53 protein-coding genes and 1 pseudogene (1 of these 54 running past the window's edge) are annotated in these 55595 nt (G+C 66.3%); 22 read left to right on the top strand and 32 right to left on the bottom strand.

Going from position 1 to position 55595, the window contains the following annotated elements; translation table 11 throughout:
• The 4 genes in view from CXQ91_RS05415 to CXQ91_RS05400 are tightly spaced (at most 2 nt apart) and all read right to left on the bottom strand, a layout consistent with a single transcriptional unit that may run on beyond the window.
• Positions 1-1003: the 5' portion of a mannitol dehydrogenase family protein gene (locus CXQ91_RS05415; protein ID WP_104172915.1), read on the bottom strand. Its footprint begins 521 nt before the window's first position; the window shows 1003 of its 1524 coding nt (coding positions 1-1003); it begins with the start codon at positions 1001-1003; its stop codon lies off the left edge, out of view.
• Positions 1004-1005: 2 nt separating this feature from the next.
• On the bottom strand, positions 1006-2223 hold the full coding sequence (gene manD / locus CXQ91_RS05410; protein WP_104172914.1) for a D-mannonate dehydratase ManD: 1218 nt from the start codon (positions 2221-2223) through the stop codon (positions 1006-1008).
• Positions 2220-3200, bottom strand: a complete 981-nt coding sequence (locus CXQ91_RS05405; RefSeq protein ID WP_104172913.1) for a 2-hydroxyacid dehydrogenase — start codon at positions 3198-3200, stop codon at positions 2220-2222. The genes manD and CXQ91_RS05405 overlap by 4 nt, the downstream gene beginning before the upstream one ends.
• A gap of 2 nt (positions 3201-3202) precedes the next feature.
• Positions 3203-4192 (bottom strand): LacI family DNA-binding transcriptional regulator, encoded by a 990-nt coding sequence (locus CXQ91_RS05400; RefSeq protein WP_104172912.1) that lies wholly within the window; start codon positions 4190-4192, stop codon positions 3203-3205.
• 285 nt (positions 4193-4477) lie between these two features.
• Here CXQ91_RS05400 and CXQ91_RS05395 point away from each other — a divergent pair, with 285 nt between their 5' ends.
• Positions 4478-4942 (top strand): GatB/YqeY domain-containing protein, encoded by a 465-nt coding sequence (locus CXQ91_RS05395; RefSeq protein WP_104172911.1) that lies wholly within the window; start codon positions 4478-4480, stop codon positions 4940-4942.
• Between the two features lie 117 nt (positions 4943-5059).
• Positions 5060-6334: an MFS transporter gene (locus CXQ91_RS05390; RefSeq protein ID WP_181038808.1), complete on the top strand. Its 1275-nt coding sequence runs from the start codon at positions 5060-5062 to the stop codon at positions 6332-6334.
• Positions 6335-6354: 20 nt separating this feature from the next.
• Here CXQ91_RS05390 and CXQ91_RS05385 read toward each other — a convergent pair whose 3' ends face one another.
• On the bottom strand, positions 6355-6693 hold the full coding sequence (locus CXQ91_RS05385) for a hypothetical protein (RefSeq protein ID WP_104172909.1): 339 nt from the start codon (positions 6691-6693) through the stop codon (positions 6355-6357).
• Positions 6694-6765: 72 nt separating this feature from the next.
• Between CXQ91_RS05385 and CXQ91_RS05380 the strand changes: the two genes are divergently transcribed.
• From CXQ91_RS05380 to CXQ91_RS05355, 6 genes are all read left to right on the top strand, one after another.
• A complete protein-coding gene (locus tag CXQ91_RS05380; protein ID WP_258073842.1) occupies positions 6766-7893 on the top strand; it encodes an MsnO8 family LLM class oxidoreductase in 1128 nt (375 codons plus the stop codon).
• Positions 7894-7987: 94 nt separating this feature from the next.
• Positions 7988-9829, top strand: coding sequence for a gamma-glutamyltransferase (ggt, locus tag CXQ91_RS05375; protein ID WP_104172908.1), 1842 nt, complete (start codon positions 7988-7990; stop codon positions 9827-9829).
• Positions 9830-9842: 13 nt separating this feature from the next.
• Positions 9843-10430 (top strand): SRPBCC family protein, encoded by a 588-nt coding sequence (locus tag CXQ91_RS05370; RefSeq protein WP_104172907.1) that lies wholly within the window; start codon positions 9843-9845, stop codon positions 10428-10430.
• A gap of 41 nt (positions 10431-10471) precedes the next feature.
• Entirely contained in the window at positions 10472-10684 is a 213-nt protein-coding gene (locus CXQ91_RS05365; RefSeq protein WP_104172906.1) for a hypothetical protein, read from the top strand.
• A 158-nt stretch (positions 10685-10842) separates the two neighbouring features.
• The gene (locus tag CXQ91_RS05360) at positions 10843-12282 is read left to right on the top strand and encodes an APC family permease (RefSeq protein WP_104172905.1); all 1440 of its coding nucleotides are present in this window, start codon (positions 10843-10845) and stop codon (positions 12280-12282) included.
• A 266-nt stretch (positions 12283-12548) separates the two neighbouring features.
• Positions 12549-12929, top strand: a complete 381-nt coding sequence (locus tag CXQ91_RS05355) for a VOC family protein (protein ID WP_104172904.1) — start codon at positions 12549-12551, stop codon at positions 12927-12929.
• Positions 12930-12991: 62 nt separating this feature from the next.
• Here the strand turns inward: CXQ91_RS05355 and CXQ91_RS05350 are convergent, their stop codons facing one another.
• On the bottom strand, positions 12992-13993 hold the full coding sequence (locus CXQ91_RS05350) for an Lrp/AsnC family transcriptional regulator (RefSeq protein WP_104172903.1): 1002 nt from the start codon (positions 13991-13993) through the stop codon (positions 12992-12994).
• A 127-nt stretch (positions 13994-14120) separates the two neighbouring features.
• Here CXQ91_RS05350 and CXQ91_RS05345 point away from each other — a divergent pair, with 127 nt between their 5' ends.
• The 5 genes from CXQ91_RS05345 to CXQ91_RS05325 all read left to right on the top strand — a co-directional run bounded on the left by CXQ91_RS05345 (position 14121) and on the right by CXQ91_RS05325 (position 19310).
• The gene (locus tag CXQ91_RS05345; protein ID WP_104172902.1) at positions 14121-14762 is read left to right on the top strand and encodes an MFS transporter; all 642 of its coding nucleotides are present in this window, start codon (positions 14121-14123) and stop codon (positions 14760-14762) included.
• The gene (locus CXQ91_RS05340; RefSeq protein ID WP_104172901.1) at positions 14729-15541 is read left to right on the top strand and encodes an MFS transporter; all 813 of its coding nucleotides are present in this window, start codon (positions 14729-14731) and stop codon (positions 15539-15541) included. The genes CXQ91_RS05345 and CXQ91_RS05340 overlap by 34 nt, the downstream gene beginning before the upstream one ends.
• Positions 15538-16755: a M20 family metallopeptidase gene (locus tag CXQ91_RS05335; RefSeq protein ID WP_219816493.1), complete on the top strand. Its 1218-nt coding sequence runs from the start codon at positions 15538-15540 to the stop codon at positions 16753-16755. The genes CXQ91_RS05340 and CXQ91_RS05335 overlap by 4 nt, the downstream gene beginning before the upstream one ends.
• 47 nt (positions 16756-16802) lie before the next feature.
• On the top strand, positions 16803-17759 hold the full coding sequence (locus tag CXQ91_RS05330) for a D-2-hydroxyacid dehydrogenase family protein (protein WP_104172899.1): 957 nt from the start codon (positions 16803-16805) through the stop codon (positions 17757-17759).
• Between the two features lie 294 nt (positions 17760-18053).
• Complete coding sequence (locus CXQ91_RS05325; RefSeq protein WP_258073841.1) at positions 18054-19310, top strand: alanine racemase; 1257 nt, start codon at positions 18054-18056, stop codon at positions 19308-19310.
• Here CXQ91_RS05325 and CXQ91_RS05320 read toward each other — a convergent pair.
• Positions 19297-20466: pseudogene (locus CXQ91_RS05320) on the bottom strand (carboxyl transferase domain-containing protein); the annotation flags it as partial. The gene CXQ91_RS05325 and the pseudogene CXQ91_RS05320 overlap by 14 nt on opposite strands.
• 74 nt (positions 20467-20540) lie before the next feature.
• On the bottom strand, positions 20541-21539 hold the full coding sequence (locus CXQ91_RS05315; RefSeq protein ID WP_104172898.1) for an aldo/keto reductase: 999 nt from the start codon (positions 21537-21539) through the stop codon (positions 20541-20543).
• A 199-nt stretch (positions 21540-21738) separates the two neighbouring features.
• On the opposite strand from CXQ91_RS05315, the gene CXQ91_RS05310 reads away from it, so the two are divergent.
• On the top strand, positions 21739-22623 hold the full coding sequence (locus CXQ91_RS05310) for a helix-turn-helix transcriptional regulator (protein WP_104172897.1): 885 nt from the start codon (positions 21739-21741) through the stop codon (positions 22621-22623).
• A gap of 42 nt (positions 22624-22665) precedes the next feature.
• Here the strand turns inward: CXQ91_RS05310 and CXQ91_RS05305 are convergent, their stop codons facing one another.
• The 8 genes from CXQ91_RS05305 to CXQ91_RS05265 all read right to left on the bottom strand — a co-directional run bounded on the left by CXQ91_RS05305 (position 22666) and on the right by CXQ91_RS05265 (position 29090).
• Positions 22666-23250, bottom strand: coding sequence for a hypothetical protein (locus tag CXQ91_RS05305; protein WP_104172896.1), 585 nt, complete (start codon positions 23248-23250; stop codon positions 22666-22668).
• An 81-nt stretch (positions 23251-23331) separates the two neighbouring features.
• Positions 23332-24189 (bottom strand): SDR family oxidoreductase, encoded by an 858-nt coding sequence (locus CXQ91_RS05300; protein WP_104172895.1) that lies wholly within the window; start codon positions 24187-24189, stop codon positions 23332-23334.
• Positions 24190-24336: 147 nt separating this feature from the next.
• Complete coding sequence (locus CXQ91_RS05295) at positions 24337-26253, bottom strand: beta-L-arabinofuranosidase domain-containing protein (RefSeq protein WP_104172894.1); 1917 nt, start codon at positions 26251-26253, stop codon at positions 24337-24339.
• Positions 26229-26609, bottom strand: coding sequence for a beta-L-arabinofuranosidase domain-containing protein (locus CXQ91_RS05290; RefSeq protein WP_104172893.1), 381 nt, complete (start codon positions 26607-26609; stop codon positions 26229-26231). Before CXQ91_RS05290 ends, CXQ91_RS05295 begins: the two co-directional genes overlap by 25 nt.
• Positions 26610-26711: 102 nt before the next feature.
• Positions 26712-27365 (bottom strand): class I SAM-dependent methyltransferase, encoded by a 654-nt coding sequence (locus CXQ91_RS05285; RefSeq protein WP_104172892.1) that lies wholly within the window; start codon positions 27363-27365, stop codon positions 26712-26714.
• A 28-nt stretch (positions 27366-27393) separates the two neighbouring features.
• Complete coding sequence (locus CXQ91_RS05280; protein WP_219816492.1) at positions 27394-27648, bottom strand: hypothetical protein; 255 nt, start codon at positions 27646-27648, stop codon at positions 27394-27396.
• A 390-nt stretch (positions 27649-28038) separates the two neighbouring features.
• On the bottom strand, positions 28039-28491 hold the full coding sequence (locus CXQ91_RS05270) for a DUF5956 family protein (RefSeq protein ID WP_104172890.1): 453 nt from the start codon (positions 28489-28491) through the stop codon (positions 28039-28041).
• 134 nt (positions 28492-28625) lie between these two features.
• Positions 28626-29090, bottom strand: a complete 465-nt coding sequence (locus CXQ91_RS05265) for a DUF6278 family protein (RefSeq protein WP_104172889.1) — start codon at positions 29088-29090, stop codon at positions 28626-28628.
• A gap of 171 nt (positions 29091-29261) precedes the next feature.
• Here CXQ91_RS05265 and CXQ91_RS05260 point away from each other — a divergent pair, with 171 nt between their 5' ends.
• Positions 29262-29726: an iron chaperone gene (locus CXQ91_RS05260; protein ID WP_104172888.1), complete on the top strand. Its 465-nt coding sequence runs from the start codon at positions 29262-29264 to the stop codon at positions 29724-29726.
• A gap of 93 nt (positions 29727-29819) precedes the next feature.
• On the opposite strand, the gene CXQ91_RS05255 is transcribed toward CXQ91_RS05260, so the two are convergent.
• Positions 29820-30350, bottom strand: a complete 531-nt coding sequence (locus CXQ91_RS05255; protein WP_104172887.1) for a GNAT family N-acetyltransferase — start codon at positions 30348-30350, stop codon at positions 29820-29822.
• A gap of 79 nt (positions 30351-30429) precedes the next feature.
• Between CXQ91_RS05255 and hrpB the strand changes: the two genes are divergently transcribed.
• The gene (hrpB, locus tag CXQ91_RS05250) at positions 30430-33066 is read left to right on the top strand and encodes an ATP-dependent helicase HrpB (protein ID WP_104173173.1); all 2637 of its coding nucleotides are present in this window, start codon (positions 30430-30432) and stop codon (positions 33064-33066) included.
• Positions 33067-33097: 31 nt separating this feature from the next.
• On the opposite strand, the gene CXQ91_RS05245 is transcribed toward hrpB, so the two are convergent.
• Positions 33098-34045, bottom strand: a complete 948-nt coding sequence (locus tag CXQ91_RS05245; RefSeq protein WP_104172886.1) for an alpha/beta fold hydrolase — start codon at positions 34043-34045, stop codon at positions 33098-33100.
• A 120-nt stretch (positions 34046-34165) separates the two neighbouring features.
• On the opposite strand from CXQ91_RS05245, the gene CXQ91_RS05240 reads away from it, so the two are divergent.
• The 3 genes from CXQ91_RS05240 to CXQ91_RS05235 all read left to right on the top strand — a co-directional run bounded on the left by CXQ91_RS05240 (position 34166) and on the right by CXQ91_RS05235 (position 37376).
• Positions 34166-34780 carry a PadR family transcriptional regulator gene (locus CXQ91_RS05240; protein WP_104172885.1) on the top strand — a complete coding sequence of 205 codons (615 nt, stop codon included), beginning with the start codon at positions 34166-34168 and terminating at the stop codon, positions 34778-34780.
• A 150-nt stretch (positions 34781-34930) separates the two neighbouring features.
• A complete protein-coding gene (locus tag CXQ91_RS24715) occupies positions 34931-35083 on the top strand; it encodes a hypothetical protein (RefSeq protein ID WP_181038785.1) in 153 nt (50 codons plus the stop codon).
• Between the two features lie 112 nt (positions 35084-35195).
• Entirely contained in the window at positions 35196-37376 is a 2181-nt protein-coding gene (locus CXQ91_RS05235; protein WP_104172884.1) for an elongation factor G-like protein EF-G2, read from the top strand.
• A 36-nt stretch (positions 37377-37412) separates the two neighbouring features.
• On the opposite strand, the gene CXQ91_RS05230 is transcribed toward CXQ91_RS05235, so the two are convergent.
• Both CXQ91_RS05230 and CXQ91_RS05225 read right to left on the bottom strand, forming a co-directional pair.
• Positions 37413-38105, bottom strand: a complete 693-nt coding sequence (locus tag CXQ91_RS05230; protein ID WP_104172883.1) for an alpha/beta family hydrolase — start codon at positions 38103-38105, stop codon at positions 37413-37415.
• Between the two features lie 148 nt (positions 38106-38253).
• Entirely contained in the window at positions 38254-40167 is a 1914-nt protein-coding gene (locus tag CXQ91_RS05225; protein WP_104172882.1) for an alpha-amylase family protein, read from the bottom strand.
• A gap of 159 nt (positions 40168-40326) precedes the next feature.
• Between CXQ91_RS05225 and ligD the strand changes: the two genes are divergently transcribed.
• The gene (ligD, locus tag CXQ91_RS05220) at positions 40327-41349 is read left to right on the top strand and encodes a non-homologous end-joining DNA ligase (RefSeq protein WP_104172881.1); all 1023 of its coding nucleotides are present in this window, start codon (positions 40327-40329) and stop codon (positions 41347-41349) included.
• Positions 41350-41407: 58 nt separating this feature from the next.
• Here the strand turns inward: ligD and CXQ91_RS05215 are convergent, their stop codons facing one another.
• The 10 genes from CXQ91_RS05215 to CXQ91_RS05170 form a co-directional block, all read right to left on the bottom strand.
• Positions 41408-42028 carry an L-threonylcarbamoyladenylate synthase gene (locus CXQ91_RS05215; RefSeq protein WP_104172880.1) on the bottom strand — a complete coding sequence of 207 codons (621 nt, stop codon included), beginning with the start codon at positions 42026-42028 and terminating at the stop codon, positions 41408-41410.
• A gap of 144 nt (positions 42029-42172) precedes the next feature.
• Positions 42173-43372: an XdhC/CoxI family protein gene (locus CXQ91_RS05210; RefSeq protein ID WP_104172879.1), complete on the bottom strand. Its 1200-nt coding sequence runs from the start codon at positions 43370-43372 to the stop codon at positions 42173-42175.
• Positions 43373-43396: 24 nt separating this feature from the next.
• A complete protein-coding gene (locus CXQ91_RS05205) occupies positions 43397-44131 on the bottom strand; it encodes an SRPBCC family protein (RefSeq protein WP_104172878.1) in 735 nt (244 codons plus the stop codon).
• Positions 44131-45378: a VWA domain-containing protein gene (locus CXQ91_RS05200; protein ID WP_104172877.1), complete on the bottom strand. Its 1248-nt coding sequence runs from the start codon at positions 45376-45378 to the stop codon at positions 44131-44133. The genes CXQ91_RS05205 and CXQ91_RS05200 overlap by 1 nt, the downstream gene beginning before the upstream one ends.
• Positions 45371-46294: a MoxR family ATPase gene (locus tag CXQ91_RS05195; protein ID WP_181038784.1), complete on the bottom strand. Its 924-nt coding sequence runs from the start codon at positions 46292-46294 to the stop codon at positions 45371-45373. The genes CXQ91_RS05200 and CXQ91_RS05195 overlap by 8 nt, the downstream gene beginning before the upstream one ends.
• On the bottom strand, positions 46291-46959 hold the full coding sequence (locus CXQ91_RS05190; protein ID WP_104172876.1) for an NTP transferase domain-containing protein: 669 nt from the start codon (positions 46957-46959) through the stop codon (positions 46291-46293). Before CXQ91_RS05190 ends, CXQ91_RS05195 begins: the two co-directional genes overlap by 4 nt.
• Positions 46943-47848 carry an XdhC family protein gene (locus tag CXQ91_RS05185; RefSeq protein ID WP_104172875.1) on the bottom strand — a complete coding sequence of 302 codons (906 nt, stop codon included), beginning with the start codon at positions 47846-47848 and terminating at the stop codon, positions 46943-46945. The genes CXQ91_RS05190 and CXQ91_RS05185 overlap by 17 nt, the downstream gene beginning before the upstream one ends.
• 1 nt (position 47849) lies before the next feature.
• Entirely contained in the window at positions 47850-50243 is a 2394-nt protein-coding gene (locus CXQ91_RS05180) for an aerobic carbon-monoxide dehydrogenase large subunit (RefSeq protein WP_104172874.1), read from the bottom strand.
• Entirely contained in the window at positions 50240-50791 is a 552-nt protein-coding gene (locus CXQ91_RS05175; protein WP_104172873.1) for a (2Fe-2S)-binding protein, read from the bottom strand. Before CXQ91_RS05175 ends, CXQ91_RS05180 begins: the two co-directional genes overlap by 4 nt.
• A 5-nt stretch (positions 50792-50796) precedes the next feature.
• Entirely contained in the window at positions 50797-51675 is an 879-nt protein-coding gene (locus CXQ91_RS05170) for a xanthine dehydrogenase family protein subunit M (RefSeq protein WP_104172872.1), read from the bottom strand.
• Between the two features lie 118 nt (positions 51676-51793).
• Between CXQ91_RS05170 and CXQ91_RS05165 the strand changes: the two genes are divergently transcribed.
• Both CXQ91_RS05165 and CXQ91_RS05160 read left to right on the top strand, forming a co-directional pair.
• A complete protein-coding gene (locus CXQ91_RS05165) occupies positions 51794-52771 on the top strand; it encodes a LysR family transcriptional regulator (RefSeq protein ID WP_181038783.1) in 978 nt (325 codons plus the stop codon).
• 131 nt (positions 52772-52902) lie between these two features.
• Positions 52903-53319, top strand: a complete 417-nt coding sequence (locus CXQ91_RS05160) for a VOC family protein (protein ID WP_104172870.1) — start codon at positions 52903-52905, stop codon at positions 53317-53319.
• A 47-nt stretch (positions 53320-53366) separates the two neighbouring features.
• Here the strand turns inward: CXQ91_RS05160 and CXQ91_RS05155 are convergent, their stop codons facing one another.
• Together CXQ91_RS05155 and CXQ91_RS05150 are read right to left on the bottom strand one after the other, a co-directional pair.
• The gene (locus tag CXQ91_RS05155) at positions 53367-54476 is read right to left on the bottom strand and encodes a class I SAM-dependent methyltransferase (RefSeq protein WP_104172869.1); all 1110 of its coding nucleotides are present in this window, start codon (positions 54474-54476) and stop codon (positions 53367-53369) included.
• A gap of 192 nt (positions 54477-54668) precedes the next feature.
• Complete coding sequence (locus CXQ91_RS05150; protein WP_258073839.1) at positions 54669-55475, bottom strand: LuxR C-terminal-related transcriptional regulator; 807 nt, start codon at positions 55473-55475, stop codon at positions 54669-54671.
• Positions 55476-55595: the final 120 nt, after the last annotated feature.

The raw sequence follows: 55595 nt of genomic DNA, 5'->3' as shown, positions 1-55595 counted from the left end.
GCCGCAGGATGGCCCGGGCGGCGTTCTCGACGTAGTCCAAAGCCGTGGAATCGGGGATGGTGGCAGCACCGGACAGCGCGCCGAGGTAGGCGATCAGCGAATGAGTGCCGTTCAGGAGCCTGACCTTGAGCTGCTCGTAGCCCGCGACGTCGTCCGTGAAGATGGCGCCGCCGGCTTCCCACGCCGGGCGGCCCGCAATGAAGTTGTCCTCCAGGATCCACATCGTAAACGGCTCCGCGGGGACGGGGATCCGGTCCGTGTATCCGAGCTGCTCTGCGACGAGCGTGCGGTAGTGGTCGGTCGTGGCGGGCACGATCCTGTCCACCATGGAGGACGGAAACGTCACGTTGGCGTCCATCCACTGCAGGATGTCTGTGGCTTCGGCGGCTGGCAGCAGCGAAGCGAACTCGCGGACGAGGCGCCGGGTGTGGTGGCCGTTGTCCGAGAGGTTGTCGCAGCTGAGGATGGTGACGGGTTCGCCATGCGTCCGGGATCGCAGCTGGAGGCCGCGGACGATCTGTCCGATGGGCGTGCGGGGGACCGTGGCTTGCGTCAGGTCATGCTGCACATCGGCGTCGGCCACGTTCAGCGAACCCGTTGCGGGGCTGTACGTATAGCCGTTTTCGGTGACGGTGAGGGACACGATCCGGGTTGTAGCCGCGCCGATTTCCGCGACGACGCGTTGGGGATTTTCCGCCGCGACAAAGGCGTCCGAATGCACGCGCGGCGTGGAGAAGGTCGATCCTTCGGGCGAGATCTCCACCACCGTGTAGGTCATGTCCTGGGCATGCATGGCGTCGCTGACGGCGCTGGAACGGCTGGATACTCCGATGATGCCCCAGTCGCCGCCGTGGGCACTGATAGCGGCGTCGGTGTAGACGGCCTGGTGGGCGCGGTGGAAGTTTCCCAAACCGAGGTGGACGATGCCGGGGGCCGGGACTGCGTCGCGCCGGACGATTCCGGGGGTGGACGCCGTCAGCGGTGCAGGCTGGGGGCGAGTCATGGTCACCAGTCCTTCATGGAGCCGTCGAGCTCACGGGCGATGGGCAGGTAGGCCTGCTTGTACGGGAAGCGGGCAGCAGCCGCTTCGTCCACCTGCACGCCGAGGCCGGGTTCGTCGCCTGGGTGGAGGTAGCCGTCCTCGAAGCGGAAGCTGGAACGGAACACCTCGGAGACGAGGGGGTCGTAGCCCATGTATTCCTGGATGGCGAAGTTGCTGGTGGCCAGTCCCAGGTGCAATGAGGCGGAGAGGTTAATGGGGGAGACATCCGAGGGCCCGTGCGGGGCGCCCTTGATCTGGTAGACCTCGGCCAGTGCCAGGATCTTGCGGACGTGGGAGATGCCTCCGGCGTGGACGACGGCGGTGCGGATGAAGTCGATGAGCCGTTCGGTGATGAGCTGTTCGCAGTCCCAGACGGTGTTGAAGACTTCGCCGATGGCCAAGGGGATGGTGGTCTGCTGGCGCAGGGTGCGGAGCAGCCGCTGGTTTTCGGCCGGCGTCACATCTTCGAGCCAGAACAGGTCCACGTCCTCCAGTGAGCGTGCCAGGCGCGCGGCTTCGGTGGGGTTGAGCCGGTGGTGGACGTCGTGGAGCAGCTTCAGTTCCGGTCCGACGTGCTCCCGGACGGCCGAAAGGATCTTTGGGGCGTGGCGCAGGTAGGCGGAGGTGTCCCAGTCCTCTTCAACGGGCCCGGCACCGCGGCCGGCGGGTTCGTAGCTGGCGGCGCCCTTCGTGACGCCGTAAACCTTGTCCAGGCCGGGAACGCCGGACTGGGCGCGGACGGCCCGGAAGCCCTGTTCGCGGCGCTGGTCAACGGAGTCCAGGAGCTCGGGGAGGTCCCAGCCCGTGGCGTGGGTGTACGTGAGGATTTTGTCGCGGGCCGCACCGCCCAGGAGCTGATAAACGGGGACGCCGAGGGCTTTGCCCTTGATGTCCCACAGGGCCAGGTCGATGGCCCCGATCGCAGCCATGGTCACCGGTCCGCGGCGCCAGTACGCGCCGCGATAGAAGTACTGCCAGGTGTCTTCGATCCGGTCGGCGTCCCTGCCCAGCAGTGCGGGGGCCAGGTGGTCGCGCAGGTAGCTGGCCACTGACAGTTCGCGGCCGTTCAGGGTGGCGTCGCCCCAGCCGACGATACCGTCATCGGTAGTGATTTTGAGGGTGACAAAGTTTCGGCTGGGGCTGGTCACCAGGACGTCGACGTCGACGATTTTGCGGGTCATCGGGAGATCACAACATTCTTGATCGGTTCGTTCTTGGACAGGCGGGTGATGTTTTCCGCGATTTCCCGTGCGCGGCCGCGGAAGGTTTCCGCGGTGACGCCGGAGGAGTGCGGGGTCATGATGATGTTGTCCAGCCGGCCGAACGGCATTGTGGATGGCTCGCCGCGGCCGTCGGGGCCCGGATACTGGTACCACGTGTCGATGGCGGCGCCGGCGATCCTGCGGTCCTTGAGTGCCTCGTACAGCGCAGTTTCATCGACAATCGGACCGCGGGCCACGTTGACCAGCAGCCCGTCCGGGCCAAGGTCGTCGAGCTGGGCGGAACTCACCAAGCCCGTGGTCTCGTCCGTCAGCGGGATGCTGATGACCAGGATGTCCGATTCGCTGAGCGCCTCGGCCAGCCGTTCGGTGGGGCCGGCCCAGCGCAGCGAATTTGCCTGCGGATCCACCGTGCCGCTGCGGGTGATGGCGATGCCCTCGGCGCCAAAAGCCTGGAGCAGGTTCCATGCGGCACCCCCGATGTGGCCGAACCCCAGGAACGTCACCACAGCTCCGCGCAGCGTTTCCGGCTGGCGGATCTCCGAGGAGTAAACGGAGGAGGACCATATGCCCGTGCGCAGGGCGGCGTCCTGTCCGATCAGGTTGCGGCGAAGGGCAACGAGGACAGCGGCGATGTGCTCGGCAATGGAACTTTCGTGATGGAACGTGTTGGCGCAGACAGCTCCGACCGGCAGGGCGTCGGCTTCGATGCCGTCGTAGCCGGCCCCGGCCACATGAACCAGGCGGACGTTCGGGGCCGCCGCGCCCATGGCTTCGGTGAACCGTGGTCCCACGTAGACGTCCGCGTCTTTGAGGTCAGTTAGGACCGAGTGTTCGTTCCAGCTGTCATGCCACGATGCGGTGGTTCCTTCGGGGAGGGCGGCCTCGAACGTGGCTCTTTGGGACATCAGATTGGAGTCAGCAATGACAATTCTCATGGTTACTTTCCCTGGATTGCTTGGTCTGCGTTGCGTGCCGCGAAGGTGGAGCCGCGCACGATGAGTTGTGAACTGAGGTGGACTGCCTCGGTGGCAATTGGCTTGCCGGACATTTGTTCGAGGAGAAGCTCGAGTCCCAGGGACCCGCTTCGCTCGATGGGAACCCGGATCGACGTAAGCCCGGGTTCGGCGGCGGCAGCGATATCCAGGTCATCGATGCCCACCACACTGATGTCCTCGGGGCAGTGGTAACCGAGCGAGCGGGCCCCTGCGAGCATCCCGATGGCTACCAGGTCGTTGTAGGCGATGACGGCGGTGGCCCCGCTGGCGACCACCGAGGCGGCGGCTGCGAGCCCGCCGTCGACCGTTGCATTCTGGTTTCCCACGGTGACCAGTTCAAAGCCCCGTTCGGCACAGAAGCGGGTGATTGCTGCGAGCCGCTGGCCATTGGCCCAGGACGAGGCCGGTCCCGGAATATAGGCAAGTTTGCGGTGGCCAAGGGCGTGGAGGTGTTCCACTGCCTGGCGGAGGCCTTCGCCGGCGTCCATCAGCACGCGGGCTGCGTGATCGGCCTCGCCGTTGATGACCACGAGCGGCGCGTTGCCCACAAGCTGGTGGATCTGCGCCGAGGGCAGGCGGGGGGAGCAGAGGATGATGCCGTCTACGCCGGCAGCCAAGGACTCCAAGTGATCGCGTTCGCGTGAGGAAGATTCGGCAGTGTCGGCCAGCACCATGCGGTGTCGGCCGTGCCAGGCCTGGTTCTGGATGGCCTTGATGAGCGCCGCGAAGACGGCGTTGGAGATGTCCGGCACAATGACGCCGAAGGTCCTGCTGCCGGTGAGTCCCGGTACGTCATAGCCCAGCTCGGTGGCTGCTGCCATGACTTTTTGCCGTGTGTCCGCTGCCAGCCGTCCGGGATCCCCGAACGCCCGGGACGCCGTTGCCAGGGATACCCCTGCCAGTTTTGCGACGTCCGTGAGTTTTGCCGACATCAGTCCTCCAGTTGCCTCGTTGAAACTCTTCTCCTCAAGTATGGAAAGAGTTGTACAAGTTTGTCAAGGGTTTTCCATGATCTGCGTCACGCATCCATGGACGCAGTGCTGGATGATGACCGCGCGGCCTGAAAGGCGTCTCGGTGAAGCCGTCCAGGCCTCACCTACAAGGCATGGACAAAGACGGCGCAGGGCTATCGGGCCGTGCACTCCATCGTCGCGTCGTGGGAGTGATGAAGCAATGACCGGGGACAATGGAAACAAGCCCAACGAAACGAGAACACCATGACCACCCTCAAGGAACGCCTCCACAGCGACGTTGTTATCCACATGAAAGACAGGAACAAGGTGGCGCTCACCACGGTGCGCAACGTCCTTGGCGAGATCGAAACGCGTGAGAAGTCCGGCAAGACCCCTGTCGAACTGGACGACACCCAGGTAACGGCCCTGCTCCAGAAGGAAGCAGCCAAACGCCGCGACACCGCAAAGATCTACACCGAAGCCGGGGAATCCGACCGGGCTGCCGCCGAAATCGCCGAAGCCGAGGTCATCGAGGCCTACCTGCCCAAAGCCCTGACCCGTGATGAGGTCGAAGCCATCGTCGACGATGCCATTGCAGGGCTGAAGGCCGACGGCCAGGAACCGTCCATCCGCCAGATGGGCGCCGTCATGAAGCCGGTCACCGCCAAGGTCGCCGGACGATTCGACGGGAAGACCGTCAGCGAGATCGTCCGGAGCCGCCTCGCCTAAGTACCCGCTGAACTCCGTGCACACCAGCTGACCACGCCTGCTCTGGTGCGCGCGGGCCAACGGGACGAGAATGGGCTCGTGCTTCCCCCTCTAGCCGGTGGCGGGAACGCCGACGAGATGAACGCCGACGCCCGAAAGATTCAGCGCATCTACCTCACGTTGACGCTGGGCAATACGCTTGCGGCCTCGTTCATCTGGGGGATCAACACCCTCTTCCTCCTGGACGCCGGGCTCAGCAACCTTGAAGCCTTCGCCGCAAACGCGTTCTTCACCGCCGGCATGGTGCTGTTCGAGGTGCCCACGGGCGTTGTTGCCGACGGCTGGGGACGCCGCGTTTCATTCTTGCTTGGCACGGTGACGCTGGCCGGATCGACCTACCTGTACTACGTGCTCTGGCAGCTTTCGGCCCCGTTCTGGGCATGGGCCGTAGTTTCGGTTTTGCTGGGACTCGGATTCACGTTCTTCTCCGGCGCGGTCGAGGCCTGGCTCGTGGACGCGCTGCGGTTCTCGGGCTATGAAGGTGGCCTGGAGGCGGTGCTTGGGCGCGGTGTGATGGTCTCGGGCGTCGCGATGCTCGTCGGATCGGTGGCCGGCGGCGTGATCGCCCAGGTCACTGACCTCGGTGTGCCGTTCCTGTTGCGCGTGGGGGTGCTCCTGGCCATGTTTGTGGTTGCCTTTTGGCTCATGCACGACGTCGGGTTCACGCCCGAGCGCTCCACGCACCCACTCCAGGCGACCCGTGCCGTTCTTGCCGCCTCGATCGAGAACGGTTTGAAAAATCCGCCGGTACGCTACGTGATGCTGGCCGCGCCGTTCAGCGCCGGCGTCGGAATCTATGTGTTCTACGCTCTGCAGCCGTACCTGCTCCAGCTCTTCGGCGACCCGCGTGCGTACTCCGTGGCGGGCCTGGCTGCCGCCATCGTCGCCGGAGCGGAAGTGCTCGGCGGATGGGTGGCCCCCCGCATCCGGCGCCTGGTCCGCAAACGCACCACAGTGCTGATTCTGAGCGGCGGCGTCAGCGCAATGATCCTGGTGGTGCTCGGGTTCACCCAGGTGTTCTGGGTGGCGCTGGCGCTGTTGGCACTCTGGGCGCTGGTCGACGCGGCGGGCGTTCCGGTCCGTCAGGCCTATCTGAACGACATGATCGCCTCGAAGCAGCGCGCAACAGTCCTCAGCTTCGACTCGCTTATTGGATCAGGCGGCGGCGTGGTAGTCCAGCCGCTGCTGGGCCGGGCCGCCGATGTCTACGGCTACCCGGCCTCGCTGGCGATCGGCGGCGTAATCCAGCTGATCGCCGTGCCGTTCCTACTGGCGAGCCGCCGGCAGGGACCCCCGGCCGACCTGGCCAGCGCCGCGGCCGACACGACGAACGCGGAGTCCCCGCCGCCTTAGCGTCCTACATTGCCGGGCGCCTAGCTGCAGAGCTGTCCGAACGTGCTGCCGGCCTTCTGGTAGTCAGCTGTCAGCGTTCCCAGCTTCTCTTCGTCGGGGCTCTCTTTCGCGGACTCGTCGGCCCATGCCACGATCGCTTCCACAGAGGGCTTCAGCTCGTCCGAGGCGCCACTGATGAGGGGGCGAAGCCGGTTGGCGAGGATGTTCATTCCGGTCTTGCCGGCGCTGGCGCTTGGGTTGGACACAACGATCTTGATCCGGTCGCAGGTTTGTTCGGTAGTCAGTTTCGCCGGTGCCGAGCACGCGGACGCGGAGAGGATGAGGCCGGCGGCGAGCAGGGCCGTGGTGAGTTTCTTCATGGTTCCCTTGTTAGATGCTGGAGGTTCGATTGTAAGCAGATCCCTCTGGGCCGCCGTGTAAGCACGTCGTCGATGACGGACCTGGTGGTGCTTGAGCTCTCGGTAGGCGGCGTCCGCCGCTGGGAATTCCTCCCCGGGCGGTGTGGTTCCAGCAGTATGCCCTTTCCCCGGATCTCCATTCTCGACCGTGCCAACTCCTTGGACGGGTCTACTGCCGCAGAATCCCTGAACCTGGTCCTGGAACGCGCCCAAAGAGCTGAGGAACTGGGTTACCACCGCTTCTGGGTGGCAGAACACCATGCGGTGCCGGGCATTGCCGGCTCCGCTCCGGCAGTGCTCATGGCCGCCATTGCCGCGCGGACCAGCACCATCCGGGTCGGTTCGGGCGGGATCATGCTCCCCAACCACCAACCCCTCGTGGTGGCAGAGCAGGCGGCCACCCTGGAGGTCCTTCATCCGGGGCGCATCGACCTGGGCCTTGGCCGGTCAGTGGGGTTCACCCCGGCAGTCCGGAGCGCGCTGCGCGCCGGGAAACCTGAAGCGGAGCGGTTCGAAAAGGACCTGAGCCAACTCCTGGAATACCTCGCGGGCTCTGCGCCCATCACGGCACGGCCACGGAACGACTCGGCAACGCCGGTATTCGTGCTGGCCAATGGTGCGGGAGCCGATATTGCGGCCCGGGCCGGCCTGGGTGTGGTGCTGGGCGGCCCGGCCGTGTTTGGCCCGGATCAGGGCGGACAACTGCCGGTGCTGGAAAGGTACCGTGCCCGGTTCCGTCCGTCACGATGGTTCGACAGGCCCTTCGTCATGATTTCCGCGAACGTGGCGGTGGGAGCGAGCCGGCAGCTCGCAAGGGAGCTGCTGTTGCCCGAAGCCGTTGCGCTTGCCCGTTCGAGGTCAACGGGCGAATTCGCCGCGCTGGCGCCGGTGGATCCGGAGGAGTGGAACGGACTGACCGCGCGGGAGCTGGAAGCCGTCGAAAGCAGCCTGTCCAACTCCGTCTACGGTACGCCCGCCGAAGTCCGGTCCCGGCTCGAGCGCCTGTTCACAGCGTCCGCTGCCGACGAGCTGATGGTGACCGGCGGTTCATTCAACGTCGCAGGACAGTCCGAATCGGACCGGCTCCTGGCCGGAATCTTCCCGGCGGAAGGCCAGAAGGCATTCCGGGGCGCCGACGCGAAACGGCTCCTGCTCCGCTGACCCGGCCCTGCGGGAAAGTGTTGAAGGTGGCACTGTCGCGGAGTAACGTGACCATCACCCCTCAAGCTCGCATCACCCTGACTCGGGAGCGACCATGCCTAATGTGAGAAGTCGAATTGCCGCCCTCACGGCGGCTCTGGCAATGAGCGTGACGAGCGGCGCGGTCGCTGCTCCGGCGTTCGCGGATCCGGGGGACAGCGTTCCGCACGAGATCAAGAAGACCGCAACCGCCACCGGGTACGGCGGCGCGGTGAGCACTGTGGACCCGGAGGCATCCGCAGCGGCTATCGAGATCCTCCGCGATGGCGGTAACGCGGCGGACGCCGCCGTCGCCGCTGCCGCGACCCTGGGCGTGACCGAGCCGTACAGCGCCGGGATCGGCGGCGGCGGCTACTTCGTCTTCTACAACGCAAGGAACGGCAGGGTCGGCACCATCGACGGCCGGGAAACCGCGCCGGAGGCCATGCCGAATGACGCTTTCATCGACCCCGCGACCGGCGAGCCGTACAACTTCACACCCGAGCTCGTCACCAGCGGGGTGTCCGTTGGCGTTCCCGGCACGCCGGCCACGTGGGAGCGTGCACTCAAGCGCTGGGGGACCTTGGACCTCGACGATGCCCTGGAACCTGCCATAGACGTTGCGACCCGCGGCTTCCTGGTCGACGAAACGTTCCGTCAGCAGACCCTCGACAACAAGGTCCGCTTTGAGGCGTTTACGTCGACCAGCAGCCTCTTCCTCCCGGGCGGCGACGCACCCGCCGTCGGAAGTGTCTTCAAGAACCCCGACCTCGCCGCTACGTACGAGCTCCTCGCGGACAAGGGCACGCGCGGCTTTTACCGCGGCCCGGTCGCGGACGAAATCGTTGCCGCAGTCCAGGCCCCGCCGAAGTCGGACACCACGACGCTGCCGGTTCCGGTCGGCCACATGACGACGAAGGACCTCGCCGCCTACCGCGCCTTGGACCAGGCACCCACACATGTGGAGTACCGCGGCCTGGACGTCTACGGCATGGCGCCCTCGAGCAGCGGCGGCACCACCGTGGGTGAGGCGCTGAACATCCTGGACACGTCCAATCTTTCCGAGATGTCCAGGCCCGCGGCCTTGCACCACTACCTTGAGGCGAGTGCACTCGCCTTTGCGGACCGCGCCAAGTACGTGGGCGACCCGGCGTTTGTCGACGTCCCCACGGACGAACTCACCGATCCGCTGTTCGGCAAGGAGCGCGCATGCCAGATCAACCCGGCCGAGGCGGCTACGAAGCCCGTGGCACCGGGGGACATCTCCTCGTACGACGGCGCGTGCCCGGCCGCCGCTGCGGCGCCCGCCGATGAGAAGGACACCGAGAACATTTCGACCACCAACCTGACGGTCGCGGACAGGTGGGGGAACGTGGTGGAATACACGCTCACCATCGAGCAGACCGGCGGCTCCGGCATCGTCGTCCCCGGACGCGGATTCCTGCTCAACAACGAGCTCACCGACTTCTCCACCGTGTACAGCCCGACCGACCCTAACCGGATCGAGCCGGGAAAGCGTCCGCGCTCCTCGATGTCACCCACCATCATCCTGAAGGACGGTGACCCGTACCTCGCCCTCGGTTCGCCCGGCGGATCGACGATCATCACCACCGTCCTGCAGACCATCGTGAACCGGGTGGACCTGGGCATGAACATCTCCGATGCGGTCGCGGAGCCGCGTGCGGCGCAAAGGAATGCAGCGAAGGTCACGGCGGAGCCTGGGTTTATCACGGCCTACGGAAGCCAACTCACTCCCTACGGCCACGCGTTCACTCCGTCGGGTGATGCGTTCACATCGGCAGCAGAGATCGGCGCGGCCACCGCCATCGAATTCCTGCCGGACGGACGCATGGTCGCTGCTGCCGAGCCCGTACGGCGCGGCGGCGGGTCGGCAATGGTCGTCAATCCGTCGAGGTGAGCTGGCGGCCGCCATGGGCAGCGCGGACTACGAATTCCTGACCGTCTGGCGGGTGGCCGGTACTCCGGAGGACGTCGCGGCCGTCCTGGGCGATGCCAGCTTGCTACCCCGTTGGTGGCCGTCGGTCTATCTTGCCGTCGAACCCGCGGGCGGGACATCGGAGGGCCGCCTGGCCCCCGGCGTCCCAAGGCCAGTGCGCCTGCACACAAAAGGCTGGTTGCCCTACACACTCCGTTGGACCCTGACGGTCACCGAGCCTGTCACCAACCGCGGGTTTGCGCTTACTGCCGCCGGGGACCTGAACGGAACCGGCCGGTGGACGTTCGAGCAGGACGGGCCGGAAACGGTAATTACCTACGATTGGCGGGTCAGTACCGCAAAACCGCTCTTGCGGCGTTTGAGCTGGCTCCTGAAACCGGCATTCGCAGCCAACCACCGCTGGGCGATGGCACGCGGCCAGGAGAGTCTGGCCCTTGAGCTCCGTCGCCGGCGGCACCGTGATGACCTGCAGTCCGTCCCGCTGCCTCCGCGCGCCACATTTCGCAGCTGCCGCACCGCAAAACCTAGCGGCAGCTGGCGCGGCCGGCGTTCCGGACCGTGACTGCGGGAGTAGGGTTTGCCCTAACTGACGAAGGGGTCCACATGAGCTACAAATTCCGTACAGTCCGGGTTCGCGGCACCGACCTGGTTGGAACCATTGCGCGCAAACACGGGAGCGGGGCCGATATCTACGAAACCTCAAAGGACCCGAGCACCTCAGTTGTTCCAGTGTTCTTCCCAGCTACCGGCGAAGTCCGATTCTTCGACAGGTCAATGCTGGAGGACGTCGTGACGCCCGCCGGTGAGAACGCATAAGGCATCCGCAGGGCTGTCACCAGGGCGCGTAAGGTGGCCATCATGGCGGGATCTGCTGGAAATGTCAGGGCGGCTATGGCATCACACAGCCATCTGTTCAGGTCGGGGTGCGGCCGCGGTTCCGGAAAGAAGCGTGAAACCCGCTGCGGAGGTCCAGCATGAGCGCGACTACAGACGAAGTGTTCGACGCCACTCCCGAAGGCGACACACCCGAGCTGAAACGGGTCCTCGGGCCCAAGCTCCTGCTCCTCTTCATCGTCGGTGACATCCTCGGCGCCGGCGTCTACGCCGTCACGGGCACGATGGCCGGAACTGTCGGCGGCATCGTCTGGCTCCCTTTCCTCCTGGCCTTCGTGGTCGCGACGCTCACGGCGTTCTCCTACCTGGAACTGGTCACCCAGTACCCCCAGGCGGCCGGCGCCGCGTTGTACACGCACAAGGCGTTCGGGATCCACTTCGTCACCTTCCTGGTCGCGTTCGCCGTCGTCTGTTCCGGCATCACCAGCGCCTCCACCTCGGCGAACGTGCTCGCCCAGAACCTTTTCGGCGGCCTGGAGATCAACGGCTGGATGGGCGTGCCAGGACAGGGCGTGATCACCGCGGTGGCGATGGGGTTCATGCTGCTTTTGGCGGCGATCAACCTGCGCGGTGTGGGTGAGAGCGTGAAATTCAACGTGGTGTTGACCCTGGTGGAGATGACGGCTTTGTGCATTGTGATCGGGGTCGGCTTCTACGTGATCGCTCAGGGCACCGGGAACGCGGGGGAGATCTTCGTTTTCAACGACTACCAGGACAAAGGCCTGTTCCTGGCCGTGACAGCAGCCACCTCCATCGCGTTCTTCGCCATGGTCGGCTTTGAGGACTCCGTGAACATGGTGGAGGAGACCCGGCACCCGGAGAAGATCTTCCCCCGGACTATGCTCACCGGCCTTGGCATAGCGGTGATCCTCTATATACTGGTGGCCATTTCCGTGGTCAGCGTGCTGACGCCCACAGAACTTGGGGGCATCAGGGAGGCCGAAGGCGCCGCGCTCCTGGAAGTGGTGCACAAGGGCTCACCTGACTTCCCGATCGACAGGATCTTCCCGTTCCTGGCGGTGTTCGCTGTCGCCAACACCGCGTTGATCAACATGCTGATGGCCAGCCGCCTGATCTACGGGATGGCCCGGCAAAATGTCCTGCCGCGCCCGCTCGGAAAGGTTCTTCCGGGGCGCCGCACCCCGTGGGCCGGGATCCTGTTCTCCACTGTCCTGGCGCTGGGCCTGATCTGGTATGTCACCGGCGACCCGGAGAGCAACATCGTGGCTAACCTCTCCGGCACTACCGCGTTCCTGCTGCTATGCGTGTTCACCGTCGTCAACGTGGCTTGCGTAGTCCTTCGCGGCAAGAGGGATCCCAACCGCAAGGTGTTCTTCACCTCCCCGGGGCAGTTGCCGCTTGTCGCCGCGCTGCTGTGTGCCTTCCTCGCCGGCCCGTGGGTGGGCCGCAATGTCATCCAGTACCAGATCGCCGGCGGACTGATGGCAATCGGCGTCGTGCTGTGGTTCGTCACCTGGCTGATCAACAAGCGGACAAACACCGGAACCGCGCCCCGATGACGGCCGGCGGGTTGCGATTATCGGCGCCGGACCATTCCAGGCCGGGCCATCCGCCGACCTATATCCGGGGAGGTGCATCAGCGTCCATAATGGCGATATGAACGCCGGGGAGACTCTGGCCGTTGATGCGGCCGCGAAAACTCCCCGACAGTCCCGGTGCATCGCAAATAGCGACAGCCGGGTGCCGGGCAGAGCCGGCAATGCCGCCCTCGCAGGCGCCGCCTTCGGGGCGAATATCTCCATCCCTCAACTAAGGAGAATTCATCATGCTCAAGGATCGTGAGGCCGCCGCGGTGCTCCCGGCTAAGGACATCGCCAGGGCACGTGATTTCTATCAGAACGTGCTGGGACTCGACGCCCCGGACGTCCTGGACGACCAAAACCTGATGTACCGCTGCGGGAACGGAACGACATTCCTGCTGTATCAGACCGACAACGCCGGCACCGCGAAAAACACCCAGATGGGCTGGAGCACGGACAACATCGAAGCCGAGATGGAAGAACTGCGAGGCCGCGGCGTCACCTTCGAGGAATACGACTTTCCCGGCCTGAAGACTGAAAACGGCATCGCCACCAATGCCGTCGGCAAAGCTGCCTGGTTCCTGGACACCGAGGGCAACATCCTGAATATCTTCCAGAGCCAGTAGCCGCATTTCCCTGCAGGTGGTGCTCCTGGGCGGCGCTCGGCGTTCCGGCGGAATTGCCCGGGTCACGCCTCGCGCCAGAGAGGCAGGGGCACCACACTGCGGCTGCGGCCGGACTCGTCCAGCAGATGGCCGAGCCGCTTGTAGGTGCGCACCACAGCCTGGCGGGAAATCACCGTGCTTCCGGGCGCCCTGGCTGCCAGCTCACGTTCGTGGCCCTGCACTTCCAGATAGTCGCGGACCCACAACGTGACCACCAGGTTCTGGGCACCCAGAACCTGGGCGCTCAAACGGCAGCTCGGCAGGCCGGCGAAGTACTTGCCAATGGAATCCACATGGGTCGCGGGAACGTTCAGGCTCAGGCTGACTTCCCGCAGGCCCTGCTGGACGGAAACGGACGTATCGCACCTCATCGTCATATAGCCGGACGCCAGGAACCGTTCCACCCGCCGTCGCGCTGTCTGGGGCGACACGCCGCAGGCAGCGCCCAGCTCCGCCCAACTGGCCCGCCCGTCGACGGCCAACTCTTCGAGCAGGGAGGCATCCAGCCGGTCCGGGGCATACGCCGGCGGCGGGAGTACGGACTCCTTCGCCATGAGCCGCGCCCGTGCCGGTTCCAGGGTGCCGCTGCGCCACTCCGAGGCCTGCCGGTAGAGCTGCGTGACAAAAACGACCTCCCTGCGGGTGACCCCGGGCAGGTCCGCGAAGGAGCCGGTGACAATCGCCATCAGTTCCTCATGGCTTGATGCGAAGCAGTCCACAAACAGGTCGTGGGGTCCCGAGACCAGGGAAACGGTCCCGAATGCCGGCTCGGCACAAAGCCGCCGGATGAGGGCCTCGTGCTCGCACGGCACCGAGGACAGCTGGATGAAGGCGGACCAGCCGGCACTCAGGTAGCGCGGCCCCGGCGACGGCGTGATCCACGCGAGTCCCCCTTCCGCGAGCGCGTTCCAGCGGCGGGCGACGGTTGCCCCGGACAAGTCCAGGACGTCCCCGACCCGGGACCAGTCCGCCCTGGGGTTGATCTGCAAGGCGTTGACGATTTCGAGATCAAGTTCGGAGATCATGGCTGATTATTTCAAATTGCGGGGTGGGTTGGTGCATTCGAGCAATTCAGGAAGTGCGGATCATGCCGGCCCTAACGTTGTGACTCGCATCACCCAGACGTAATTGCCCCGAATCCCAAGGAAGCACATGACAAATAAGACAGCGCCACCGGCGGCAGCGGCCCTCACCCACCGGACCATCATGGGCATGATCGTGGCAATGGCTGTGATCGAATCACTTAGCGGCGTCACCCAGGGGTACTTGAACCCCATCCTGCCCGCCCTCGGGCCCGTTTTTGCGATAGACGATCCGACCATCAACGGCATCTTCCTTGTTGCCAACGTCAGTTTCGCCGTGCTGACGCCTATCATTTCGCGGCTCGGAGACAGCTACGGATACCGGTTGGTGCTCCGCTGGTCCACGGCCGTCGTCGTTGCCGGAGTTCTCATGATGGCACTCTGGCCCTCCCTGTGGACAGTGACAGTGGGCGTCGTTATGCTCACCTGCGTCGTCGGCTTCATCCCGCTGATGATGGGAATCCTGCGGGTCAGCAGCCCCGCCCATACCCGCACCGGAGTCAGCGTCATGATCGGTGTGCTCATGATCATGGTCGGCGCCGGTGGGCTGTTGGCGGGCATCGTGGGCGTCAGCGACGCTGCCCTCGGTTTCTGGGTGGCCGTCCCCTTCGCCGTCGCGGCCCTGGTGTGCTCGTTCCTGCTGCCCGACGTCGGAACTCCCACTGGGAAAGGCTCGCCGTGGTTCCGCTGCTGGCCTGTTCGCTCGGCCTGATCGGCTTCGTGGTTGCCCTGTCGATGGGACCGGACTGGGGCTGGCTCGATGCGCGGACGCTCGGATCCGGCCTGGTCGGGTTGGCATTGCTGGCCTTCTGGGCTGTGATCGACGCCGGCGGCGCGGAGCGCGGGAAGAGGTTCATGGACCTGCGCATGCTGGCAAACCCGCGGATCCGGGCAGTCTCGCTGGCCACCTTCTTCTTCGGCTTTGCGTCCATCAGCTACTTCGGCACCAACGGCATCTTCCTGCACGCCAACCCCGACAAGACCGGCTACGGATTTGCGCTCAGCCCGCTAATGATCGCCATTGTGCTCGCGGCGGCATCAGTGCTCTCGCTTGTGTCCTCGCTGTTGACTGCGCGGGCACTCGCAGCATTCGGCGAGCGCGCCACGCTGGTGTTCGCCGGATTGCTCCTAGCCGGCGGATTCGCGGTGATGATTGCGGCACACGCCTCGCTGGCCGGATATTGTGTCGGTTTCGCCATGTTCAACCTGAGCCTCGGCATGTACCAGGCAGGGACCCGCTCGCTGTCCGTTGAGGGTGTGCCCCTTGAGGAGACCTCGACGGCTGCCGGTCTCAACGAGCTGGCCCTTTCCGTCGGCATTGCGGTGGGCGCCGCCGTCGTCAGGCTGCTTTCCTCCTCGTCGGCCGAGTCCGGACGCATCACGGAGGGCGGCCTCGTTTCAATCTGGGGAGTGCTCGCCGTAGCTGCGCTGGTCGCAGCCGCCGCCTCAGCGCGCTACCCGAAGCGGCAGCCGGCCGAGGTCCGGGCATGAGCCCGGCTAAGGCGGGTACGGGTGCGGGTACAACGACGGCGGAGCCTGCGCCAGCCGTCGGGCCCGGGATGCGCGGCCGGATCTCCGCAGCGTTGGAACGCTGGCAGCCCAGGATTCTCCGCCTGAGCCATGCCATCCACGCCGATCCGGAACGCAGCGGCGAGGAGTTCCGGGCCGCCAAACGGGCCAGCGGGCTGCTGCGCTCCGCCGGCTTCAGCTTTGACGCCGCCCAGCCTGTGCTCCCCGCTGCGTTCAGCGCCCGGTACGGGAGCGGGGAACTCGTGGTGGCCCTCTGCGTCGAATACGATGCCTTGCCGGACATTGGACACGCCTGCGGACATAACGTGAACGCCGCCAGTGCCGTGGGGGCGGCGCTCGCGCTGGCGGCCGTTGCCGACGATCTCGGCATTACCGTCAAGGTGCTCGGCACTCCCGCCGAGGAGACCACCGGGGGCAAGGTGGACCTCATCGGCGAGGGCTTTTTCGACGACGTGGGTCTGGCGATGATGGCCCACGCCGGGGCAGAGGATGTCATCGGCGGCTCATCCCTGGCCATGGGCATGTGGGATGTGCTGTACGAGGGGCGGCCGGCGCACGCTGCAGCGGCGCCGGCCGACGGGATCAATGCCTTGGACGCGCTGGTGGTTGCCCAGACCGCTGTTGCCCTTGCCCGGCAGCAGCTTCCGTCCGGCTCGATCGTTTCGCTGATCGTCACCGAAGGCGGGAGCGCCGTCAATGTCATCCCGGAGCGCGCCCGGGCCAGCGTGGAGATGCGCTCACCCAGCCTGGCGACGCTGCGGGTGATCGAGGACCGTGTGCGGCGCTGCCTGGAGGCCGGTGCCCTCGCCAGCGGTGCCACGCTCAGGGTCACGCCTACCGGCAACGCGTATGCCGAGCTGAGGCAGGACAGGTTCCTGTCCGAGGCGTACCGCGAGGCGATGACGGCCCGGGGGAGGCAGGTCGTGTTCAACGACGAGCCGGTGGCTTCCACTGACATGGGCAACGTCTCGCAGCTGGTGCCAAGCATCCACCCGCTGCTGGGCTACGACGTAGGCGGCGCTGCCCACCACACGGCGGAGTTCGCTGCGTACGGGTCCTCCGCATCCGCCGACCGGGCGGTGCTGGACGGCGCGTTCGGTCTGGCGGCGGCCGCCGGGGCAGCTGCAGGGGACACCCGGCAGCGGGCACGCCTGCTGGTTCGGGTTCGAGGGTAGCCTGTCAGCAGGAAGCCCTCGTTACCTGGACCCTAAAGGAACCAATGATGCGCCTGCGCCTTGCCATTCTTGATGACTACCAGTCCGTCGCCCTGGACTATGCGCCGTGGGAACAGCTTGCGGCGGACGGCGTCGAGGTCACTGTCTTCACCCAGCCATTTCGGGACGACGTCCACACCGTCTCGAGCCTGCGGGACTTCGACGTCGTCATTGCCATGCGGGAACGGACCGCCTTTAGCCGCGAACGGCTCCGGCAGCTGCCCGGGCTGAAGCTGCTGGTGACCACCGGGATGGCCAACCAGTCGATTGATCTCCAGGCGGCGGAGGAACAGGGCATCATGGTGTGCGGAACCGGAGGTTCGCCGGCAGCCGCCCCGGAACTGACCTGGGCACTGCTGCTTGCATTCGCCCGCAGCATTCCGTTCGAGGACCGACGCCTGCGCGCCGGCCGCTGGCAGTCCACGGTCGGCTTTGAGCTGGCCGGCAAGACCCTGGGGGTGCTGGGCCTGGGCAAAATCGGGACCCGGATCGCCGCTTACGGCCAGGCTTTCGGGATGGACGTCATCGCCTGGAGCCCCAATCTCACCGACGAGGCAGCCTTGCAGGCCGGCGCCCGGAAAGTGGGCAAGGACGCTCTCTTCCGGGATTCGGACGTGGTGTCGGTGCATGTGCGTCTTTCGGACCGCTCCCGCGGAGTCGTAGGCGAGGACGAGTTGCGCCTCCTGGGGCCAACAGGCGTTCTGGTCAACACTGCCCGCGGCCCCCTTGTCGACGAGGATGCCCTGGTCCGCGGACTGACGGAAGGCTGGCTGGGCGGCGCCGCCCTGGACGTCTACGACGTCGAACCGCTGCCCGCCGGGCATCGCCTGCTGTCCGCACCCCGGACCGTTCTGTCGCCGCATCTGGGGTACGTCACGGAGCAGAGCTACCGGCAATTCTACGGCGGCGCCTTCGAAGACGTGCAGGCGTGGCTCCAAGGCAGCCCGATCCGCTTGCTGATATGACCATGGGGGAGCTGCTGCCGCTGGGGGACTGCGAGGCTGCCCGGGTCACGCTCGCCCCGTGAGCCCGCATTCCTCCGGGCTGCCGAGACTGCCAGCCGCCGCGAACCCGTGTCCACGCCAGCCCCTTTCGCGATTCGATTCTTTGGGCTTCCCGCGTAACGGCCCGGCGGGAGCCATGCGTGCCGCGCTGAAGCATAGATAGCCTTCGCCTATGAAAGAATCAACGCAGCGCCCAAGCCGGCCCCGCTGACGCATTCGGAGAGCGGGCCCGGCCCGTAACGGCAAAGGAGCCCCGTGAGCAGCCCGATCCAACGCCACAGCGAACGTGATGAGGGCTCCGCGGCACCCGCCGCCACTGCCCCGGCCTATCCGCAGCTGCGGCTCAACAGTGATGCCCTCGAAAACAACATCCGGGTGATGGCGTCCTGGTGCCGGGAACGGCACGTGGATCTCGCGCCGCATGTGAAGACAACAATGTCCGCGCCGATCATCACCCGCCAGATGGCTGCCGGGGCCGTGGGCGTAACCGTCGCCACGGTGGACCAAACCGCTTCTGCTCTCGCCTGGGGACACCGGCACGTCCTTATCGCCAATCAGGTCGTCGACCGGTTGGGCCTGACACGCCTCCGCAGCTGGCTGGAGGAAGATTCGGGGCGGGAAATCCGCTGCTTCGTGGACTCTGCTGCCGGAATCGGGGCGGCAGCCCAGGTCTTCGACGCCGAAGCGGGCGCCGCCCTTGAAGTGCTTCTCGACGTCGGAACGCCCGGCGGGCGCACAGGGATCCGCAGCCTCCAGGAGGCTGTCCGCATCGCTGAGCTGGTACGCGCCGCGCCCGGACTCCGGCTCGTTGGCGTTGCCGGTTACGAAGGCGTCGTGCCTAACAGCAGGGCCGAAGAAACGATCGCGGCCGTTGACCGGCACTGCAGGCTGGTGCGGGACGTGTATCTGGAGGTCGCCCGATTTTATGAGACGCCGGCGCCCATCTACTCCATGGGCGGGTCAGCTTTCCCGGACCGCGTGGCGGAATACCTCCCCGACGAGAGCCAGGTGGCCGGAACACGGCGGATCCTCCGATCAGGCTGCTACGTCACCCACGATCACGGCACGTACGCCGGCGTCAGCCCCGTGCCCGGCCTCCTTCCGGCACTGACAGTCCGTGCCGTCGTGCTGTCCATTCCCGAGGACGGGATGGCCGTCGTCGGCGCCGGCAAGCGGGATCTTCCCTACGACGCCGGACTGCCGGTGGTCCTGTCGGTACAGGCCGCTGACGGTGCACTGAAGGACGGTGCAACCGCTGTTGTGCGCAATCTTTTCGACCATCACACGGTCCTCACCGGAGTGAGCGGCCTGGACGTCACGGATGTGGTGGACTTCGGGATATCCCACCCCTGCTCCGCGTTCGACCGCTGGCCCGAATACGTTGTCACTGACGGAACCGGTCAGGAAATTGGCGTGTGGCACACGGATTTCCACCGGTCGTCCCTGCTGCGGCCCACTGGTGAGCCACGGCAGGAATGCCGAGTGTCCGGCCCGGTAGTCACCGGGCGTTGAGGCCGCCCAGGTTCCGGTATTTCACCAGCCGCGCCGGCAGAAGGGCGGCGATTCCGGCGTTGGACAGGGTGGCGAGTTCGTATTCGATGGCCTGTCCCATCCGCTGGCAGAACGCTTTTGCCTCGAGGGAGGCGTCGGGTCGTTCGTCCACGATGTGTTCAACGAGTCCGTTGGCGTGGAGGGATGCGACGTTGACGCCCTGGGTTTCGGACATGGCGGGGGCGAAGTCGGTGTTCCGGTGGACGATGGCGCTGGCGCCTTCAGGCGGGAGCGGGGAGAGCCAGGCATGCTGGGCTGCGATGGTGCGGTCCGCGGGCAGGAGGGCCAGTGCCCCGCCGCCGGCGCCTTGGCCGAGCAGCACGGACACGGTGGGGGAGTTCAGCCCGATGAGATCGTGCAGGGACCGGGCGATCTCGCCGGCGAGCCCTCCTTCCTCGGCCTCCTTGGAGAGTGCCGCGCCGCCGGTGTCGATGACGGTGAGCAGGGGCAGTCCGAGTTCCTCAGCCAGACGCATGCCCCGCCGGGCCTCACGGAGGGACGCCGGTCCCATGGCCGTCTGATGCGAGGGCCGGGGCCGGGTGTGGCCGATGACCACGCAGGATTCCTGGCCGAAACGGGCCAGGGCCAGCTGAAGTCCGGGGTCCTTTTCCCCCTGACCGGTGCCGTTGAGCGGCAGCACATCGCGGGCGCCGTAGGCGAGCAGCTGCCGCAGGTCCGGCCGCCGCGGGTTCCGGGAGATTCCGATCGATTCCCAGGCGCCGGCGTCGGACGGTTTGACCGACAGGGTCCTCGGCGGCGCAGGCCGCGGGTGCGGGCCGGTGACCAGGATGCTCAAGGTGCGGTCGACGACGTCGGACAGTTGCCAAGGCGGGACCACCGCGTCGATCAGGCCCCTGTCGAAGAGGTTTTCGGCGACCTGGACGTTCTCCGGAAATGGCGTGGCAAACAGGGCTTCGTAGACGCGCGGTCCGAGGAAGCCGAGCAGGGCACCGGGCTCGGCCACGGTGATGTGGCCGAGCGATCCCCAGGACGCCATGACCCCTCCCGTGGTGGGGTGCCGCAGGTAGACGAGGTAGGGCAGTCCGGCCTTGCGGTGCGTGCGGACGGCCCCGCTGATTTTCACCATGGACAGGAAGGCGATGGTCCCTTCCTGCCATGTTGAGCGGGAGCACTGTGGCCAGCAGGAACATGGCTGATTGAGCTCGAATACTCCCTCGGCTCCCTCATGTCCTAGAGATTTGTCATCCGCTCGGCGGCTTCGTTGTAGCGCCCGCCCGCCACCTTGATTTTGGATGCGGCCTCCTCGATCTCCGCGAGTTCCCCGGCCGTCAGTTCGACGTCGGCAGAGCCGATGTTCTCCTCCAGCCGGTGGAGTTTCCGTGTGCCGGGGATCGGGACGATCCAGGGCTTGCGCGCCAGGAGCCAGGCCAGCGCGATCTGGCCGGGGGCGGCGCCTTTGCGTTGAGCGAGGCCAGCGAGCAGGTCGACGACGGCTTCGTTGTGCCGGAGCGCATCGGGCGCGAACCGGGGGATGGTGCTGCGGATGTCGTTGCCGGCGTCGAAAGTGGTTGCGGCTGTGATGGTGCCGGTTAGGAAGCCTTTGCCGAGCGGACTGTACGGCACGAAGCCGATCCCCAGTTCCTCGCATGCCGCCAGTACCTCCAGTTCGGGGCGCCGCCACCACAATGAGTACTCACTCTGGACGGCCGTGACCGGCTGGACCGCATGGGCCCGGCGGATTGTCCCTGCGGCGGCTTCGGACATCCCGAAGTGCTTCACTTTGCCGGCTTCGATGAGCTCCTTGACCGCACCCGCGACGTCCTCGATGGGCACGTCCGGGTCGACGCGGTGCTGGTAGTAGAGGTCGATGGCTTCTACCCCCAGCCGCTTTAGGGAGCCCTCGACAACGCGCTTGATGACCTCGGGACGGCTGTCCACCCCGCCGCTGGGCCTGCGTTCGATCGGATCGATGTCCCATCCGAACTTCGTGGCGATCACAACCTTGCCTCGGTACGGCGCGAGCGCCTCACCGACGAGTTCCTCGTTGGCGTAGGGACCGTAGATTTCGGCGGTGTCGAAGAACGTCACGCCGCGCTCCACGGCGGTTCGGATCAGGGAGATCATTTCCTGCCGGTCCGGGCTGTCGCTGTAACCGCCGGTCATGCTCATGCAGCCCAGCCCGATGGCGGAGACCTCCAGGCCGCTGGTACCTAAAGTGCGCTTATCCATTGCTCGTGCTCCTATCGCTGCCGGTGGGATCGGCGGCGGCCGAGTGCGGAGCCGCCTTATCAAGATCACCACCCCGGGCCCGGGCGCGGGAGGGCCTGCTGTTCCACGTACTGCCGGACCACCCCTCAGCAGCCAACGCCGCGAGGGGTGTACTGGCAGGACCTCCCGCCGACGCGTCCCCGGGACGTAGCCTGAATGCATGGATAGTCAAAGCGATGTACGTGAATTCCTCCGGTCCCGCCGGGCCAAAGTGACGCCTGAGCAAGTCAACCTGATCGTGGGCACCAACCGGCGCGTGCCCGGCCTGCGCCGGGAAGAAGTCGCCACCCTGGCCTCCGTCAGTGTGGACTACTACGCCCGGCTGGAGCGCGGGAACCTCACCGGGGTTTCGGACGAGGTATTGGAAGCCATTGCCCACGCACTGCGGCTGGACGAAGCCGAAACCGCCCATCTCTTCGACCTGGCCCGGGCCGCGCAGCAGCGGCCGGCCCGCCGTCGTCGTCCGGCGCCGCCGGAGCAGGTGCGCCCCGGCCTGCAGCGGTTCCTGGACGCCGTCACGGGCGCCCCCGCCTGGATCCGCAATGATCGCATGGACTTCATTGCCTCCAATGCCCTTGGCCGTGCGCTCTACGCGCCGATCCTGGCTGATCCGGTGCGGCCCGCCAACAATGCACGCTTCGTGTTCCTCAACCCGGAGTCGCGCTCCTTTTACCCCCATTGGGAGCAGGTAGCGAATGACGTCGTAGCCATCCTCCGCAGCTACGCCGGCCAGCGGCCGCACGACAAGAGCCTCACCGACCTGATCGGGGAACTCGCCACCCGGAGTGACGAATTCCGCATGCGCTGGGCCGCCCATAACGTCCGGTTCCACCGCACCGGGGTGAAGCAGCTTCACCACCCGGTGGTGGGGGACCTTGAACTCACATACGAAGCCATGGAACTGCCGGCCAATCCGGGCTGGACCATGTTCGCCTACACCGCCGAACCCGGTTCTGCCAGTGACGAGCGCCTGAAGCTGCTCGCAAGCTGGGCCGCGACCACCACCGGCGAACAGCCCGTCCCCGCGTCAGAAAGGACGCCCTAGGGACGCAGCAGGGGCAGGTTGACGCCCGGCGGGCTGCCGCCTTTACTGGCCGGCACCCGGCAGGAACTGACGGTTCCTGATCCGTGATTCGCCGAACTGGATTGCCAGGGGTTCAATTTCCCAGGCTCCGCCGCCCCGCGTTTTCGGGCTGCCCACGGCGACGTGCGGTGTCCAGTGCGGGGACCGGAAGCCCATGGCACGTGAGCTGAGGATGAAGTCGTCCACACCGTCCACCAGCAACCCGTCCAGGAGTTCGTGGAGGGCCTGCACCAGAAAGACCTGATAGTCATGCACGTGCTCCGGGACAGTGACGTCCAGCCCGGACACGCTGCCGCCGCCCAGGGTGATCAGCCGTTCGGCGCTGCCGGAAAAGCCATCCAGCACCGGCAGCCGCTGCACCCAGGCCGACGTGCTGCGGGCTGCAGCGGCAGCGCTGGTAACGCCCTTGGTCCATTCCGAGACGTCCCGGGCGAAATCGTCCATGACCCCGAGGTGCAGCAGGGTCAGGTGCAGTCCCCGCTGCCTGCGTAGCCCGCGGACGTAGCTGCCCAGTGCCTCGTAGTCCGAGGGGCCGGATCCGATGCGGAGCACCGGCGATTCCACCGTGATGCGGGGAATTGTTTCCATTCCGGCCCCTCCTGACCGCGCTGGCTATTGGCTCTGGATGCCATTATCCGCCGAGGGGCGGCAGCAGGCCCACGAGCCGGGTCACACTGCGAGCGGACGCAAGCCGTCCAGCAGGGGAGTCGTGGGCCGCCCGGTGAGCCGTGCGAGGTCGCCGGTGGTCAGGGCAAGGGCATCCTCCCGGATGTTCCCGTCCAGGGCGGCAAGGAAACCGGCGGTTGCCGGGTCGAGGCCTGCAGCCTCCAGTGCGCTGGCGTGTTCTGCCGAACTCACGGAGTCATAGCTGACGGCACGCCCCAGGACGGTGGAGAAGGCTGACGCCAGCTCCTCATAGGTCCAGGCGTAGTCCCCGGACAGTTCGTAGACCCGGCCTTCATGCCCCGGGGTGGTCAGGACGGCGGCGATGGCAGCGGCGTAGTCCGCACGGGTGGCGCTCGCCACGCGCCCCTCGCCGGCGCTCCCCAGGAGCGTTCCGGTCTCGCGCGCCTTGGCCAGCGCAGCAGCATAGTTCTCCGTGTACCACCCGTTGCGCAGGAAGGTGAACGGCAGGCCGCTGGCAAGGATGTACTCCTCGGCCTTCACATGGTCCGGGGCAAGAATGATCGGCGTGCTGTCAGCCGCCAGCACGCTGGTGTACAGGATGTGGGCAACCTTGGCCCGTACGGCCGCATCGATGACGGTCTCATGTTGTGCTGTGCGGTTCTGGATATCGTTGCCGGAAATCAGCAGCAGGGTGTCACCTTCGCTCAACGCCGAGTCAACGCTGGCCGGATCGTTGTAGTCGACCGATGCGGTCCTGACGCCGAGTCCCGCCAGGTCCGCAAGCTGTTCGGCAGACCTGCCGCCGGCCACGATCTCCCCGGCCGGTACGCCGCGTTGCAGCAATTCCCCGACGACGAGTCGTCCCAGCTGGCCGGTGGCTCCCGCAATAACGATGGACATGTGATTCTCCTTGATTACCGGGCGCCCGGATCGGCGCCTTCCGTAATGGCCAACCTGCCTCGAAGGGGAACAATTCCGTCTCCCGATCACGCACTTTGAAGTGCAATAGGCACCTTCAGGTAAGCAATGGAGATTGATTTTGCCGGATCACCCGGTCTTCAGGAGCTGGACGGACAGCAGGTCTCCGGTGGTGCAATCCGGCTTCGCATGGACGGTGAAAACCAGCCGGCCACCGTCGTGGAGCTGATCGGGGATGGCGAAGTCGGTAACGACTTCGTCGCCGTCCCGCCCGGACCTGACGGGGTCCGCCAGCGCCGACCCGTTGAGTCGAAGGTCGTGCCCGCGACCCTCGACGGCCCGGAACCGGACGCGCAGCAGGGTCGCCAGGGCGGCGGGATCCGACAGAGTGTAGGAGAACCAGCCCGTTGCGCTGCGCCAGTGGATTCCCTCCCGGCCGGCGGCCCGGGTGGACTCGCCGGTGAAGGCGTGGTCTGCCTCGGGCTGCTGTTCCCCTGCCACCACGGCGTCGATGATTTCGCCCTGCGCGGCGGCCGCATCATCCAGTGCCAAAAGCTCCGCGAGACGCTCCCGGGCCGGGCCGGTGGGCCAGTAGACCGTGTACCGCTCGTCGTGGATGCCGGCGAACGGTTCCAGCAGGACTGTGCGAACACTTCCATCGGCGTCCACCGTGGTGAGTTCCGCGATGATCGCAGACCGGTCGCGGAGCACGACGGCGTCCAGCGGTTCAGGTCCGGCTACCACCGGGGTGCCGGCCAGGGGAAGCAGCGTCCCCGAGGCGACGTGCCCCATCCGTTCGTCGGGAGCCTCAAAGCTCCCGACGCCGTCGTCCCCGGCCCGTGCAGCCAGCACCACCGGCCCGTACAGGAAAGACACCCACGGTGAGCCGTCCGGCAACAGTTCGGCGCGCAGCTCCATCTCCAGTCGGACGGTCACGACTGTAGTGCCTTCCCACAGGCGGCGGACGGAAACATAGGTGCTGTCGGACGTCCTGCCGTCGGACGCTGAAATGGCAGTCCCGCCTTCGACAGGTGACCCGTCGACGTCGACCTCCATCTCCGGGGACCAGGCCGGTCGGCGCAGCCGGATGGTCGCCTCGGTGGGAGTGGCGGCGGTGATGCGCAGGGTGGCAACGCCGGAACGGGGAAAAGCGGTCTCAAGCCGGACGGTGAGGCCCCGCTCTGCCCACGCCAGCTCGGAGGCTGCGTAGAGGTTGACGGACAGGGCGTCGCCGTCGTGGCTGTAGATCAGTTCGCCGTAGCGGGCGTGGTTTTCCAAGCCCGACCCGACGCAGCACCACATCGATTCCTGGGGGCGGGAGTAGACGCGGTAGTGGGCCGGCCGCATGGGCGTGAAATAGACGAAGCCGCCGCGCCCGGGGTGCTGGGAAGACAGGATGTGGTTGTAACTGGCGCGTTCATAGAAATCAATTGCCGCGGGATCGCCGGTGCGTTCGAAGCGGAGCCGGGCCAGCTTGAGCATGTTGTAGGTGTTGCAGGTTTCCGGACCCTGCGCGTCCTGGATCATGGGGGAGAAATCGGAATAGGGGTGGAAGTGCTCCCGCACGCTGTTCCCGCCGATGGAGACCGTCCGGCGGGAGACCACAGTGTTCCAGAAGGAATCGGCCGCTTCGTCGAACGGCGTCTCTCCCGTGGCGGCGGCGAGGCGTGCATAGCCGACCACTTTGGGGATCTGGGTGTTTGCGTGCAGGCCGTCCAGCTCGTCGCGGCCCTCCGCCAGGGGGACCAGCAGGGCGAGGTGGGAGAAGCGGCGTGCCTCCGCCCAATGGTCCGGGCGGCCGGTGATTCCGGCCAGGATGGCGAAGGCATCGTTCATCCCGCCGAATTCGGTGCGCAGGACCTCTTCGAATATGTGGTCCGGGATGTGGCTGGAGATGCCGAGCCACCAGTCCGCAAGGGCCGTGGCGATGGCCAGGGCACGCCCGGAGGCCGCATAGGTGTACGCATCGAGGAGGCCGGCTAGTGTTTTGTGCAGGTTGTACAGCGGGACCCACCGCCCGTTCAGGGTGAACAGGTCCGCGTCCACAGCCCGGCCGCAAGTTCTTCTCCCAGGGCACGTCCGCCGGGGACCCCGCCTACGTAGCCGTCCCCGCCGGCGGCCTGGCAGCGCCAGAACACCTCCACGAGGTGTTCGAGGCGGTCCAGCAGCCGGCTGTCGCCCGTGGCCGCATAGAGCTGGGCGCAGGCAGACAGATAGTGGCCGCCGATGTGCCCGCCCATGCCGTCGGATTCCCAGTTGCCGTAAGGTTGGGCAGCCGGTTCCAGGCCGGCCTCCAGCAGGTACGGGGCGCTCAGCCTGTCGGTGTCGAGATCCAAAACGTAACGGATGCTGGCGTCCTGGGCCGTCTTGAGGTCACCGTCGAGGAGGCGAACCCTGTCCAGGGGAAGGGCGACGCCTGGAGGACAGTGTTGTTAGCGCTAACAGAAAGCATCCCTGAACAGTAGGTGGCGGAGACTTTTCCTGTCAATGGGACTGTGCGGGAGCTAATGCCTGGCCGGCCGCTGAGCGAGGATGACTGCCTGGGGGAACTTCTCGCGGGGGCCGGGTTCACGTGACATCTGGGCGACAATGGTGAATCCGGCGTTGGTCAGGCGTTCGATGACGGTCGCGGGCGGGAAGAGGTGGGCGTCCATCGACACGTCATGCCCGTAAGCCCGGGCGATATGTCGAGGGCCGTCGCCAACCTGGAAACTGATCATTGCATAGCCCCCGGGCGTGAGGACCCGGAAGAACTCGGTGAACACGCCCGGGAGATCGCCCGGGGCCAGATGGATGATGGAATACCAGGCGAAAACTCCGCCCAAGTGCATATCCGGAGAGGGAAGGTTTCTGAGCTCAGCCACTTCGAAGCGGAGGCCGGGATACGTCCTCCGGGCCACCTCAACCATTCCGGCGGAGACATCGATTCCTGACACGTCGACTCCCAGACGGGACAGCAACCCGGTCATCCGGCCGGCGCCGCAGCCCGCGTCAAGCACGGGACCGGCATTTCCTTCCTTCACGTAACCGGCGAAAGCTTCGATCATCCCGCGGTCCGCCGGGGTCTCGAAAGTGGCATCAGGCAACAATCTCGCATAGCTTTCCGCCACCGTGTCGTAGGCCGACCGGACGTTGGCGAGGCGGTCATCAGCATGCATCCGGCAAGGCTACCGCGGGGTGCCGAGTTCAGTCCCCGCCGGCGCTGGGATGCGGAGGATCGCCGGGAGCCGGGGCGGGGGCGCGCAGTCCTTGTTGGACTATTTGTACCTGCCGAGCGTAGTGAGCCTGCGGACGGAAGACCTCGTCAGCAATGCCCAACATGCCACCGGTAGCGCCGCGCCACACGCCGCTGCGCCGGTTCCTCCGCGAAACCCAATACCAGAGGCAGGCAATCAGAGCCGGAAAACCCAGCACGACCACCAGCACAATGAGCAGATCCATGATAGAACTCTAGCCCGCGGGCTAATGATCATTCCGTAAGGTTGATTTCAGTCTGGAAATTGGGGGAAACGATGAAAGCGTGGGGGTTGGTGTTCTCATCCTGGCTAGTCACCGCACTCATTGCGGTTCTTGGAGTCAACGCAGGGGCCACGATTTGGTACTACCAGGAACCGGTTCTTGACGCCGTACCTGAACCAGCCAGTTACTTCCTGGCGGCGTATTCAGGGATGGCTGTATTGGCGCTGAGCTTTGCCGTGAGCGTGGCAGTCACGGTCCATGTCTGGCTTTGCGCGAACATTAGGACCACGACGTAGCCATTCACTTTGATAACAGCTGGAATGGAAGTTTGCGGGGATCCCAATAACGGCAGCAATTTACGCCAATCCAGCCCTAGCCCAGATACATGCGGGCCAGTGCATCTTTGGTGGAGCCTTTCAACGTCGATGGGTGCACAGCATCATGGCGAAGCGTTGCTGTGCTTGCGGCCCAGACGGCGCCCCAGAAGGCGTCCTCTCCCGGGTCCGTGTTAGGCGGCCGACGGATAAACCAGTCGTAGCCCCGGGGCCTGGGAGGCAGTTCGGCATCGGCGAGGTACGAATCGATGTCGTCATCAATCGATTCCAGATCAGCTTCAGTCAGGACGAACGGTTCCAATCGTTCGCTCCCGTTCTGGAACCGATGGACGACCGTGCCGTGCCGATCGCCGGCGGCCGCGCGGACGCGCACAAAGTTGCCCTGCCCTGCCGCCCACACAACCAATGCGCCCCACCCGTTCTCCGTGGCGAGGATCCAGCCGGCGGGGGCTTCGGCAAGTTCAGCGGATGCCCAGGGATCGTTGTTCATGCCCGATACTCTATTGCCCCGAAACTGACCACAACCCCCTCAGCACCGGATTGAGAGTTCCCCATGCCCTGTATTGTCCGTGACGGCCCAAAAGGTTACACCTATCCGGAGCGGTGGCTCGGTAGCGTCGTCAATTAAGGCTCGTGACGTACACGTTCCATTACGTGGGAATAGTTTTGAACGAGGGTTGGATCCGGAGCTTCCAGGCGTCGAATGGCGACTCGAACCACGTCTACAGCGGTTTTGCTGGTGACCCGGACCAAGGGGTAATCCTCTTGGATCACCTCCCAGTGGGCTCCGGGAACGGTGTGAGTGAGCACGTCGCCGTAGAACATGCCAATGGGTCGGACAAACGCCGAGAGGGTGGCTTTGTGGTTGGTGGAATCAATGAGGTCATCGATCGCAGCCAGACCGTCCACGGACCGCGGTAACTGCATTCCGTTGGATGTGAAGTGCGCGATCAGCTCGTCATAGCCGCCGACATTTGTTGGCGGAGGGCTGGACTGATGCCGGTCCACCGGCCGGTATTCGGCGTATCTCCTGGGCATTCCCGGGGGCAGCATTTGCAGCGGTTCGGCGGAATCCTGCGCATCGCTCATATCGACAGACTACGCCGGGAATTTTCGGACGGGCAGAAATTGGAGCGGCCCTGGTACGTCTCGTTTCAATTCAATCCCTCGTCCATATCGAGCAGCTCTGAAGAAGCAACCACCGCGGCCGCTCCCTAGCATTAGGGTGTTCGCATCAGCCCCCTAGGAAAGGAACCCGCAATGAAGGACACGGAAAATTCAGGCACAGGCACCAAGACGTACGGCGGATTCGAGGACGACGAACGGGCCGCAATGCAGGAGCGTGCACAGGAACTCAAGAAGGCGGCCCGCCGCGGACCGGGCGGCGCCAAAGCTGACGGGGAAATCGAGGTTCTCGCGAAGATCGCCGAGATGCCCGAATCCGACCGCCTCATTGCCGAGCGGCTTCATGCCCTCGTCAAGGCCAATGCACCGGAGCTCACGCCGAAAACCTGGTACGGGATGCCCGCCTACGCCAAGGACGGCAAGGTGGTCTGCTTCTTCCAAAGCTCGCATAAATTCAAGACACGGTACTCAACGCTCGGCTTCAACGACTCGGCGAATCTCGACGACGGCACCATGTGGCCGGCCGCCTATGCCCTTACCGAGCTGACCGCCGCCGATGAGGCAAGGATCAGTGCGCTCCTGAAGAAGGCCGTCAGCTGAGGTCTGCATGCACCATTGACGGGCTATTAGCCGTTCCATCCTCTGGGAGGACCGCGTGTGCCGGGCCGGAAGCAACCCTAGACGGGCCGGGATTCAATATCCTCTGCCTCCGGGGAGGTATTCGGCTGTGGCCAGAACTACAGGCAGGCGCGCTCCAGCGGGCGTCGAGTTCCGCCGTCCCTCCTGATCCCCTTTGGCGACGAGGAATACATCGATCGGGTCCTCGTGTTCGTGGACGAATCCGTTGCGTTCGTAGAGGCGTCTCGCCGGGCTGCCTTGCAGGACGTTGAGCCGGAAAGGCCGGTGATCCCGTTTCGTCGTCATTACGTGGCGCAGGACCGCGCTGCCGAGGCCCTCGCCTTGGTACTCAGGGGCCAGGTAGAAGTGTTCGATCCATTGCTCATCGGATTCGGGACGGACCGCAATGACGCCCGCCGCGGAGCCCGCAACGTCGATAACGAAGGTATGCGCAGGCTGAAAGCCGCTGAGGAAACGTTGCCTGACGCGAACGGGGTCCCAGCGGCCGAGGCGTTCGAGGTCGGGCCGCATGACCTGGGCACGGAGCTCCGCAATCCATGGAGCGTCAGCGGGCAGGCTTGGGCGCAAAGACCAGACGGGAGGCATGCCGTTATTGAAGCACAATGGAGGCGTGACTTCTCCGCTGTACCCTCCGGCCGCCGCACACCCCATCGGACCCTTCGACATGGGTGTCATCGGCGCGGGCCTGGCTTTCGCCGAGTCGCTGGGCAAGTTGGCAGACGCCCTGCGTGCGGGGGGCACTGCCGGGACCGCCGTGGTCCAGGCACCTCCGGGCACGGGCAAGACCACCCTGGTTCCGCCGTTGCTCGCCAACATCGCCGCCGCCAACATGGCCGCCTCAGCGGTTGCGCCAGGTAAAGGTAAAACGGGGGGCCGCGGTCCGCGCGTCGTCGTAACCCAGCCCCGCAGGGTCGCCGCCCGCTCGGCCGCGCGCCGCCTGGCTACCCTGGACGGGAGCAGCCTCGGGGACCGCATCGGCTACACAGTCCGCGGTGAACGGGTCTGCGGTGCCGGCACCATGATCGAGTTCGTCACGCCCGGCATCCTGCTGCAGCGGCTCCTCGCGGATCCGGGACTGGAGACCGTGGACGCCGTGATCCTCGACGAGGTCCACGAACGCGGGCTCGAGACCGACCTGCTCCTCGGCATGCTCGCGGAGGTCCGCGAGCTGCGTGGCGACCTCACGCTCGTCGCCATGTCCGCAACGCTGGACGCACCCCGCTTCGCCGCCCTGATCGGCTCAGGGCAGGGCGGGAACCACGACGACGGCGGGCCGGCGCCCGTCGTCGACTGTCCGTCCGCGCTGTACCCCCTGGAAACGGAGTGGGCGCCGGCAGCGGTAGCGCGGTTGGACACCCGGGGAGTGACCCGTGGGTTCCTTGACCACGTGGCGGACACGGCTGCGGCGTCACACACGGGGGCGCTTGCCGCGGACGCAGGTGTGGACGCCCTGGTGTTCGTTCCCGGCGCATGGGAAGTTTCGCACGTCGCCGCCCGGCTGCGGAGCCGGGTGACCGCTGAAGTACTGGAGCTGCACGGCCAGGCAAGCCCGGCCGAACAGGACCGTGCCGTCTCCGGGCGGGAGCCCGGCGGACGTGCCCGGATTATCGTTTCCACCGCGCTCGCTGAATCGTCCCTGACCGTGCCGGGAGTCCGCTTGGTGGTTGACTCCGGCCTGTCCCGGGAGCCGCGCCGCGACACGAACCGCGGCATGTCCGGCCTCGTCACTGTGTCCTGCTCCCGGGCCTCCGCCGAACAGCGTGCCGGACGGGCCGCCCGCCAGGGCCCGGGCAGGGTGGTCCGTTGCTACGACCAGAAGAGCTTCGGTGCAGCCCCGGCCCACCAGACACCGGAAATCGCGGTGGCTGACCTTACCGGCGCAGCCCTGGTCCTTGCCTGCTGGGGATCGCCCGGCGGCCGCGGTCTGTCCCTTCCCGACGCCCCGCCCGCGGCGGCGATAAATGAGGCCGTCGAAGTTCTCCGCGAGCTGGGTGCCGTCGGACCGGACGGCCTCGCCACGGATTTGGGTAAGACCCTGGCCAGGATCCCCGCCGACCCCAGGCTGGCCCGAGCCCTCCTGGACGGCGCCGCAACCGTCGGCCACCGAACCGCGGCGGAGACGGTCGCGGTCGTGTCCGGTGACCAGCGCGCTCCCGGCGCCGACCTGACGCGCCTGCTGGTCGCGCTGCGTTCGGGCAAGGACCCGGCGGCCCGGCGCTGGAAGGAGGACGTCCGGCGGATGGAGGCGATCGTCCGCAAGGAGGATGCCGCCGTCGAGCGTTCCCAAACCGTTCCGCCGGTGACTGCCGCGGAGTCCGTCGGGTTCGTCGTCGGCCTTGCGTTTCCCGACCGCGTGGCGCGCCGCGTTCCCGGCGCAGGGGCGCAGTACCTGCTGACCTCAGGCACCAGGGCGGGCCTTCCGGCCGGCAGCCCGTTGGCCGGGCACGAATGGCTGGCAGTCGCGGAGGTCGCCCGCGCGGAAGGCCGCGATGCTGCCGGAACCGGCGCCGTCATCCGGTCCGCGGCGCCGCTGACCGCTGACACGGCGGAGGCCGCGGCCCGGCACCTGCTGAGTGACGCTGTGGAAGCCGGCTTCACCCAGGGACGGGTCACGGCCCGCCGGGAACGCCGGCTGGGCGCCATCATGCTCGCGTCGACGCCGGTGCGGCCGTCGGCCGCGGAGGGACGGGCAGCCGTGGCCAGGGCGCTGGCCAAGGAAGGGCTGGGAACCATTGGATGGTCGACGGCGGCGGACGCCCTGCGCCGCCGTCTCGCGCTGCTGCACCGGGAACTGGGCGACCCGTGGCCGGACGTTTCCGAGGCGGCGCTGCTGTCGCGGCTTGACGACTGGCTGGCTCCCGAGCTCGCAGCGCTTGCCGGCGGGGCCGCCACGGCCGGCGTCGACCTCACCGATCCGCTGCGCCGGCTGCTGCCGTGGCCGGACGCCGCCCGGCTGGGGGAACTGGCACCGGAGGCGCTGGAGGTGCCGAGCGGCTCGCGGGTCAGGATCGACTACCCGGACGCAGAGCACGACGACGGACGGCCGGTCGTGGCGGTCAAACTCCAGGAGTGCTTCGGCTGGGCCGACACACCGCGGTTGGCAGGCGGCAGGGTCCCGGTCCTGTTCCATCTCCTGTCGCCGGCGCGGCGGCCGCTTGCGGTGACGGATGACCTCGCCTCCTTCTGGTCCGGACCCTATGCGCAGGTGCGGGCAGAGATGCGTGGCCGCTACCCAAAGCATCCCTGGCCGGAGGACCCGTGGACTGCGCCGGCGACTGCGCGGACCAAGAACCGGATGTAGGGCGGCCATCGGATAGGGCAGGGGGGACTGTTCAGAGTCCGGCCGCGATTTCTTCGACCGCCCGCGACAGTGCCTGCATGGATTCCGGGCCACCATGACCCTCGTCCTCGACGACAACGAGGTGGCTGCTTTTCCAAAGCTGGTGAAGCTTCCACGGGGTGACGACAGGGCCGCTGATGTCCCGGCGGCCATGAATGAGGTACCCAGGTATCCCGTCCAACCCGTGAATCCGGGACTCGATTTCCTGCCCGCCAGTCAGGAACCCGTCATGGGACCAATAGTGCGTGACGAGCAGGGCGAAGGTCATACGCTCGCGCTCGTCGTCGAACATCGCACCTGGCTGCCAGAGAGGGTCCAGGGCGATGTGCGTGGATTCCCAGCGATCCCAAGCTAAAGCGGCCTGTCGGGCATCGTCGCGGTCCTCTCCAGCCAACCGCCGGGCATAGGCATCGACCAAACGTTCGCCCGGATTGGCCTTGGCGGCATCGGAGAACTCCTGCCAGGCTTCGGGGAAGATGCGTCCGACGTCTTCTGTGATCCACTGGACTTCATCGCGGCTTGTCGTTGTTACTGCCACCAGAGCAATACCGTGCACCCGATCAGGGTGTTTGAGGGCGTAGGCGAGAGCGAGCGTGCTGCCCCAGGACACACCGGTGACAATCCACTTCGCTATGCCCAGGTGCTCGCGCAGAGCTTCGAGGTCCTCAATCAACGTTTGCGTGGTGTTCTGAGCCAGGTGGTCGAGGTCGTCCTGAACTATCGGAATGCTTTTGCCGCATCCGCGTTGGTCGAGACCTACCGTCAAAAACCGGGCAGGGTCGTGTCGCCTGCGGTAACCACCTTTGCCCAGTGCTCCGCCTGGGCCTCCGTGCAGGTAGAGGACCGGCACACCTTTTGGATTTCCTTTCGCTTCCCAGTAGATCTTCGCCTGGGGTACGTCCACCCATCCGCTGTTTGTCTCCGCGCGCTGATCAATCACCTGCTCAACGATATTGGATTCACACGGTCCCTTGTCGCCATTGACCGGCGATACTTAGCGATATATCGTTAGATATCGCCGATGGTCGGCGACAGTAGTACCCGAAAGGACGATGCCACCATGAAAGGCATTCACGACAAATTTGCAGACAACGGCCCCGAGCGGGGACGATTCGAGCGCGGCCGGAGCCGCCGAGGACCCCACGGCCACGGCGGCGGTGGGTTCGGACGCGGCTTTGGGGCGGGGTTCGGTCCGGGGTTCGGTCCGGGGTTCGGGCCCGGTTTTGGCCCCGGCGGCCCGCGCCGCGCTAACAGGGGCGACGTTCGCGCCGCCATTCTTTCGCTGCTGGCCGAAGCCCCATCCAACGGGTACGGGCTGATCAGGACAATCGCGGAAAAAACCTCCGGGGCCTGGCGTCCCAGCCCGGGGTCCGTTTACCCGACCCTCCAGCAGCTCGTCGACGAAGACCTCATCACACCGGTTGGTGAGGGCAAGCGCACCGAGTTCACGCTCACTGATGCCGGCAAGGCGTACGTGGCCGAACACTCCGAGGAGCTAGGCAACGCCTGGAACACCGATCCCGAGGGCGCGGTGCCGGTGTTTCATCAGAGCGTGGGAAAGCTCATGGGCGTCATTCATCAGTTCAGGGTCGCGGCCACCGACGAACAGCGCCTGGCTGCCGTCGAAAAGATCGATGAAGCCCGCCGCGCGCTGTACCTCATCCTCGCGGAGTGACCGCGGAGGGAAGATGCCGAAAGCCCGAAGTGGCCATGTGAGGTAACTGATACACGCCTGAAACGTTCTGTCGTGGCGGCGAAACATTGCCCAGTTACGCTCATTCCTACCTGGACATCGGAGTCCACGCAGCGAACGAAAGGACACACCATGATGACGCTTTTGAGCACTATGACACTCTCCCTTCATGCCGGCTGGAAGGACAAGGACCCTCACCTCGGCGGGGCCGGTTCCATGGGTGCCTTCCCTAGCGGCCAGCTCTCATCCACCCCCTGGGAAGGGTGGTGGCACGACGAACCCTAGCCGTCCGGTCAAGGGCAACACGTCTTCCTCTTGAAGTTCGGCAGCCTCAGGGTGTCGAATCGTCTTACAGAGGCCGCGTGGCGGCTCACGACTAAGACGCCTGGAGTTGCTCATGTCGGTAAAAGGCACAAATGGCCGGGCCAAGAGCCCGGCCCGCGGCACCTCTGATTCCCGGCGGGCCGACACCGCCGCCGGGGCTCCTGCCGATGCACCGGAGAAAGTCCGCAATGTCGTTCTCGTAGGCCACTCCGGTGCGGGAAAGACCATGCTGCTGGAAGCACTGCTGGCAGCAACCGGGGTCATCTCACGGAAAGGTTCGATCGAGGACGGCACCACTGTCAGCGACGCCGAGCCCTCCGAGGTGCACCAACAGCGCTCGGTGGTGCTCTCCGTAGCTCCACTGGTGGTGGAGGGCATCAAGGTCAACCTTCTCGACACACCCGGCTACGGTGACTTCACCGGTGAACTCCGGGCGGGACTTCGGGGCGCGGACGCGGCCCTGTTCGTAGTCTCGGCCATCGACGACATCGACGCTGCCACCACGGCACTCTGGGCTGAATGCGACCAGGTGGGGATGCCCCGGGCGGTGGTAATCAGCCGGCTGGACCACCCGCGCGCGAATTTCGAGGCGACCGTGGCCGCCTGCCAGCGCGCGTTCGGAGACTCGGTGGTGCCGGCCTATCTCCCCGTGCGCACCGGGGACGCCACCACCGGGCTGCTGGGGCTGCTTTCGCAAACAGTTTCGGACTATTCCGCCGGCTCCCCGACACCAAACGTGCGTCCGGCCGGCACGGATGAACTCGCTGCCGCCGACGCCGCACGCGGCACGCTCATCGAGGGGATCATCTCGGAGAGCGAGGACGAGACCCTGATGGACCGTTACCTCGGCGGCGAGGAGATCGACGTCGATGCCCTGGTCAGCGATCTGGAGACCGCCGTCGCCCGCGGCACATTTTTCCCTGTGCTGGCCTCCTCCGCCGAGACGGGCCTGGGCATGGCTGAACTCCTGGAAATGCTGACCCACGCATTTCCCTCTCCGCTAGAGCGCAGCCTGCCGCAGGTGACCAGCCTTTCGGGTGCACCGGCAGCCCCGCTGGCCTGCGATCCTGCGGGTCCTCTGGCCGGCGAGGTGGTGCGGACCACCATCGACCCGTTCCTGGGCCGCGTCTGCCTGGTACGGGTCTTCTCCGGCACGCTGCGGGAGGATTCGGCCGTGCACGTCAGCGGGAGGGGGCTGTCCGAACGCGGCCACGAGGACCACGACAGCGACGAACGCCTCACGCACCTCTACTCCCCGGTGGGCTCCAGCCTGAGGCCGGTTCCGTATTGCGTGGCGGGGGACATCTGCGCGATCGCCAAGCTGGCCAGCGCAGAGACAGGCGATACCGTGTCCGCCAAGGAAACACCGCTGCTGGTGGTTTCGTGGGACATGCCGGAACCGCTGATGCCCTTGGCCGTCGAGGCAGCCTCGCGCAGTGATGAGGATGCCCTTGCCAAGAGCCTGGGAAAGGTGGCAGCCGGTGATCCTACGCTGCGCGTGGAACGGAACTCCGAAACCCACCAGCTGATCCTGTGGTGCATGGGCGAAGCCCACGGCGAAGTGGTGCTGGACAGGCTGCGGGACCAAGGGGTCAAGCTGCAGACCGTGGCTGTGATTACCCCGCTGCGGGAGACGTTCGTGGCACCCGCGTCGGGCCACGGCCGGCACGTTAAGCAGTCCGGCGGCCACGGACAGTACGCCATCTGCGACATCGACGTCGAGCCCCTCGACCGAGGTGCGGGCTTCGAATTTGTTGACAAGACGGTGGGCGGGGTCATCCCGGGACAATACATCGGTTCCGTGGAGAAGGGCGTCCGGGCCCAGATGCAGAAGGGCGTGTCAGCAGGGTTCCCGGTGGTGGACATCCGTGTGACGCTGACCGGCGGCAAGGCGCACAGCGTGGATTCCTCCGATGCGGCTTTCCAGGCGGCAGGGGCCCTGGCGCTGCGTGAAGCCGCCGCCGCGGGCCGGATCCAGCTCCTCGAACCCGTCCTGGCGGTGACCATCAGCGTCTCTGACGACTACGTGGGAGCGGTGATGAGCGATCTGTCCTCCCGGCGCGGGCGGCTGACCGGAACCGACTCGGCCGACGGCAGCGGCACTGAGATCAGCGCAGAGATACCGGAACAGGAACTGCTGCGCTACGCGGTGGAACTCCGGGCGCTGACGGCGGGCACCGGCCGGTTCCGGCGCACCTACCTGCGCCACGAGCCGCTGCCTCCGAACATGGCCCACACGGCGCCCCGGCAATGAGCTGCTGGCCCGGCGTTACCTAGTCCCCGGCGTTTCCTAGCCCTGAGGGCTCGCAGCCTGCGAGCGCAGGTAGGCCGCGACCGGCGCTGCCGCGGACGCACCGATCTCGTCGGCGCTGCGCTTTTTGCCGGCGACCGCAAACGAGTGGTCGCCGCCGTCGTACCAGTGAAGCGTGGCAGTGGGCCCGATCCGGGCAACCACACGCTCCAGTAGTTCAGGCGTGGCAAACGTGTCCCGCGTCCCCTGCAGGAACAGCATCGGCAGGGTCAGGCCGTACAGGTGCTCATCACGCAGCTTTTCCGGTTTGCCCGGGGGATGCAGCGGGTACCCCAGGTAGACGAGCCCGGCCGCCGGCATTCCTTCGGCAACGGCCATCGAGGCCATGCGTCCGCCGAAGGACTTGCCCGCCGCCCACACCGGCCCGTTGTCGGAGTGCGCGGCCGCCCTGGCTGAGGCCTCCTCCATGGCTGCGCGCCACGTGGCGATCGCAAGGGGCGGCCTGTCCGGGAACTTCCGTCCGGCCTCGCGGTAGGGAAAGTTGAAGCGCAGGGTGGCCACGCCGTCGTCGTTCAACGCGTGGGTGAAGCCCCCCATGAAGGGGTGCTCCATGCCGGCGCCAGCACCGTGGGCAAGGACGAGCGTGGCGAACGGGTTGTCCGGCCGGGCGTAGAGGCCGGAGACCTGGATATCGCCGACACTGATGGTTACGGGGGACTCGGGTACGGGCATGAGTCAATGATGCCGGATCTCCACGCACAGCCGGCACACAGACGGCCGTATGTTCCGTGGTGGTTGCCGGAGCATGGCGCTCGCGGCCGCATTCCTGTTTGGCAAGGCCAGGAAGATGCGGCGCGCCGCCAACGCCTAGACAGCGGGCCTAGACAGCACCCCTGACCCGCAGCCAGACGAACTCCTGCGGCTTGAGCGCAAAACCTTTGCCGATGCGCACCGGCTTGCCGGTCAGGACGTCCACCGCCTCGGCAGAGAATCCCGAGAGAGTCTGGGCGGTGACCGTTTGGCCCTCATCGCTGAAATTGGCGAGGGCGAGAATAAGCGTGTTGCTTCCGGGCCGCTGGTACCCCAACACGGCCTGGTTCTTCGTGTCGAAATGGACCAGCCGGGTCCCGGCGAATTCGGGGGTTCGGGACCGTGCGGCGATCATGAATCGCAGCCCTTCGAAGACCGCGCCTTCTGGAGTCGACTGATCGTGACGGTTCGCGTACCGGTGTTCGGGGTAGTGCGGCCGGTGCACCCATCGGCTGTCCGCGCCGTGGCCTTCCTCGAGGGCGTACCCGTAATCGTTGAGCTGCGCCACTTCGTCGCCCAGGTAGAGCAGCGGGAGCCCGCCGGTGCTGAAGGTCACGGAGTGGGCAAGCAGGATCCTGCGGACTGACTCTGCAGTTCCGTCCTCCAGTCCGCAGAGCGACGCCGTCGTGCCTGAAATCCGGCAGTCACCCGTCCGCGGGTTGTCCTGGAACGGAACGCCGCGGGCGAAGCTGCCCGGGAAACGGTTTACGTAGAAGGAATTGAGGAAGCGGCGGTGCTCGAAGCCGTTGATGCCCAGTTCCGCGGCGTCCTCGTCAGCAAACGTCCAGCCAATGTCGTCATGGCTCCGCACGTAGTTCACCCAGGCCGTGCCTGCCGGAAGGTTGTGCCGACGCTCCAGTGCTTGGGACAGCAGGGACACGTCGCGGGTGGCCATCGCCTCCCAGATTAGTGCCATCTGCAGCGGGTTGTATGAAAGCTGGCACTCTGCCGGATCGATGTACAGGGCAACGTCGTCCGGGTGGACGATCGCCTCGGACTTGAAGAGCAGCGATGGCGCGGCGAGCCGGCAGACGGCGTTAAAGGCCTGCAGCAGGGTGTGGGCCTTCGGGAGGTTCTCACACGGCGTTCCGAGCTGCTTCCAGATGAAGGCCACGGCGTCCATCCGAAGGATCTCCACCCCCTGGTTGGCCAGGAAGAGCATCTCTCCGGCCATGGCCCGGAAAACGTCCGGGTTGGAGTAGTCCAGGTCCCACTGGAAGGAGTGGAACGTGGCCCAGACCCACCGTCCGTCAGGGAGTTGCACGAACGAACCGGGGTGGTCGTCCGGGAAGATCTCCCGCACGTGTTGTTCGAAGGCGTCCGGCATGGTCCGGTCCGGGTAGATCCAGTAGTAATCACTGAACTCGGGGTCGCCTTCGGCAGCACGCCTGGCCCAGTCATGCTCATCCGAGGTGTGGTTGAAAATGAAGTCCACCACCAGGCTGATGCCGTTGTCCCGCAACTCGGCAGCCAGCTCGCGCAGCTGTTCCATGGTGCCGAGTTTCGGGTTCACGTCACGGTAGCTGGAGACCGCATAGCCGCCGTCGGAATGCGGTTCGGGTGCCAGGAACAGGGGCATGAGGTGCAAATACGTGAGGCCGAGCTCTTTGAAATAGGGGATCCGGGAACGGACTCCTTGAAGATCCTCCGCATACCGGTCCACGTAGCAGACGCCGCCCAGCATGCTGTTTGACTGGAACCAGCCGGTGTTGTTCTCCCGTTCCGCGTCCAGTGCCTTCAGATCCGCCGGGCGTTCGTTCCACGAGCGGGCAGCCTGGAGGACAAGCGCAGTCAGCTGGTCCTGGAAGTCCGGGCGCGAGCCGTAAAGGGACTGGAAGAGCCGGTGCATGTCGGGGAAATGATGGGCGAAGCGCTGTAGGAAATCGTCGGTGTCCCGCCCCCGGGGCATGAGATCCGAGTGGGCACCCAAGGCACTCAGCGCGTGCTGCCTCGATGCCTGGTCCACACCAGCGGCTTCAACCATGGAACGGGTCTCCTTCGACGTTTTGCCGGGAGCCGTGCGGCGTCCGGTCCGTTCACATCCTTACAGACGGGCCGGGACGTGCCCAGTGAACGGGAACTTGTTTCTTCGTTTCGGGCGCCAACTGCTGACGCCGCGCGCCGGGCGGGGTAGGTTGTCCCCATGGCGAGCGAAGCGACCACCCTCACCGTTGACGGGCCGAACGGCCCCCGCGACATGCGCATTTCGAGTCCGAGCCGTGTCCTCTGGCCGGATCTCGGCCTGACCAAGCTGGACCTGGCGCGCTACCTGGCGGAGGTGGGGGAGGCGTTCATTGCGGCGAACGGTGACCGGCCGCTGGCGCTGCAGCGGTTCTCGGACAACGTGGACGGTGAGCAGTTCTTCTCCAAAAATCCGCCGAAGGGCACACCCGACTTTATTCGGACGGTGAAGGTGACCTTTCCGAGTGCGCGCTCGCATCCCATGCTGGTCCTGGACGAACCGGCCGCTGCCGTCTGGGCCGCCCAGATGAACACCGTGGTGTTCCACCCCTGGCCATCGCGGGCCGGAAACACGGATAACCCCGACCAGCTGCGGATCGACCTGGACCCCCAGCCGGGAACGGACTTCGACGACGCGATCCCCGCAGCCCTGGAGCTGAAGGACGTGCTCGCAGAAGCCGGCCTCACCACGTTCATCAAGACCTCGGGTAACCGCGGACTGCACGTTTACGCGCCGGTGGAGCCGACGCACGAATTCTTGGACGTGCGCCACGCCGTCATAGCAGCCGCCCGTGAATTGGAGCGGCGGATGCCGGACAAGGTCACCACGGCGTGGTGGAAGGAAGAACGCGGCGAACGGGTGTTTGTGGATTTCAACCAGGCCAACCGCGACCGCACCATTGCCGGCGCCTACAGCCCCCGCGCCCTGGCGCACGCCCCCGTCTCCTGCCCCATCACCTGGGATGAACTGGGCAACGCCGATCCGAAGAACTTCACCATCCTCACCGTCCCGGAACGGCTGAAGACCGTCGGGGACCCCTGGGCGGACATGAACGCCAACCCGGGAAACATCGACGTCCTGCTCGAGTGGTGGGAACGCGACGTCGGCTCAGGGCTCGGGGAACTGCCGTTCCCGCCCGACTACCCGAAGATGCCTGGTGAACCGCCGCGCGTGCAGCCCAGCCGCGCCCGCAAGACGGACTGACGCAACCAGGGACTGACGGGAGCCGGCGCCCGTCCGGACGCCTGGCACCAAACGGCGACTACTCGAACCGGGACGGATCGCCCATGCCGCGCCGCACCACTTCCGCCGAACCTCCTGAGAAGTCGATGACCGTTGTCGGCTCCGCCCCGCAGTCACCGGAATCAACCACGGCGTCCACCACGTGGTCCAGCCGTTCCTTGATTTCCCAGCCCTGGGTCAGCGGATCTTCCTCATCGGGCAGCAGCAGTGTGCTGGAGAGCAGCGGCTCGCCCAGTTCGGCGAGCAGTGCCTGGACCACGGCGTTGTCCGGGATGCGCACGCCCACGGTCTTCTTCTTCGGGTGCAGCAGGCGCTTGGGCACCTCCTTCGTGGCAGGAAGGATGAACGTGTAGCTGCCCGGTGTCACCGCCTTGATGCTCCGGAACACGTCGTTGTCGATCTGCACGAACTGGCCCAGCTGGGCAAAATCCTTGCAGACCAGGGTGAAGTGGTGTTTGCTGTCCAGCTGCCGGATGGCGCGGATGCGGTCAAGCGCCTCACGGTTGCCCAGCTGCGCGCCGAGGGCGTAGCAGGAGTCGGTGGGGTAGGCGATCAGCCCACCTGACCGCACCAGGTCCACTATCTGGCCCACCGCGCGGGGCTGGGGATCATCGGGGTGCACGTCAAAATATCTCGCCATGCCCTGAGCTTATGGCCCTGCGTTGATTTCTGCACGGAGGGCGGCCCCTCAGCGTGGCCGGCCGGCGTGGTGCCCGACGGCGATCATGCCGCCGGTGAGCGGACAATGACGCCGTGTTGCAACAGCCAAGGACTTCGTCTTCAATCAACCGCCAGTCGCCTCAGACTGACTGAGTTGTGGATCCGTAGGCGGCGCGGCGGCCGCCGTGTCAGGGGCCCGCTCGGGCGTCTCGTCGTGATGGATCCGCTCCGCGCGGGACCCTAGCGGCTCACCACTGCCGCCCCATTGCAGGGCGATGATCTCGGCCCCGATCGATACCGCCGTCTCTTCGGGAGTGCGTGCCCCCAGGTCCAGGCCGACGGGGCTGTGCAGTTGCAGCAGTTGCTCGTCGCTCACACCCGCAGCGCGAAGCCTTTCCAACCGATCGTTGTGCGTGCGCCGGGAGCCCATCGCACCGATATAGGCGACCGGACGGCCTCGAAGGGCCGCCTCAAGCACGGGGACATCGAACTTGGGGTCGTGGGTCAGGACACAAATCACGGTCCGCTGGTCGACGAGCCCCCGTGCGAGCTGCTCGGAGAGATAATGGTGCGGCCACGCACGGATCACCTCCGCGTCGGGGAACCTCGCCTGGGTGGCAAATACCGCCCGGGCGTCACACACGGTGACTTGATAGCCCAGGAAGGTACCCAACCGTGCCAGTGCCGCGGCGAAGTCGATGGCCCCGAAGACCAGCATCCGCGGGCGCGGCGCATAGCTGGCGAAGAACACGGACATGCCGGTATCGAGGCGCTCGCCGTCCGGGCCGTAAGTCAGGACGGAGTTCCGGCCGGCTGCAAGCAGGCCCCGGGTGTCGTCCCCGACGGCGTGATCGGACCGGTCCGAGCCCAGCCCGCCTGCGAATCCGTCGGGCCGGACCACGAGGTGGCGACCCAGCCAGCCGGGATCCGGGTGCTCTATCACGGTGGCAACTCCCACCGGCCGGGATGCCTCGATGTCCTCACGCACGCCGTCCAGCTCCGAGAAGGTTTGCTGCGAAATTGGCTCCACAAACACCTCAATAGTGCCGCCGCAGATCAATCCAACGGAGAAGGCGTCGTCGTCGCTGACGCCGTAGCTCACAAGGACCGGCCGGTGATCCGCCTTTGCCTGTATGGCAAGCTCGTATACAGCACCCTCGACACAGCCGCCCGAAACCGAGCCGAAGACTTCGCCGCTGGCCGTGACCAGCATGGAAGCGCCAGGGGGCCTCGGGGCGGACCGGAAAGTCCGCACGACGGTAGCCAAACCGGCGGTGCCACCCTGTAGCCAGCCCGGCATCATGGCGGCGAGAACGTCACGCATCTTCCGCTGTCCTCCAACCCCGGCTCAGGACCGGCCCGAGCGCAGCCCGGCGCGGCGGCCCAGCCGATAGGCACAAAACGCCACGGCTGCAAGCAGCCCAATGAGTTTTCCGGGGTTGCTGAGCTGATCGGTGAGCACTCCCTTAGCCAGAGAAAGTGCGTTCAGGCTGTTGTCGGGCAAGGAAGCTGACGACGGGGCAGACGGCGATAGCGGTGCGGATACTGCGGGAACAGATGACCCGGGTAACCCGGATACTGCGGGAACAGGTTCCGGCGGTGCTTCCTGCCCGGCCTCGCCGGGTGCTTCCCCAGCAGGTTCCGCCAGCAGCGTCTGCAGGTTGGCGGCGAACAGCGCCATCATCTGCTCGGTGACGCCGCCGATGACGCTCTTCCCCATTGCGGCGGCCTTTCCGGACAGGGCCAGATCGGCACTGACCGTACCCCGCGTAGAACCTTGCGCCTCAGCCAGGCGCAAGGTCACGGTGGCTTCGGCCGTACCCTGGCCGCGGGTTTCCTGCGCCCGGCCCTGGAACACCGCGCGGTGTTCGTCTGCATTCCGTTCAAGAACGGTCATCTGCCCCTTGTACTGCATGGAAACCGGTCCCAACTTCACCTTCATCCCAATCTGGTAGGCGTCGTCGGAAAGCTTGTTCAGGATCTGGGCCCCCGGAACGCATCCAGCCACGCCCTGCAAGTCCATGAGCGTGTCCCAGACCTTGTCGATCGGAGCGACTACGGAGAAAGCGCTGTCTATCTGCATTAGCTGTTACCTTGCCTCTCTTGTGTTGTCCTGCGTCCGTCCCGCACTGCGGCTGCCACCTCCGCGAGGGCCGCGTAGCTGTGGCCGCTGACAAAGGCGTCACAGTACGGGAGCGCCGCCGCCATGCCACCCACCAGCGGCCGGTAGTTCACGTCAGCCTTCCTCGGATTAACCCAGACAATCCGGAAGGCGAGCCGCTTCAGGCGTTCCATTTGCGTGGCCACGAGGTCCGGATCATCCTGGGCCCAACCGTCGGAGAACACAACCACCACCGCACCCCTGGCCAAGCCGCGGCGGCCGTGCGCGTCAACGAACCTCCGCAGGCTTTCCGCGATTCGTGTCCCTCCCGCCCAGTCCGGCGCATTCGCGGCGGCCCGGGCCAGCGCCTGATCGGCGTTCCGGACTGCCAGCTGCCGCGTCAGCCGCGTGAGGCGGGTAGAAAACACGAACGCCTCCGCCCGTGCACCGGCCACGGCGCCCTGCAGTAATGACAGGAACACCCTCGTGTATGGCTCCATGGACGCCGATACATCGCACAGCAGGACCAGTTGCCGGGGACGGGGCCGGCGGTGGGCGTAATAGAGTCTCGTTGCATCAGAGCCGCTGCGCTGGGCGGCACGGACGGTGCTCCGGATGTCCAGCCGTGAACTGCTGTGCGAAGACTTGCGGGTCCTGCGGCTCAGGCGCGCCGGCGTGGAGAAGACTATCTCGCGAACGAGACGGCGCACCTGGACCAACTCCTCGGCGGAGAGATCGGCAAAGGACGTTTCGTGCAGCCGTTCCTCCGCCGACGCCATGGCCAGGATGGCGTCGCGCTCAGGACCGACCCCCTCTCCGGAGAGTTCCCTGCCGGGAAGCAGCGCAGGCAGCGGAGTCTTGTGGAGAGCGATCGGCGCGCTCGTGAGCCCTGACGGCGGGGACGGGCGGAGGCGGGTCCCGGAGCCGATAGCCGGCGGCGCGTTGGTGGAGCCTCTGCGGTCTCCAGGGGCAAGCCGGCCATCAAACACGGCTGCAAAGACGGCGTCGAAAATCGGCACCTGCTCCCGGGAGGACACCAGGACCACGCGGCACGTCCAGTAAAGCGGTTCGCGGGCGACGGGTGGGACCAGGCGGAGGGCTTCAGCCAGCCGAACGGCGCGGTCCGGGGAAGTCGAAAGGCCGGCACGTCGAAGCGCCGTGACAAGTCCGGCGGATAGGGAGGCGGCGTCCACACCGGGCGGGCTGATAGCGGATCTGAAATCAGCCACTGCCGTCCCCGACCAACCAGGCCGCGCCACGAGCTCCCACGAGCTCCAGGTCGTCCCGGTTCTTGACGATCGAGCCCCAGGTCTTCTCGACGGTGGGCGCATCGATGTGCGTGATGCCGAGCACGGACAAAGCGGATACCCAGTCGATGGCTTCGGCGATCCCGGGCGGCTTGGCCAGGTCCAGTGTCCGCATTTTCGTGATGGCGGACGCTGCCTCCTGCGCCAGGGGCCCGGCGCTTCCTGGAACACGGCGCCGCACGATCTCGGCAATCCGCGCGGGCGCGGGGTAGTCGATCCAGTGGTACAGGCAGCGGCGCGTGAGCGCGTCGTGCAAGTCCCTCGTCCGGTTAGACGTCAGCACCACAACGGGCGGATGCGCGGCCCGGATGGTGCCCAGTTCCGGGATGGTCACTGCGGCCTCTGCCAGCAATTCGAAGGTGAACGCCTCGAATTCGGCGTCCGCCCTGTCGATCTCGTCCAGCAGCAGGACGGCCGGGCGCGGTCCCGGATGCTCGATCGCCTGGAGCAGCGGCCGGCGCAGCAGGTACTGCGGCCCGAAAAGGTCCGACTCGTTCAGGGCTGCATCGCGGACCTCTGCCAGCCGGATACCGAGCAGCTGGCGCTGGTGGTTCCATTCATAGAGCGCTTCACCTGCGTCAATCCCCTCGTAGCACTGCAGCCGGAACAGGGGAGTGTTGAGCACACGGGCCAGCGCCTTCGCAGCCTCAGTCTTGCCTACGCCCGCTTCGCCCTCCAGCAGGATGGGTTGGGGCAGACGCACAGCCAGGAACAGCGCCGTCGCCAGTCCAATGTCGGCGAGATAGTCGCCGTCGTCCAGTGCAGCCATTAGCGAGGGAACGTCCGGAACCAGCTGCTGCACATCTTGTTCCGCGCCGCTGCGCGCAGCGTTGCTCATGGTGCGCCGCGAAGCGTGTCGAGCACTCGTTCATAGTCGTCATCGGTGTCGATGTCCAGGGGAGTGGCGCCGGGCACGGGCACCTCAGTCACCTCTGACGCGCGCTCCTCGAGCAACTTCCACACCGCCTTGTCGCCGTGGAGTCCGGCGAGCGAGGGCAGGGCGGACCGGGCGAACGCAAACGGATGGCCGACGCCGTCGTCGTAACGGCAGACGGCGATTCCGGCCTGGCCGCGTCCCGCCAGCAGCCGATGCACGTTCTCGGCCGTGACCCCTGGCTGGTCCCCGAGCAACAGGACCACCACGTCTGTGTCGGAATGAAGCACCGGCAGGGCGGCGGCTATCGACGATCCGCAACCGGTGGCGAAGTCCGGGTTGACGGCGACATCGCAGCCGGCGGTGTTCACACTTTTCAGTACCTCTTCGCTCGATCCGCCCACCGCCAACACCAGTTGGGCGAAGCCGCAGACCCGTGCGGTGGCCAGGACGGCGTCGAGCAGCACTCCATCTCCGTAGGGGAGGAGTTGCTTGGGGCGCCCCAGACGGCGGGACCCGCCCGCGGCGAGGACCAGCCCGGCTGTCCGGGGCTTTCCGGTTCGACGGCGAGGAGTCAGCGGGTCAGGGCTGCGGCCTTGACGAGGCCGGGCGTCAGCGGGAGGCGTCATAGTGTTCCGGATCCTTGCGGAAGGCCTCGTAGCATCCACGGGAACAGAAGTAGATTGTGGTGCCGCCGTGCTCGAGGTGAAGCGTTGACTCGACAGCGGCCACCGTCATGCCGCACACCGGGTCAATGGCCGTCGCCGGTTGGCCCTGGTCAGGCGCCGGGTGCCGTCCCTTGGCCCTTTCAGCAATGAGCTGCGCGAGGATGGACACGGCGATCTCGCCCGGGGTGCGGGCACCAAGGTCCAGCCCTGCCGGGCTGAACACACGGGAGCGCTGGGATTCGTCCACATCCAGGGATGCCAGGACGGCGGCGCCCCGCACTTCGCTGGCAACCAGCGCGACGTAGGGCACCCCGGCACGCAGTGCCCCTTCGAGTGCCCCTTCTTCCTCCCTGCCGTGGGAGGCTACGATCAGTGCGGCGTCGTCGGGCCGGGGGTCCGCCGCCTGCCCATCGGTCAGTTCCATTTGCAGGCCGACTCCGGCGCCGAGGGACGCCAGGGCCTGGGCCACCGGGGTGGTGCCGACCACCAGGACCCGCGGTGCCGGGATGTGCGGCTCCAGGAAGATCTCGATCGCTCCTCCGCTGAGGCAGGGGTTCGAAACCTCGACCGCGCCTTCCTCGCCCCGGTGCGACGGCTCGCCGGGCACAACGCGCAACAACAGCGGCTCCTGGGCCGACAGTGCCTGCAGGCTGTATTCCCGGACCGAGGCCTCGACGCAATTTCCGCCCACGAAGCCATCCATTTCGCCGTTGGACAGGATCAGGGCGGTGTCGCCGGCGTGCGCACTCGTGGGCCGCTGCGCCCGCACGACCGTGGCACGGACGAACGGCTCCCGGCGGCTGACGAGTTCCGTTGCCCTTGCCGCTAGGGTTTCTGCCAGGGCCTGCATGTCAGATCGGTGGCCTTGGCCGGCCCTGCATGGCCTCCCATACCCGGGCCGGCGTGCACGGCATGTCCATGTGGACCACACCGTAAGGTGCCAGGGCGTCGACGATCGCGTTCACGATGGCCGGGGGCGAGCCGACGGTGGCTGACTCTCCAATGCCCTTTGCGCCGATGGGGTGGTGCGGTGACGGCGTCACTGTAAATCCGGTCTCCCAGTCCGGTACCTCCATCGCCGTGGGGATCAGGTAGTCCATAAAGGAGCCGCCCAGGCAGTTGCCCGCCTCGTCGAATTCAATGATTTCCATGAGGGCCATGCCGACGCCGTCGGTCAGGCCGCCGTGCACCTGGCCTTCGATGATCATCGGGTTGATCCGGGTCCCGCAGTCATCCACCGCGATGAAGCGCCGCACCTTGACGTGGCCTGTTCCTGGATCGATGTCCACCACGCAGATGTACGCACCGAAGGGAAACGTCAGGTTCGGCGGGTCGTAGGTCACCTCGGCGTCGAGGTTGCCGTCGATTCCCTCGGGCAGCGTCATGGTGCCGTGGGCGGCCATGGCAATTTCCTCGATGGTCTTTCCGGCGCCGGGATCGCCCTTGACGAACCAGCGGCCCTTCTCCCACTCGAGGTCTTCGGGACGCGTTTCGAGCATGGCTGCGGCGATGAGCTTCGCCTTTTCGCGGACCTTCCGCGCGACGAGGGCCACCGCGCCGCCACTGACCGGTGTCGACCGGCTCCCGTAGGTCCCCAGGCCGAAGGGCGTCTGGTCCGTGTCGCCGTGGACCACGTCAATGTTCTCCGGCGGAATGCCGAGCTCTTCAGCGACGATCTGCGCGAACGTGGTCTCGTGGCCCTGCCCCTGGCTCTGGACGGAAAGCCGCACCACGGCCTTGCCGGTCGGGTGGACGCGCAACTCGGCGCCGTCGGCCATGCCCAGGCCGACGATGTCGAAGTGCTTGCGCGGGCCGGCTCCCACGACCTCGGTGAAGAAGGCGACGCCGATGCCCATCAGTTCGCCGCGTTCGCGTTTTTCGGCCTGTTCGCGCCGTAGCTCCTCGTATCCGGCCATCTTCATCGACAGCCGCATGGCTTCTTCATAGCTGCCTGAGTCATAGACCCAGCCCGTCTTGTTCGCGTAGGGGAACTGTTCGGGCTTAATGAAGTTCTTCAGCCGGAGTTCCGCCGGGTCCATGTCCAGCTTCCGGGCCAGGATGTCCACCATCCGCTCCACCAGGTACACGGCTTCCGTCACGCGGAACGAGCACGCATAGGCAACGCCGCCCGGAGCCTTGTTGGTGTAAACGCCCCTGACCTTGCAGAACGCGGCCTTCAGGTCGTAGCTGCCAGTGAAGATCGAGAAGAAGCCGGCGGGGTTCTTGGTGGGCTGAGCGGTGGCGTTGAACGCGCCGTGATCGGCCAGCACGCTGGTCCTCAGAGCGAGGATCTTGCCGTCCTTGGTGGCGGCGATCTCGCCCTGCATGATGTAGTCCCGGGCGAAAGACGTCGACATCAGGTTTTCCGAGCGGTCCTCCACCCACTTCACCGGCTTGCCGGTGACGATCGAACCGACGACGGCGAGGATGTAGCCGGGATAGATGCCCACCTTGTTACCGAACCCGCCGCCGATATCGGGGGAGACGATACGGATCTTGTGTTCGGGGATACCGGCGACAATCGCGAACAGGGTGCGGTGCGCGTGCGGGGCCTGGGTCGTCTCATAGAGCGTCAGCTTGCCGGAGACGGCATCAAAGTCCGCGACGGCGCCGCAGGTCTCCATAGGTGCCGGGTGGACACGGGGGTAGACGACCTCCTGTGCCACCACGACGTCGGCCGCGGCGAATATCGCCTCGGTTTCCGCCTCATCGCCAATCTCCCAGTCGAAAATCCGGTTGTCCGTCCGGCCTTCGAGATCATCCCGGATCAGGGGGGCGTCCGGGTCCAGGGCTTTGCGCGCATCGATGACCGGAGGCAGCAGGTCATATTCGACGTCGATCAGTTCCAAAGCGTCGCGGGCGGCGTAGCGGTCCTCCGCGACGACGAAAGCGACCTCCTGCCCCTGGAAGCGCACTTTGTCGGTAACGAGCACTGCCTGCACATCCGCTGAAAGCGTGGGCGCCCAGGCGAGTTTGAGCGCCAGCAGGTCCTTGCCGGTAATCACGGCGAGCACCTTCGGGTGGGCCAACGCATTGGTGGTGTCGATCGAGACCAGCCGTGCGTGGGCAACCGGCGCGCGCAGGATGGCGCCGTGCAGCATGCCAGGCAGCACCATGTCGTCTATGTAGTGGCCCTGCCCACGGACGAACCGGGGGTCTTCCTTGCGCTGGATGCGCCCGTACCCGATCGGGCGGTCGGCGTCGCCTGCCGCCGGATTGCCGGGCCGATCGTGGATGACAGTCATGCCTTCACCTCTGCGTCTGCGACGTCCGGGATCACCGTGTCCGTGCCCTCGAGGACTTCGTCTGTTGCTGCAACGTCAGCGACCGCCCCTGCCGGGTGGGCGGCAGCCCATTGCACTGAGCGGACGATCGTGGCATATCCGGTGCAGCGGCAGATCTGCCCGGAAATGGCCTTCCGGATTTCGATGTCATCCGGATGCGGGTTCTTGTCCAGCAAGGCACGGGCCGTGAGCATCATCCCGGGGGTGCAGAAGCCGCACTGCAGCCCGTGCTCCTCCATGAACCCCTGCTGAACCGGATCGAGAGTGCCCGCCGTGGCGAGTCCTTCGACGGTGCGGATATCGTGCCCGGCCGCCATTGCCGCGAGCACGGTGCACGACTTCACGGGCTGGCCGTCCATCAGGACCACGCACGTTCCGCAGTTGGTGGTATCGCACCCCCAGTGCGTGCCCGTGAGCCCCAGGACTTCGCGGATGTAGTGAACCAGCAGCACCCGCGGTTCGATGTCGGAGACTACTTCGCTTCCGTTCACGGTCATGCTGATCTGCATGGAGCTCAACCTTCCTGTGTTCCGGCAGCCCGGGCGCATGCCAGCCGCAGGACTCTGCGGGTGAGCTCGTCAGCCAGATGCCTTTTGTAATCGATCCCTCCGCGCTGGTCCGCGATGGGATCACACGCACTGGCTGCCACCCGGCCGGCCTCGACGAACAGCTCCTCGCGGGGTTGCTGTCCCAGGAGCACGCCCTCGGCTTCAGCGACGGTTCCGTCGAGGCCCAACGCCGTAAGACCGATGGCGGCGGCATCGACGCTACCGTCGTCGGCCAGCGAGATGGCCGCCCCGGCTGCAGCGACGGCCCAGTCGCCAACCCTGCGTTCCACCTTTTCGTAGGCGCTTCCCGAGTTCGGACGAACGGCGAACCGGACTTCGCACAGCAACTCGTCCGGGGCTACCGCCGTTTCATAGGGGCCGCGGTGGAAGTCCTTCATGTCGACGAGGCGCTCGCCGCCGGGACCGCGGACAACCGCCACAGCACGCAGGACGTCGCAGACCGTGGAAAGGTCTTCGGCCGGATCCGCCTGGCACAGCGAGCCGCCAATGGTCCCGCGGTTGCGCACCACAGGATCCGCGATGACCGCTTCGGCGTCCGAAATGATCGGGAACAGGCGAGCCACTTCGGCTGATTCCAGGAGGGCCGTATGGCGCGTCAGCGCGCCGACCCGCAGGTGATCCCCTTCGAGAAGTATGAAGTCGAGTTCGAACAGGTCGTTGATGTCAATCAGCCATTCGGGCCGGGCCAGGCGGAGTTTCATCATGGGCAGCAGGCTGTGCCCCCCGGCGACCACGCGGGACTCGGGGCCGTGGCGGGCAAGAAGTTCAAGAGCATCGTTCACCGAGCTGGCCCGCTCGTAGTCAAAAGGAGCCGGAATCTGCATTGTCCCTACCTCACTGCATGGCGCCGGAAACTGTAAGACGCCGATTTGAGGTCAGTCTTGCCCCGGCCGGAGCGGAGTGTCAATATCGTCATAAGCGAAGGGTTATGAAGCCGTGTCGATGACTTTGAGCCAGCTGCGCGCCTTTGCGCTCGTGGCCAGACTGGGGTCGCTTCACGCTGCCGCGGCGGCTCTGGCCATCAGCGAGCCGGCAGTCTCCGCGGCCTTGGCTGCGCTCCGGCGGGACCTCGGCGACCCCCTCTTCGTCCGGGCCGCCGGAGGCATTGCCCTGACGCCTGGTGGCCGGGCGCTGGCGGACTATGCCCAGGAAATCGTAGGTCTGGCTGACCAGGCCCGGTGGGAAGTCTCCCACGCAACCACGGACGCGGGGTTGCTGAGAATAGTCGCAACAGCTCCGTTCGCTGAACATGCGGCCGGACGGCTGCTTGACCTTTTCACCAAAAGGGTCCCCGGAGCCTCCGTCGATGTCGTAGTGGAGTCCGCTGCCGACATAGCATCGTTACTCCTTGACCGCGCCTACGACATAGCTCTTGGGGCAAGGCCTGCGCAGCCAGCCGGCGCAGGTGCCGACGTCGGACTGGAGATGGTCCCCTTCCTGCGGTATCAGCGCGTCTTTGTGGTGGCGGCGTCGCATCCCTTCGCAATGCTGCACGGGCCGGTGCCACTTGCACGGTTGCTGGACCGCCCCTGGTTCGCCGGTCCCTCCGGCATCCAGGCGCAGACGGATGAGGGGCGGTGGCTGTCTTCGATGGGCGTAACGCCCGATGTGATCCGGCTAAGCAGCGAAACCGACGCGCTAGCCGCGGTCAGGGCAGGGGAGGGCCTGACACTTGCCTTGGGGCATATCGTGCGGGCGGAACTCCAAACCGGAGTCCTGGTGCGCGTACCCGTGGTCGGAACCCCGGTGTCCGGTCTGTGGTGGGCAAGCACGCTGGACCACGGCCGGACAACCTCCAAGGCAAAGGCGCTGCAGCGCTTCGTCACCACATCGGATGCAACAGCCGCCATGGTTGCCCCGGGCGGCTCGCGCGGGCTTGAACGACGGGGATCCAAAGTTCACGTTGCTCTCTGGAGCTAAGGCCGAAGGCCATCGCCTGCCCCTATGCAGTCCCGCACGACTGGGGCAACATATGAAGTGTTCCAAGCCCGGGTGGCAGCCTGTCCACAGGCGGTCCGGGTACCGATCGGTACGAGAGGACACACCTGAAGATGACCACCAGACTCAACCCTTACTTGGGCTTCAAGGACAATGCGCGCGAGGCCATGAACTTTTACCAGTCCGTATTTGGAGGCGAACTGGCACTGAGTACTTTCGGTGAGTTCCAGGCCAGCGAAGACGCGTCCGAGCAGGAGAAGATCATGCACGGCATGCTGACTTCCGAATCCGGCCTGGTGCTCATGGGTGCCGATACACCCAACGGCATGAGCTACACCCCGGGCGACAACTACTCCGTTTCCCTCAGCGGGGAGGACGATGCCGAACTGCGCGGGTACTGGGAGAAGCTGTCCGACGGCGGCACCGTGACGGTGCCGCTCGAAAAAGCGCCGTGGGGCGATACCTTCGGAATGTGCACGGACAAGTTCGGCGTCGCCTGGCTCGTCAACATCGCAGGCGCCCAGCAGTAACGGGGCCCAAGCAGTAGGTGGACCCCGTTACGGGAGGCGTTCGGCGCCTACTTCCTGGCGACGAAGTAGGCGTTGAACGGATCCTCTTCGAGTTCCTTCACCTCAACGTTGCCGAAGCCCGCAGCCCGGACCATGGACTCCGCCAGTTGCACGCCCCACACGGTTCCGAGTCCCTGGCCGCCCTGGGCTAGGGACACCGACATGCAGTGGAATGTGGAGATCGCGTAGAGGAACGTCCCCCACGGGAGCTCAACATTGTCGGCCAGGTTGCTTGAGGCCTTGATGTCCACCATAAGGAACGTGCCGTCCGGGCACAGCGCGTTGTGGATGTTTTCCAGCACCTTCGCCGGCTGGGCCTGGTCGTGGATCGCATCGAAAACGGTGATGAGGTCATAGCCTTCCACGATGTCCAGTGCGGCTGCGTCCAGGATTTCGAACCGGGCGTTTCCCAGTCCCAGCCTCCGGGCTTCCGCCCGTCCCGCCAGCACGGCATCCTCGGAGAAGTCATAGCCGGTGAACCGGCTGGCTGGGAAGGCTTCGGCCATTAGGTTCACGGCGTGGCCGGCGCCGCAGCCGATATCGGCGACGTCGATGCCCGCCCGCAGGCTGTCCACGCAGCCGGCCAGCGGGAGGATGGCGGACACCAGGGAGGCGTCATGGACGGAGCCGCTGTCACCGGCCTGGATGTGCATGAAATCCGGATAGTCCTCGTATCCCAGGCCGCCGCCCGTGCGGAACTTCTGCGCTATCCTGCCGGCCACCTCACCCATCAGCGTGACGTACTGCAGCATGCGGGCCAGGTTGTCGACTCCCGGCCCGGAGACGGACGGGGCCAGCGCAGGGTCCAGCCGGTAGGTGCCTGCGGCGGGCTGGTACCGCACGAAGCGGGCCGTCACCATGCCGCCGAGCCATTCGCGGACGTAGCGTTCGTTGAGCCCGGCGGCGTCGGCAATCTGCTCACTCGAAGCCGGCGGCAGTCCGGCCATCACGTCGAACAGCCCCGTCTGGTGGCCGATGCTGGCCAGGACGGCGGCCGAACTGTCGTTGAGGATGCCGAGCAGCCGGGCTGCGGCCGCCCCAACAGCCTCTTCTGAAGTTGATGCCCCATCGCCGGAGGCCCCGGTGCCTGCTGTGAGGTCGATATCGGTGGTGGTCATGATCTTCCCTTTCGTTCGCGGACGTCGTCGTCCGGCTACTTCGAAAGTACTTTCGCGGCCGGGCACGCCGCGTCGGGCGGATGATGCATCTTTTGCCGGGGACGTGGGGCGAATGATGCAGGGGACCGACCGGAACCGGCGCCGAAGCTGACGTACGACGGCGGCGCGCTCCGCTGTTGTCGCCGTCGTACGTCAGGTCAGTCCGTGTTCCCTTGCCCAGCCGGCCGCGGCCGTCCGGCTGGAGACTCCGATCTTGCCGAAGATGTTCGACAGGTGCCGCCCCACCGTCTTTTCGCTGATGACCAGGGCCTCCGCCACCTGACGGTTGCTCGCACCAGTGGTGATGAGTGCCAGGACCTCGCATTCGCGGGCCGTCAGGCCGCCCCTGTCGGTGCTGCCGGCAGTGCCGCCCCCGCGGCGCTCAAGCCGTGCGACGTCAGGGCCGGCGCCGAGCTGGCGGTAGATCGCCAACGCAGTCGCAAGATCGGCACCGGCAGCACCGGCCTGGCCCAGCGCGCGGCGGCAGCCGCCCAGCAGCTCATGGATCCGGGCTGTGCGGTAGCGTGCACGCTGCCCGCGATAGGTGCGGGCCGCCGCGTCGAGGAAGGGCAGGGCGTCCTCCGCCCGGCCGGCGGCCAGCAGGACGGCGCCACGGGCCTGGTATGCCCATGCCTGGATGCCTGCGGAGGCGAAGCGGGCGGCCGTCCTTTCCAGTTCGGCGGTCAATGCTTCGGCAAGCGCCGGGTCACGCTGGTCCAAAGCCAGTTCGGCGGCCGGCAGCAGCAGCCGTGCCCGGTCCAGGAGCCGGCTCTCGCCCAGGGCGGCGCGCAACTGGTTGAGCGCCAGGGCGGTGTCTCCGGCAGCGTGGCGCAGCAGGGCCTCTCCCGGCTGGGGGTCCACGCCGACGTCCCGTGCACGCCGGTAGGCGGCCAGCGCACCGGCGGTGTTGCCCCGAAGTCGCCGGACCTCGCCCAGTTCGTAGTACCCCGCACCGGCCATCCAGCCGTGCGCATCAACCAGGTTGTCGCTGGGGAGGCCTAGTTGTATTGACCTGAGAGGTTAGTGACGCGGCTGGCCGGTGGCTGACCTTTGAGTGAGGTGTGGCCTCGGTGATGATTG

This window comes from Arthrobacter sp. Y81 (genome assembly GCF_002929335.1).
Taxonomy (GTDB): Bacteria; Actinomycetota; Actinomycetes; order Actinomycetales; family Micrococcaceae; genus Arthrobacter.
This window is presented reverse-complemented; position numbering and strand designations above follow the sequence as displayed.

Excerpts from the sequence above, each read along its gene's own strand:
- manD (WP_104172914.1), bottom strand. The coding sequence starts at position 2,223 with ATGACCCGCAAAATCGTCGACGTCGACGTCCTGGTGACCAGCCCCAGC.
- CXQ91_RS05405 (WP_104172913.1), bottom strand. The coding sequence starts at position 3,200 with ATGAGAATTGTCATTGCTGACTCCAATCTGATGTCCCAAAGAGCCACG.
- CXQ91_RS05400 (WP_104172912.1), bottom strand. The coding sequence starts at position 4,192 with ATGTCGGCAAAACTCACGGACGTCGCAAAACTGGCAGGGGTATCCCTG.
- CXQ91_RS05395 (WP_104172911.1), top strand. The coding sequence starts at position 4,478 with ATGACCACCCTCAAGGAACGCCTCCACAGCGACGTTGTTATCCACATG.
- CXQ91_RS05390 (WP_181038808.1), top strand. The coding sequence starts at position 5,060 with ATGAACGCCGACGCCCGAAAGATTCAGCGCATCTACCTCACGTTGACG.
- CXQ91_RS05385 (WP_104172909.1), bottom strand. The coding sequence starts at position 6,693 with ATGAAGAAACTCACCACGGCCCTGCTCGCCGCCGGCCTCATCCTCTCC.
- CXQ91_RS05380 (WP_258073842.1), top strand. The coding sequence starts at position 6,766 with ATGACGGACCTGGTGGTGCTTGAGCTCTCGGTAGGCGGCGTCCGCCGC.
- ggt (WP_104172908.1), top strand. The coding sequence starts at position 7,988 with ATGCCTAATGTGAGAAGTCGAATTGCCGCCCTCACGGCGGCTCTGGCA.
- CXQ91_RS05370 (WP_104172907.1), top strand. The coding sequence starts at position 9,843 with ATGGGCAGCGCGGACTACGAATTCCTGACCGTCTGGCGGGTGGCCGGT.
- CXQ91_RS05365 (WP_104172906.1), top strand. The coding sequence starts at position 10,472 with ATGAGCTACAAATTCCGTACAGTCCGGGTTCGCGGCACCGACCTGGTT.
- CXQ91_RS05360 (WP_104172905.1), top strand. The coding sequence starts at position 10,843 with ATGAGCGCGACTACAGACGAAGTGTTCGACGCCACTCCCGAAGGCGAC.
- CXQ91_RS05355 (WP_104172904.1), top strand. The coding sequence starts at position 12,549 with ATGCTCAAGGATCGTGAGGCCGCCGCGGTGCTCCCGGCTAAGGACATC.
- CXQ91_RS05350 (WP_104172903.1), bottom strand. The coding sequence starts at position 13,993 with ATGATCTCCGAACTTGATCTCGAAATCGTCAACGCCTTGCAGATCAAC.
- CXQ91_RS05345 (WP_104172902.1), top strand. The coding sequence starts at position 14,121 with ATGACAAATAAGACAGCGCCACCGGCGGCAGCGGCCCTCACCCACCGG.
- CXQ91_RS05335 (WP_219816493.1), top strand. The coding sequence starts at position 15,538 with ATGAGCCCGGCTAAGGCGGGTACGGGTGCGGGTACAACGACGGCGGAG.
- CXQ91_RS05330 (WP_104172899.1), top strand. The coding sequence starts at position 16,803 with ATGCGCCTGCGCCTTGCCATTCTTGATGACTACCAGTCCGTCGCCCTG.
- CXQ91_RS05315 (WP_104172898.1), bottom strand. The coding sequence starts at position 21,539 with ATGGATAAGCGCACTTTAGGTACCAGCGGCCTGGAGGTCTCCGCCATC.
- CXQ91_RS05310 (WP_104172897.1), top strand. The coding sequence starts at position 21,739 with ATGGATAGTCAAAGCGATGTACGTGAATTCCTCCGGTCCCGCCGGGCC.
- CXQ91_RS05305 (WP_104172896.1), bottom strand. The coding sequence starts at position 23,250 with ATGGAAACAATTCCCCGCATCACGGTGGAATCGCCGGTGCTCCGCATC.
- CXQ91_RS05300 (WP_104172895.1), bottom strand. The coding sequence starts at position 24,189 with ATGTCCATCGTTATTGCGGGAGCCACCGGCCAGCTGGGACGACTCGTC.
- CXQ91_RS05285 (WP_104172892.1), bottom strand. The coding sequence starts at position 27,365 with ATGCATGCTGATGACCGCCTCGCCAACGTCCGGTCGGCCTACGACACG.
- CXQ91_RS05280 (WP_219816492.1), bottom strand. The coding sequence starts at position 27,648 with ATGGATCTGCTCATTGTGCTGGTGGTCGTGCTGGGTTTTCCGGCTCTG.
- CXQ91_RS05270 (WP_104172890.1), bottom strand. The coding sequence starts at position 28,491 with ATGAACAACGATCCCTGGGCATCCGCTGAACTTGCCGAAGCCCCCGCC.
- CXQ91_RS05265 (WP_104172889.1), bottom strand. The coding sequence starts at position 29,090 with ATGAGCGATGCGCAGGATTCCGCCGAACCGCTGCAAATGCTGCCCCCG.
- CXQ91_RS05260 (WP_104172888.1), top strand. The coding sequence starts at position 29,262 with ATGAAGGACACGGAAAATTCAGGCACAGGCACCAAGACGTACGGCGGA.
- CXQ91_RS05255 (WP_104172887.1), bottom strand. The coding sequence starts at position 30,350 with ATGCCTCCCGTCTGGTCTTTGCGCCCAAGCCTGCCCGCTGACGCTCCA.
- hrpB (WP_104173173.1), top strand. The coding sequence starts at position 30,430 with ATGGGTGTCATCGGCGCGGGCCTGGCTTTCGCCGAGTCGCTGGGCAAG.
- CXQ91_RS05240 (WP_104172885.1), top strand. The coding sequence starts at position 34,166 with ATGAAAGGCATTCACGACAAATTTGCAGACAACGGCCCCGAGCGGGGA.
- CXQ91_RS24715 (WP_181038785.1), top strand. The coding sequence starts at position 34,931 with ATGATGACGCTTTTGAGCACTATGACACTCTCCCTTCATGCCGGCTGG.
- CXQ91_RS05235 (WP_104172884.1), top strand. The coding sequence starts at position 35,196 with ATGTCGGTAAAAGGCACAAATGGCCGGGCCAAGAGCCCGGCCCGCGGC.
- CXQ91_RS05230 (WP_104172883.1), bottom strand. The coding sequence starts at position 38,105 with ATGCCCGTACCCGAGTCCCCCGTAACCATCAGTGTCGGCGATATCCAG.
- CXQ91_RS05225 (WP_104172882.1), bottom strand. The coding sequence starts at position 40,167 with ATGGTTGAAGCCGCTGGTGTGGACCAGGCATCGAGGCAGCACGCGCTG.
- ligD (WP_104172881.1), top strand. The coding sequence starts at position 40,327 with ATGGCGAGCGAAGCGACCACCCTCACCGTTGACGGGCCGAACGGCCCC.
- CXQ91_RS05215 (WP_104172880.1), bottom strand. The coding sequence starts at position 42,028 with ATGGCGAGATATTTTGACGTGCACCCCGATGATCCCCAGCCCCGCGCG.
- CXQ91_RS05210 (WP_104172879.1), bottom strand. The coding sequence starts at position 43,372 with ATGCGTGACGTTCTCGCCGCCATGATGCCGGGCTGGCTACAGGGTGGC.
- CXQ91_RS05205 (WP_104172878.1), bottom strand. The coding sequence starts at position 44,131 with ATGCAGATAGACAGCGCTTTCTCCGTAGTCGCTCCGATCGACAAGGTC.
- CXQ91_RS05195 (WP_181038784.1), bottom strand. The coding sequence starts at position 46,294 with ATGAGCAACGCTGCGCGCAGCGGCGCGGAACAAGATGTGCAGCAGCTG.
- CXQ91_RS05190 (WP_104172876.1), bottom strand. The coding sequence starts at position 46,959 with ATGACGCCTCCCGCTGACGCCCGGCCTCGTCAAGGCCGCAGCCCTGAC.
- CXQ91_RS05185 (WP_104172875.1), bottom strand. The coding sequence starts at position 47,848 with ATGCAGGCCCTGGCAGAAACCCTAGCGGCAAGGGCAACGGAACTCGTC.
- CXQ91_RS05180 (WP_104172874.1), bottom strand. The coding sequence starts at position 50,243 with ATGACTGTCATCCACGATCGGCCCGGCAATCCGGCGGCAGGCGACGCC.
- CXQ91_RS05175 (WP_104172873.1), bottom strand. The coding sequence starts at position 50,791 with ATGCAGATCAGCATGACCGTGAACGGAAGCGAAGTAGTCTCCGACATC.
- CXQ91_RS05170 (WP_104172872.1), bottom strand. The coding sequence starts at position 51,675 with ATGCAGATTCCGGCTCCTTTTGACTACGAGCGGGCCAGCTCGGTGAAC.
- CXQ91_RS05165 (WP_181038783.1), top strand. The coding sequence starts at position 51,794 with ATGACTTTGAGCCAGCTGCGCGCCTTTGCGCTCGTGGCCAGACTGGGG.
- CXQ91_RS05160 (WP_104172870.1), top strand. The coding sequence starts at position 52,903 with ATGACCACCAGACTCAACCCTTACTTGGGCTTCAAGGACAATGCGCGC.
- CXQ91_RS05155 (WP_104172869.1), bottom strand. The coding sequence starts at position 54,476 with ATGACCACCACCGATATCGACCTCACAGCAGGCACCGGGGCCTCCGGC.
- CXQ91_RS05150 (WP_258073839.1), bottom strand. The coding sequence starts at position 55,475 with ATGGCCGGTGCGGGGTACTACGAACTGGGCGAGGTCCGGCGACTTCGG.